The organism is Streptomyces sp. NPDC007929 (genome assembly GCF_042959065.1).
Taxonomy (GTDB): Bacteria; Actinomycetota; Actinomycetes; order Streptomycetales; family Streptomycetaceae; genus Streptomyces.
The window spans coordinates 518246-575790 of sequence record NZ_JBIBKD010000007.1; the positions used below are offsets into that span (position 1 = coordinate 518246).

Genomic DNA, 57545 nt, shown 5'->3' on the forward strand with positions numbered 1-57545 from the left:
CTGGCTGCCCACCGGCTTCCCCAGCCGCGAGGAGCTCGCCGCCGAGGAGGCCTCCCGGGCGGCGCGGAGCCGGCAAGGACGTCCCGCGTGGCTGAAGCAGGTGCCCGACCTGCACGGCAAGCCCGCGGCCGAGCAGGATTGGTCGGTGCACCTCGGATGACGGATGCCCGGCGGATCGAGACCGAACCGGCGCAGGACGCTGACCGAACTGGCCCTCAGGCCGGCAGGGGTGGTGTTCGTGGTCCGCGTCGGCGACGAGGTCGTCTGGGACCGGCGCGCGCAGGGCTTCCCGGAGCCGACGGCGGTGAAGAAGGCCGTACGCGGCCGAGTGGCCCCGGGCAAGGCCCTGGGCCACTCGGAGCGGTAGCGGCTGTTCAGCCCTTGAGCTGCTCGTACGCCGGAAGCGTCAGGAAGTCGGCGTAGTCCTCGTCGAGGGCGACCGTCAGCAGCAGGTCGTGCGCCTGCTGCCAGTTTCCGGCCGCGAAGGCCTCGTCGCCGATCTCGGCCCGGATGTTCGCGAGTTCCTCGGCGGCGACCTTGCGGGCCAGGTCGGCGGTGACCTGCTCGCCGTTGTCGAGGACGACCTCCGCGTTGATCCACTGCCAGATCTGGGAGCGGGAGATCTCGGCGGTGGCCGCGTCCTCCATCAGATTGAAGATGGCGACGGCGCCGAGGCCGCGCAGCCACGCCTCGATGTAACGGATGCCCACCTGCACGGCGTTGACCAGACCCGCGTAGGTGGGCTTGGCGTCGAGGGAGCCGACGGCGATCAGGTCGGCCGCCTCGACGACGACGTCCTCGCGGAGGCGGTCCTTCTGGTTGGGCTTGTCGCCGAGGACCTTGTCGAAGGACTCCATGGCGATCGGCACCAGGTCGGGGTGGGCGACCCAGGAGCCGTCGAAACCGTCGCCGGCCTCGCGGTCCTTGTCGGCACGGACCTTCTCGAACGCGACCTTGTTGACCTCGGCGTCCCGGCGGGAGGGGATGAACGCCGCCATGCCGCCGATGGCGTGGGCGCCGCGCTTGTGGCAGGTGCGGACGAGGAGTTCGGTGTAGGCGCGCATGAACGGGGCGGTCATCGTCACCGCGTTGCGGTCCGGCAGGACGAACTCGGCGCCGCCGTCACGGAAGTTCTTGACGATGGAGAACAGGTAGTCCCATCGCCCGGCGTTCAGCCCGGAGGCGTGGTCGCGCAGCTCGTAGAGGATCTCCTCCATCTCGTACGCGGCGGTGATCGTCTCGATGAGGACGGTCGCGCGGACCGTGCCCTGCGGGATGCCGCAGTACTCCTGCGCGAAGACGAACACCTCGTTCCACAGGCGGGCCTCCAGGTGGGACTCCGTCTTCGGGAGGTAGAAGTACGGTCCCTTGCCGAGGTCCAGCAGGCGCTGGGCGTTGTGGAAGAAGTACAGGCCGAAGTCGACGAGCGCGCCGGGCACGGGGGTGCCGTCGGCGTCGACGAGGTGACGCTCGTTCAGGTGCCAGCCGCGCGGGCGCATGACGACCGTGGCGAGTTCCTCGTCCGCCTTCAGCGCGTACGACTTGCCGGACCTCGCGTCGGTGAAGTCGATGTTCCGGGTGTAGGCGTCGCTCAGGTTGACCTGGCCCAGGATCACGTTCTCCCAGGTGGGCGCGGAGGCGTCCTCGAAGTCCGCGAGCCACACCTTGGCGCCCGAGTTGAGGGCGTTGATGGTCATCTTGCGGTCGGTGGGGCCGGTGATCTCGACCCGGCGGTCGTTCAGGGCCTCCGGGGCCGGGGCGACCCGCCAGGAGTCGTCGGCGCGGATCGCGGCCGTCTCCGGGAGGAAGTCGAGGGTGGAGGTGCGGGCGATCTCGGCGCGGCGCTCGGCGCGGCGGGCGAGGAGCTCGTCACGCCGGGGCGTGAACCGCCGGTGCAGCTCGGCCACGAAGGCGAGCGCCGCTTCGGTGAGGACCTCCTCCTGCCGGGGCAGGGGCTCGGCGTCGACGATGGCCAGCGGGGACGGCGCTGGAGCGGACATGAACGGTCACTTCCTTCAGCGAGCTGTGAAGACGAGCCGGCGTGCTTGGCACCGGGTGCCAGTCTTCCCGGATACGGCGTTCGGCGCCCGAGGAGCGGTAGGGCGCTTCTGAACAGTGGATAGTAGTTTCCTCATGGTGGAAGTTCAATCGTCTGTTGATGTCGAGATTCTCTGAGTCGAGGCAAGGTGGCGCTCCGTGCCACCCCGCTCACTCCAGGTGGGCCAGATCGGCTTCGGTGTCGATGTCGTAGGGCCGGGCGACGTCCCCGCACTCGACGAGGGTGATGGCCGTCCGGTGCTCCTTCAGGTAGGCGCGTGCCCCCCGGTCCCCGGTCGCAGTCGCGGCGATGCCCGCCCAGTGGGCGGCGCCGAACAGCACCGGGTGGCCGCGCACGCCGTCGTACGCGGCGGAGACGAGCGACTGCTCGCCCTCGTACGCCGCGAGGACCCGGGCCACCGCCTCGGGGCCGATGCCGGGCTGGTCGACGAGCGACACCAGGGCGGCCCGTGTGCCCGTGCCGGCCAGCGAGTCGAGCCCGGCACGCAGGGAACTCCCCATCCCCTGCTCCCAGTCGGGGTTGCCGACCAGGACGCAGCCCGGCAGCGCCGCCCGTGCGCGCACGTCGTCGGCCTGCGCGCCCAGCACCACATGCACGGTCGCGCAGCCGCCCTCCCGCAGCACCCGCACCGCGTGCTCCACCAGGGGGCGTCCGCGATGGGGGAGCAGCGCCTTGGGCCGCCCGCCGAGCCGCCGCCCGCCACCGGCCGCGAGCAGCAGTCCGGCGACCGTTCCTGCCCCGCCCGTCGTCTCCCGTGTCGTCATGGCTCCTGCATACCGCACGCCCCGTACGCGGGTGCGACGATGCGCGGCGCGCGCCGCACGGGCGTGCGCCTCGGGCCAGAAAGTCACTCTGCGAAACAAGTCGATGACGCAATGGACTGGCGCCTGGTGGCCCGCGTCGTTTACTGTCGCCCGCACCGACCGGCCGGGCGGCCGACCGCCGCCCGGTGTGGGGGACTTCGCGTCGGAAGGGCACGCGCACGACGAGGTGCGAGGGGGAGGACTGTGTTGCGGAGCGTCGAGCAGAAGCGGCAGGGGCCTGCGACCGGCGGCGACGAGGACCCGCGCGTGACGGAGCTGCGCTCCGCCGTGTCCCGGTTACGCCGCCGACTGGCCGCCCATCCCGGCGAGTTCGCCGACCGGGCCATCGCCGAGGAGGAACTGGCCGCACTGGCCGCCATGGCCGCCGACGGCACCCCCGAGATCCCCGGCCTGCGCCGCTCCCTCCTGCTGGTCGCGGGCGCGATCGGCTCGGTGAGCGCCCTGTCCGCGGAACTCACGGAGGTCCGGCGTGCGGTCGATCTCTTCGGGGGGCCGGTACGGGGCCAGGGCTAGAGCCTGTCCTGCGCCCGATGTCGTGACTATGCCGGGTTCTGGCTCGCGAGGGCCTCGGAGAGTTCTCCCGCGACCTGCTGGAGCACCGGCACGATCTTGTCCGTCGCCGCCTCCGTGACCCGGCCCGCCGGGCCGGAGATGGAGATGGCCGCCGCGGTGGGGGAGTCGGGTACCGGCACCGCGAGGCAACGGACGCCGATCTCCTGCTCGTTGTCGTCGATGGCGTAGCCCTGCCGGCGCACGTCCTCCAGGGCCGCGAGGAAGCCGTCGGCCGTGGTGATCGTCTTCTCCGTCGCGGCGGGCATGCCCGTACGGGAGAGCAGGGCCCGCACCTCCTCCGGCGGGAAACCGGCGAGCAGGGCCTTGCCCACGCCCGTGGAGTGCGGCAGCACCCGCCGGCCGACCTCCGTGAACATCCGCATCGAGTGCTTCGACGGCACCTGCGCCACGTAGACGATCTCGTCCCCGTCCAGCAGCGCCATGTTCGCCGTCTCGCCGGTCTCCTCGACCAGCCGCGCCAGATACGGCCTGGCCCAGGTGCCCAGCAGCCGGGAGGCCGACTCGCCGAGGCGGATCAGGCGGGGGCCGAGCGCGTACCGCCGGTTGGGCTGCTGACGTACGTACCCGCAGGCCACCAGCGTGCGCATCAGGCGGTGGATGGTCGGCAGGGGCAGGCCGCTGCTCGCGGACAGCTCGCTCAGGCCGACCTCGCCCCCCGCGTCCGCCATCCGTTCGAGCAGATCGAAGGCGCGCTCCAGGGACTGGACGCCGCCGTTGGCGGAGGACCGGGCGGAGTCGGTGGTGCTGGCGCTGGACGTCGGCACGGCGCGTTCCTTTCGGGGCGGGCGGGAAGGGCAGAAGCCTACCCGGCGGCCGGTTGACTCCCCGCTTGTACATAGCTACGTTCTGCGTGCTGGAAGTTTAATTCCGCTTTGTGGAAACGTCCAGGAGTTTCACCGGATGGGCGCCGCCGTCAAGTGTGCCCTTGACGGCGCGGAAGAGGGAGTGAAGACTCCTTCAACAGAAAGTTGAATTCCGTTACGTGGAAGTGGCTGGAAGTAAGGGGTTCGGGTGTCCGACGCTGAACTGGTGCTGCGCTCGACGCGAGTCATCACCCCCGAAGGAACGCGCGCCGCGTCCGTCGCGGTGACCGACGGCACGATCACCGCCGTCCTCCCGCACGACGCCCCCGTCCCCGAGGGCGCCCACCTGGAGGACCTGGGCGACCACGTCCTGCTGCCCGGCCTGGTCGACACCCACGTGCACGTCAACGATCCCGGCCGCACCGAGTGGGAGGGCTTCTGGACCGCCACCCGCGCCGCGGCGGCCGGTGGCATCACGACCCTCGTCGACATGCCCCTCAACTCCCTCCCGCCCACCACGACCGTCCCCCATCTGCGGACCAAGCAGCAGGTCGCCGCCGACAAGGCGCACATCGACGTCGGCTTCTGGGGCGGCGCCCTGCCGGGCAACATCAAGGAGCTCCGCCCGCTGCACGAGGCCGGTGTCTTCGGCTTCAAGGCGTTCCTGTCGCCCTCCGGCGTGGACGAGTTCCCACATCTGGAACGCGACCCGCTCGCCCGCACCATGGCCGAGATCGCCGCCTTCGACGGCCTGCTCATCGTGCACGCCGAGGACCCCCACCTGCTCGCCTCCGCCCCGCAGCAGCCGGGCCCGAAGTACGCCGACTTCCTCGCCTCCCGCCCCCGGGACGCCGAGGACACCGCCATCGCCCAGCTCATCCGCGAGGCGAAGGCCCTCCACGCGCGCGTGCACGTGCTGCACCTGTCCTCCAGCGACGCCCTGCCGATGATCGCCGAGGCGCGGGCCGAGGGCGTCCGCATAACCGTGGAGACCTGCCCCCACTATCTGACCCTCACCGCCGAGGAAGTCCCCGACGGCGCCAGCGAGTTCAAGTGCTGCCCGCCCATCCGCGAGGCCGCCAACCAGGACCTGCTCTGGCAGGCGCTGGCCGACGGCACCATCGACTGCGTCGTCACCGACCACTCCCCGTCCACGGCCGACCTGAAGACCGACGACTTCGCGACGGCCTGGGGCGGCATCTCCGGCCTCCAGCTCAGCCTGGCCGCGGTGTGGACCGAGGCCCGCAGGCGCGGGCACGGCCTGGAGGACGTGGTGCGCTGGATGTCCGCGCGCACCTCCGAACTGGTCGGCCTCGACGACCGCAAGGGCGCCATCACGGTGGGCCGCGACGCCGACTTCGCCGTCCTCGCCCCCGACGAGACCTTCACCGTCGACCCGGTGGCACTCCAGCACCGCAACCGCGTCACGGCCTACGCGGGCAAGACCCTGCACGGGGTCGTGAAGTCGACCTGGCTGCGCGGGCAGCGCATCGTCGCGGACAGCGAGTTCACCGAACCGAAGGGGCGGCTCCTCACCCGGACCAACTGACTCCCAGCCCGGACACCCGAAAGGACGACCTGATCATCGTGACGGCGATTCCCAGCTTCACCGGCGACGCGAACCCCTACGGAGGCGGCGACCCGTACGCGGACTACCGCACCGCCGACTTCCCCTTCACCCAGTACACCGACCTCGCCGACCGGCGCCTCGGAGCCGGTGTCATCGCCGCCAACGACGAGTTCTTCGCCCAGCGCGAGAACCTGCTGGTGCCCGAGCCCGCCGAGTTCGACCCCGAGCACTTCGGCCACAAGGGCAAGATCATGGACGGCTGGGAGACCCGCCGCCGCCGGGGTGCCTCCGCCGACCACCCCTGGCCGACCGCCGAGGACCACGACTGGGCCCTGGTCCGCCTCGGCGCGCCCGGCGTGATCCGCGGGATCATCGTCGACACCGCCCACTTCCGCGGCAACTACCCGCAGGCCGTGTCCGTCGAGGGCACCTGCGTACCGGGCTCACCGTCGCCGGAGGAACTCCTCGGGGGCGACGTGAAGTGGACGACCCTCGTCCCGCGCACCGCCGTCGGCGGCCACGCGGCGAACGGGTTCGCCGTCGCCGCCGAGCAGTGCTTCACACACCTGCGGGTCAACCAGCACCCCGACGGCGGCATCGCCCGCCTGCGTGTCCACGGCGAGGTCGTCCCCGACCCCGCGTGGCTTGAGGCGCTGGGCACCTTCGACGTCGTCGCCCTGGAGAACGGCGGCCGCGCCGAGGACGCCTCCAACCTCTTCTACTCGCCCGCCTCCAACACCATCCAGCCGGGCCGCTCCCGCAAGATGGACGACGGCTGGGAGACCCGCCGCCGACGCGACCGGGGCCACGACTGGATCCGCTACCGGCTCGCCGCCCAGGCCCAGGTCCGCGCCCTGGAGATCGACACCGCCTACCTCAAGGGCAACAGCGCCGGCTGGGCCTCGGTGTCCGTCAAGGACGGCGAGGACGGCGAGTGGCGGGAGATCCTGCCCCGCACCCGCCTCCAGCCCGACACCAACCACCGCTTCGTGCTCCCGGCCCCGGCCGTCGGCACGCACGCGCGCGTGGACATCTTCCCCGACGGCGGCATCTCCAGGCTCCGCCTGTTCGGCTCCCTGACCCCCGAGGGCGCGAGCCGGCTGGCGGCCCGCCACCAGGAGCTCGGCGGCTGACCCGTCCCGTGGGGCGCGCCGTCCGGACAGCACCGGCGCGCCCCACGCACCTCGCGGCGCGCGTACTCCGCGCCCCCACGCACCTCGCGGCGCGCGTACTCCGCGCCCCCATGCACCTCGCGGCGCAGGCGCCCCGCACGCCCTCAGGGGGCACGCGCGGTTAGGCCTCAGGGGGCACGTGCCCATTCGTCCTCCGGGAGCACGCGCCTATACGTCCTCCGGGAGCACGCGCCCATTCGTCCTCAGGGGGCGCGCGCCGTGCGGAGCGCCTGTGCCTCACGCCGCGTGCCCACCGTCCACCGAGAACTCCGCCCCGGTCACATACGTCGCCCCGGCCAGGTAGGCGACCATGGAAGCCACCTCGTCCGCCGTCCCGAACCGTCCCAGCGCCGTCATCGCCGCCTGCCCGGCCGCGTACGGGCCGTCCGCCGGGTTCATGTCGGTGTCGATCGGGCCGGGAAGGACCAGGTTCGCCGTGATCCCGCGCCCGCCCAGCTCCCGGGCCAGTGCCTTGGTCAGACCGGCCAGGGCCGCCTTGCTCGTCGCGTAGAGGGTCCCGCCCGGGCCTGGCACCCGCTGGGCCATGCAACTGCCGATCGTGATGATCCGGCCGCCCTCGGGCAGTCGCTCGGCGGCCGCCTGGGAGGCCAGGAAGACACCCCGTACGTTGACGTCGAGGACCCGGTCCACGTCCGCGAGAGACAGGGTGTCCAGCGGACCGAGCACCCCGACGCCCGCGTTGTTGACCAGGATGTCGAGCCTGCCCAGTGCCTGTGCCGCCGCGTCCACCGACCCGGCCGCCTCCGCTGCGTCGCCCATGTCCGCGCGCAGCGCCACGGCCCGGCGCCCCAGCGCCTCCACGGCCCGTACGACGTCCTGGGCCGCCTCCTTGCCGTTCACATAGCCGACGGCCACGTCCGCGCCCTCATGCGCCAGCCGCACCGCCGTCGCCGCGCCGATGCCACGGCTCCCGCCGGTCACGAGCGCCACCTTGCCGTCCAGTGTTCCCTGAGAAGTCATGGGTCCATCCCAGCGGCCGCACGGCACCAGCGCTGGCGGCGAACGGACGTCGACGTCGCCGGGCCCGCGCCGGGATCTCGCACACCTGGTCCGGCGGCATCCGGCGTACCTGCGGAACCTTTCCATCCGCTTTCCGCGTTCTCCGGTCGTGACCCTTCAGCAAGAGATCGTCGGCAACGCCACGCAGATGGCGGTCGTGAGCCTGCAGCCCGGTCAGACGGTGTACTGCGAGGCCGGGAAGTTCCTGTTCAAGACCACGAACGTGACCATGGAGACCCGCCTGGGCGGCCCGTCGGGCGGGGGCGGGCAGCAGTCGCAGCCCGGCGGCGGCTCGGGCGGCATGGGCGGTCTGCTGCGCCAGGCCATGGGCACGGCCATGCAGGCAGGCCAGCGCGCCCTCGCGGGGGAGTCGCTGGCGTTCCAGTACTTCACCACCCAGGGCGGCGAGGGCACCGTCGGCTTCGCGGGGGTGCTCCCCGGGGAGATGCGCGCGCTGGAACTGGACGGCACGCGCGCGTGGTTCGCCGAGAAGGACGCCTTCGTGGCCGCCGAGTCCACCGTCGACTTCGGCATCGCCTTCCAGGGCGGCCGCACCGGCCGCAGCGGCGGTGAGGGTTTCGTCCTGGAGAAGTTCACCGGGCGCGGCACGGTGATCATCGCCGGGGCCGGCAACTTCATCGACCTGAACCCGGCCGACTTCGGCGGCCGCGTCGAGGTCGACACGGGGTGTGTCGTCGCCTTCGAGGAGGGCATCCGGTACGGCGTCCAGCGCGTCGGCGGCCTCAACCGCCAGGGCGTGATGAACGCGGTCTTCGGCGGCGAGGGCCTGTCCCTGGCCACCCTGGAGGGCGACGGCCGCGTGATCCTTCAGTCCCTCACCATCGAGAGCCTCGCGAACGCCCTGCGCAAGGCCCAGGGCGGCGACAAGCAGGGTCCGACGGGCGGGCTGTTCTCCACGAACGCCCAGTGAACGGGCGTCCGGCCCAGCGATGAGTTGCGGGTGCCGGTGGGGTCTGAAGTGATGGCATCGGACCCCACACCCGGAAGCAGGCACTCACCATGGGCAAGCTCGTCTCCACCCTCTTCGTCACCCTCGACGGCGTCTACCAGGCCCCCGGCGGGCCACAGGAGGACACCCGCGGGGGCTTCACCCACGGCGGCTGGAGCTTCCCGTACGCCGACGAGGACTTCGGCCGGTTCATCGGCGAGGTCTTCACCCGCCCGGGCGCCTTCCTGCTCGGCCGCCGTACGTACGACATCTTCGCCACCTACTGGCCCAAGGTGACCGACCCCGACGACCCGGTCGCCTCCCGGCTCAACTCCCTGCCGAAGTACGTGCCTTCCTCGACCCTGACGGACCCGGGCTGGGCGGGCACGACCGTGCTCCGTGGCGACCTCGCCGAGGAGGTCACCGCCGTGAAGGAGCGCACCGAAGGCGAGGTCCAGGTGCACGGCAGCGGCGCCCTCGTCCGCTCCCTGCTGGCACTCGGCCTCGTGGACACCCTGCACCTGCTGACCTTCCCGGTCGTGCTCGGCTCCGGGTTCCGGCTGTTCCCGGAGGGCTCCACACCGACCGCGTTCGAGCACACCGGAGGGAGCGTCACAGGCGGGGGCGTATCGATCCAGACGTACGACCTCAAGGGCCGTCCGGAGTACGGCGAGTTCGGCCTGCCGGACGACGCGTGAGGGCGCCGCGGGCCGGTGAACTTCCCGCGAACGCATGGGGCTTCACAGGAAATTCTCCTGGCTTGTCATTGACATGCCAGCGTCTACGCGCGTCATCATGAACGACATGAATTTCCCCCCACGCGCCTCGCGGCTCGGCGCAGCAGCCGCCCTCGTATCCGCACTCCTCGTCGGCGGAGCCGTCTCCGCCACCACGGCCGACGCGGCCCCCACCGCCGTCGGTGACATCTGCTACAGCAACCTGCCGTCCCAGGCCCACGACACGCTCGACCTGATCGAGCAGGGCGGCCCCTACCCCTACGACCAGGACGGCACCGTCTTCCAGAACCGCGAGGGCATCCTGCCCAGCCAGTCCTCCGGCTACTACCACGAGTACACGGTCATCACCCCGGGCTCCTCCGACCGCGGTGCGCGGCGCATCGTCACCGGTGAGGAGAACCAGGAGGACTACTACACGGCCGACCACTACGACTCGTTCGACCTGGTCGACTACGGCTGCTGAGCCCTGACGCCGGCCGCGGGCCGGACGTCCGTAGACAGCTCAGACGGACCTCCGGCTCCCGGCCGCCGCGAACAGGGCCACGCCCAGCACGAGCAGCGTGACGCTCGCGTAGATCTCGTAGCCGTCGAGGAACCCCAGGCGCTGGACCAGGCCCCAGTTCCAGTCGGTGAACTCGTGCACCAGGCCCGCCACGCCCTGGACCAGGGCGAGGAAGCCGAGAATTTCCAGTACCTGCTTCATGCCACCAGCCTCGTCCCGCGGACCCCCCACGCACATCGCCCGCGGGACGAGCACCCCGGGACGGAAGTCCCCGCTCCGGGACCACGGTCGCATCGAAAGTCTGCGGCCCGGCGACTTTGGTCGACGATCCCGCCCGAGGACGGCCGGCAGCGGCTCCGGCTGCGTAGATTTGTCGCCGTGAGTGGTGACGACGTGGGGCATGCCTCCCCGGTACCGGTGGGAGCCACGCCCGCGCTCCTCACCGGGCGCAGATGGTTCTTCCCGTCGGCGCTCCTGCACGAACTCGACCCGGACGCCGCACGGGCCGGGCGGCGGCCCCGGCGCACCGCGCGCGACTGGGTCGTCGACTTCTCCTGCTTCCTGCTGGCCGTGCTGGTGGGCGCGACCGCCATGGAGGCGCTCGCCGACAATCCCCACGTGCCGCCCGGGCTCGCCGCCGTCGACCAGGTGATCGGCGCGCTGGCCTGCGCGGCGGTCTGGCTGCGGCGCCGCTGGCCGCTGGGGCTGGCCGTGGTCATGACGCCCCTCTCCCTCCTCTCGGACACCTCGGGCGGCGCGGGCCTGATCGCCCTGTTCACCCTCGCCGTGCACCGCCCCTTCCGGTACGTGGCCTGGGTGGGCGGCGTCAACGTGGCGCTGGTGCCGCTGTACTACTGGATGCGCCCCGACGCGGACATCCCCTATCTGGTGAGCGTTCCCTTCGCGGTGGTGCTCACCATGGCGATCGTCGGCTGGGGCATGTTCGTACGGGCTAAACGGCAGCTGATGGTGAGCCTCAGGGACCGTGCCCGGCGTGCCGAGACCGAGGCGCTGCTGCGGGCCGAACAGGCGCAGCGGCTCGCCCGCGAGGCCATCGCCCGGGAGATGCACGACGTGCTCGCCCACCGGCTGACGCTGCTCAGCGTGCACGCGGGCGCCCTGGAGTTCCGCCCCGACGCGCCCCCGGCGCAGACCGCGCGGGCGGCGGGCGTGATCCGGGAGAGCGCGCACGAGGCGCTGCAGGACCTGCGGGAGATCATCGGTGTGCTGCGCGCGGGCGAACCCGATGACACCGGCCGGCCGCAGCCGACCCTCGCGGGGCTCGAGACGCTGGTCGCGGAGTCCCGTGAGGCCGGGATGAAGGTCGTCCTCGACCAGCGCGTCGAGGACCCCGCCGCCGTCCCGTCCTCCGTCGGCCGCACCGCCTATCGGATCGCCCAGGAGGGTCTGACCAACGCCCGCAAGCACGCCCCCGGCACGGAGGTCACGGTGGCCGTCACCGGCGCGCCGGGCACCGGCCTCACCGTCCACGTGCACAACCCGCCGCCCGTGGGCGAGGTGCCGCACGTCCCCGGCTCCGGGCAGGGCCTGATCGGCCTCACGGAACGGGCGAACCTCGCCGGCGGACGGCTGGAGCACGGGCCCACGCCCGGGGGCGGGTTCGGGGTGCGCGCGTGGCTGCCGTGGCCGTGAGCACGCGTCGGCCCGTAACCCCCGCTCGGGCGCCGGGCGTTGACGGCGCCCGTCCGAGGCCGCGGCCCGCCCCGGACGTGATTACGTAAGGCCCATGACTGCGATCAGACTGCTCCTCGTCGACGACGATCCGCTGGTGCGGGCCGGGCTGTCCTTCATGCTGGGCGGCGCCGACGACATCGAGATCGTCGGTGAGGCCGCCGACGGTACCGAGGTGGAGGCTCTCGTCGAACGCACCCGCCCGGACGTCGTGCTCATGGACATCCGGATGCCGGCGGTGGACGGTCTCACGGCCACGGAGCGGCTGCGCGCCCGCGAGGACGCCCCCCAGGTGGTGGTCCTCACCACCTTCCACGCCGACGAGCAGGTGCTGCGCGCGCTGCGCGTGGGCGCCGCCGGATTCGTCCTCAAGGACACCCCGCCTGCCGAGATCATCGCGGCGGTGCGCCGCGTCGCGGCCGGTGATCCGGTCCTGTCGCCCGCCGTCACCCGCCAGCTGATGCGGCACGCCGCCGGCACCGGCCCCGACAACCGCCGTATCCGCGCCCGCGACCGCATCGCCGTCCTCAACGACCGTGAGCGCGAGGTCGCCGTCGCGGTCGGCCGGGGCCTGGCCAACGCCGAGATCGCCACCGGCCTGTTCATGAGCGTCGCCACCGTGAAGACGCACGTCTCGCGCATCCTGGCCAAGCTCGGCCTCAACAACCGGGTGCAGATCGCGCTGCTCGCCCACGACGCCGGGCTGCTGGAGGAGGAGCGGGAAGAGCACTGAACGCCGGGGCCCGGCGTCAGGCGACCGTGGGCGGGGAACCGCCGGCGATCTCCGCGAGGTGCACCGGCCTGCGCTCGCGCCGCGACAGCTCGCACGCCTCGGCGATCCGCAGCGCCTGCAGCGCCTCGCGCCCGTCACAGGGGTTGGCCCGCTCGCCCCGGACGACCTCGACGAACGCGTTCAGCTCCGCCTCGTAGGCGGGGCCGAACCGCTCCAGGAAGCCCGTCCAGGGCTTGTCGGCGGCCGGCGGCCCGGTCGGCTCGGTGGACGCGATCGGCGTACGGTCGTCCAGGCCGACCACGATCTGGTCGCGCTCCCCGGCCAGCTCCATGCGCACGTCGTAGCCGGCCCCGTTCATCCGGGTCGCGGTCAGCGTGGCGAGGGTGGTGTCGTCCAGGGTGAGGAGCGCGGCCGCGGTGTCGACGTCGCCCGCCTCGCGGAACATCCGGGGACCGGCGTCGGACCCGGCCGCGTAGACGTCGGTGACCTCCCGCCCGGTCACCCAGCGCAGCACGTCGAAGTCGTGGATCAGGGTGTCCCGGTACAGCCCGCCGGACAGCGGCAGCCACGCGGCGTCCGGCGGCCCCTGGTCGCTGGTCAGGGCCCGCACGGTGTGCAGCCGCCCCAGCCGGCCGGACCGCACGGCCTCGCGCGCACCCGTGTAGCCCGCGTCGAAGCGGCGCTGGAAGCCCATCTGGAGAACCGTCCCGGCCGCCTCGACCTCGGCGATCGCCGTCAGCGACCCCGGCAGATCGAGCGCGATCGGCTTCTCGCAGAACACCGGCAGACCCGAGCGTGCCGCCCGGCCGATCAGTTCGGCGTGGGCCGCCGTCGCCGTCGTGATCACCACGGCGTCCACGCCCCAGCGGAAGATCTCCTCCACGCCCGGAGCCACCGTCTCGCCCAGCCGGTGCGCCAGTTCCTGGGCCCGGGCGGCGTCCGCGTCCGTGAGGATCAAGGATCCGACGTCGCGATGCCGACTGAGCGTGTTCGCGTGGAGGGTGCCGATGCGGCCCGTACCGATGACGCCGATGCGCATGAAAACAAAGTGCGTGCCCAGCCCCCCGCTGTCAATCGGAATGTCCGGACAATCTGACTACACGACTTCCCGTCAACAACGCACGGAGCTACGCTCGGCCCGTGCCGAAACCAGAAGTGGACCCGACCGTGCAGCTCGAGCTGAGTGTGGACCGCAGCTCTCCCGTGCCGTTGTACTTCCAGCTGTCCCAGCAGCTGGAGGCCGCGATCGAGCACGGCACGCTGACCCCCGGCAGCCTGCTGGGCAACGAGATCGAGCTCGCCGCCCGGCTCGGCCTGTCCCGGCCGACCGTCCGCCAGGCGATCCAGTCGCTCGTCGACAAGGGCCTCCTCGTACGCCGCCGCGGTGTGGGCACCCAGGTCGTGCACAGCCAGGTCAAACGCCCCCTGGAGCTCAGCAGCCTCTACGACGACCTGGAGGCGGCGGGTCAGCGCCCGGCCACCCGGGTCCTGGTCAACAAGCTCGTGCCCGCCTCCGCCGAGGTCGCCGCCGCCCTCGGTGTCGCCGAGGACAGCGACGTCCACCGCGTCGAGCGCCTCCGCCTCGCCCACGGCGAGCCCATGGCCTACCTCTGCAACTTCCTGCCCCCCGGCCTCATCGACCTCGACACCGGCCAGCTGGAGACGACCGGCCTCTACCGTCTGATGCGGTCGGCGGGCATCACCCTGCACAGCGCCCGCCAGTCGATCGGCGCCCGGGCGGCGACGGCGGAGGAGGCGGAGCGGCTCGCCGAAGAAGCGGGGGCCCCGCTGCTGACCATGCAGCGGGTGACATTCGACGACACGGGCCGAGCAGTGGAATACGGCACACACACCTACCGCCCGACGCGCTATTCGTTCGAGTTCCAGTTGCTGGTTCGCACCTGATCTTTCAGGGGCGCGGGGCTGTGCTGATGTGCGGCTCCGCCGCGTGGGCGCGAGCAACGGACCACTCACCGGCACCCGGCAATGATCCGCACCACCCCGCCCCCGCCCCGCTCCGCACACCACCCCGCCGTGAGGCAGAATCGGCGGCGATGAGCACCTACCGCGACTTCACCGCCCCCATCGGCTCCCGCCGTGCCACGGCCCTGCGCACCGTCGGCACCCGGGAGCGCCGCTCGCACCTGACGGCCCCCCGCGTGCCCACGGTCGGCATCGACATCGGCGGTACGAAGGTCATGGCGGGTGTCGTCGACGCCGACGGCAACATCCTGGAGATGCTCCGCACGGAGACCCCGGACAAGTCCAAGAGCCCCAAGGTCGTCGAGGACACCATCGCCGAGCTGGTCCTGGACCTCTCCGACCGGCACGACGTGCACGCCGTCGGCATCGGCGCGGCCGGCTGGGTGGACGCCGACCGCAACCGGGTGCTGTTCGCCCCCCACCTTTCCTGGCGCAACGAACCGCTGCGCGACCGCCTCTCGGGCAGGCTGTCCGTCCCGGTCCTCGTGGACAACGACGCCAACACCGCAGCCTGGGCCGAGTGGCGCTTCGGTGCCGGCCGCGGCGAGGACCACCTCGTCATGATCACCCTCGGCACCGGCATCGGCGGCGCGATCCTGGAGGACGGCCAGGTCAAGCGCGGCAAGTACGGTGTGGCCGGCGAGTTCGGCCATATGCAGGTGGTGCCCGGCGGTCACCGCTGCCCGTGCGGCAACCGCGGCTGCTGGGAGCAGTACAGCTCCGGAAACGCCCTGGTCCGCGAGGCCCGCGAGCTGGCCGCCGCCGACTCGCCGGTCGCGTACGGGATCATCGAGCACGTCAAGGGCAGCATCGGCGACATCACCGGCCCGATGATCACCGAGCTGGCCCGCGACGGCGACGCCATGTGCATCGAACTGCTCCAGGACATCGGCCAGTGGCTCGGCGTCGGCATCGCCAACCTCGCCGCCGCCCTCGACCCCTCCTGCTTCGTGATCGGCGGCGGCGTCTCGGCCGCCGACGACCTGCTGATCGGCCCCGCCCGGGACGCCTTCAAGCGGCACCTCACCGGTCGCGGGTACCGCCCCGAGGCCCGCATCGTCCGCGCCCAGCTCGGCCCCGAGGCGGGCATGGTCGGCGCCGCCGACCTCGCCCGGCTGGTCGCCCGCCGCTTCCGCCGGGCCAAGCGCCGCCGCGTGGAGCGCTTCGAGCGCTACGAGCGGTACACGCAGTCCCTGCGCAGTACCCAGGAGACGCCGTGACCGCCTCCCTGCCCCACCAGGGCCCCTGGCCCGACGAGCCGGACCGTCCGGCCGAGGACCGCCGTCACATGATCCGCCGCAGGTCCCTCACCCTGCTGATCATCGTGCTGCTCATCGGCATCCCGGCCGGCTACCTCGTGATCTCCGCGAACCAGAGCCGCGACAGCGGCAAGGACAAGGAGGCCAAGTACTCCGCGACCGGCCTGACCGAGGGCTGGCCCTCCAAGCTCCAGCGCCGGATCTACCAGGTGCCCGTCCCGCACCCGGCCTGGCACGTGGCGTACTACGAGACCAACAACTGGAAGACCAGCCGCCTCTACACCCAGTTCGAGACCAACGCGGCCGGTCTGGACGCCTATCTGACCGGCCTGGGCGTGACCCGCAAGGACCTGAAGCAGGGCCACATCGCCATCGGCGCCCGCGACCGGAAGATCACCGGCTGGAAGTTCGCCACGAACGACTCCTGGTACGGCTTCGTCCACCGGCAGAAGAACCCGGCACCCACCCATGACGTGGTCGTGGACCTGTCCAACCCGGCGTACCCGTGGGTGTACGTCGTGGGCCGGACCGTGCCCTAGGCGGCGCGGGTCGCGGAGGTCCGTCGGGAGAGGGCGGTGCCTCAGGGCGGCGCGGGTCGCGGAGACCCGTCGGGAGAGGGCGGTGCCTCAGGGGGGTGCGGGTCCGTGGAGATCTGTCGGGAGCCCCCGGGCCCGGCGTCGGGGCCGATTGTCAGACCCCGCCCGTAGAGTCGGAGACAACTGATCCGACACGCGGGGCGGGAGGTGGCAGGACGTATGCGACAGGCGGCCCAGGCGGCCGAGCGGGCGGGGGACGCGGCGGTCCCGGTCCGGCTCCCCGCCGTCTTCCTGCCCGCACCCCTCCCGCGCGAGGGCCGCATCGCCTTCTGGGACCCCGAGGGCGAACCCCTGCCCCCAGGGGAAGCGGAAAGCCCTGCGGACGCCGACGCCACCGAGCTGACCGTCGTACGACGGCACGGCGCCACCGGAGTCCGGCGGCACACCACCCCCGCGCTGACCCTCCCGCTCGACGCGGCCCTGCCCCTGCTCGTGCGCGCCCGGCACGACCCCGCGGCCCACCCCGCCACGGCCTGCTGGGGCGCCGCCGCCCTGCACGCCCTGCGGCTGACCGCCCGCGGTCGGCTGCTGCCCGGCCTCACCGCCACCGGCCACGACGCCTGGCGGGCCGGCCCCCTCGACCCGGACGACATCGCACACCTGCGCGCGGTGGCCGCCGCCCTGCCCTACGAGGGCCACGCCGTGCCGCTGCCCGGCCCCGGCCCGCTCCGGCTGCCCGAACCGGAAGCCCTGGTACGCGCCTTCCTCGACGCCGTCGCCGACACCCTGCCGCGCACCCCGGCCGCGCCCCACACCTCCGGCCGGCCCTTCGCCGCCCGCGAGGCCCAGCGGCTGCCCGCCGCCCACGACTGGGCCGCCGAGGTCGCCGCCGGCATGGACGCCGGCGTGCGGATCTCGCTCCGGCTGGACCTGTCGGCGTACGACCTGTTCGACAACGCCTCCCGCGGTGTCCGCAGCGCCGGAGCCGCGATCGTCCAGGTGCACAGCCTCGCCGACCCCACCCTCGTGGCCGACGCGGCGGCGCTGTGGGCGGGCGCCGCCGCCGACGCCTTCGGGCCCCGCGCACGCGTGGACGCGGCCCTCGCCGTCCGCCGCGCGGCCCGCGTCTGGCCGCCGCTCGACCGGCTCGCCGACCAGGACGTGCCCGACGTGCTGGCCCTGACCGAGGACGAACTGAGCGACCTGCTCGGTGTCGCGGCGACCCGGCTCGCCGCCGCCGGGGTCGCCGTGCACTGGCCGCGTGACCTCGCGCAGGACCTCTCCGCCGCGGCGGTGGTCCGCCCGGCCCCCGGCTCGGCGACCGACGGCACCGGCTTCTTCGAGAGCGAGGACCTCCTCCAGTTCCGCTGGCAGCTGGCGCTCGGCGGCGACCCGCTCACCGACACCGAGATGGACGCCCTCGCCGAGGCCCACCGCCCGGTCGTCCGGCTGCGCGACCAGTGGGTGCTGGTCGACCCGGCGCTCGTCCGCAAGGCCCGCAAACGGGATCTGGGCCTGCTCGACCCGGTCGACGCGCTGTCGGTCGCCCTCACCGGCACGGCCGACGTGGACGGCGAGACCGTCGAGGCGGTCCCCGTCGGCGCGCTGGCCGCCCTGCGCGACCGCCTCACCGCGGGGATCCGCCCGGCCGAACCGCCCCCGGGCCTGCACGCCACCCTCCGGGACTACCAGCTGCGGGGCCTGGCCTGGCTCGACCTGATGACCTCCCTCGGGCTCGGCGGCTGCCTCGCCGACGACATGGGTCTCGGCAAGACCGTCACCCTCATCGCCCTGCACCTGAGGCGGGCCCGCAGCGAACCGACCCTGGTCGTCTGCCCGGCCTCCCTGCTGGGCAACTGGCAGCGGGAGATCACCCGCTTCGCCCCCGGCGTCCCCGTCCGCCGCTTCCACGGCCCCGACCGCAGCCTCGACGACCTGGACGGCGGCTTCGTCCTCACCACCTACGGCACCATGCGCTCGGCGGCCCCCGCCCTGGCCGACCGCGCCTGGGGCATGGTCGTCGCCGACGAGGCGCAGCACGTCAAGAACCCCTACTCGGCCACCGCCAAGGCGCTGCGCACCATCCCGGCCCCCGCCCGCGTCGCCCTGACCGGCACGCCCGTCGAGAACAACCTCTCCGAGCTGTGGGCCCTGCTCGACTGGACCACCCCCGGCCTGCTCGGCCCGCTGAAGTCCTTCCGCGCCCGGCACGCGCGCGCCGTGGAGAACGGCGAGGACGAGGAGGCCGTGGAGCGCCTGGCCCGGCTGGTCCGGCCCTTCCTGCTGCGCCGCAAGAAGTCCGACCCGGGCATCGTGCCCGAGCTGCCGCCCAAGACCGAGACCGATCACCCGGTGCCGCTCACCCGCGAACAGGCCGCGCTGTACGAGGCGGTCGTCCGCGAGTCGATGCTCGCCATCGAGACGGCCGAGGGCATGCCCCGCCGGGGCCTGGTGCTGAAGCTCCTCACCTCGCTGAAGCAGATCTGCGACCACCCCGCGCTGTTCCTCAAGGAGGAGCCCAACCCGGCCGCCGGCGACCGGTTCGCCGCCCGCTCCGGCAAGCTCGCCCTGCTGGACGAGCTGCTGGACACCCTGCTCGCCGAGGACGGGTCCGCCCTCGTGTTCACCCAGTACGTCGGCATGGCCCGCCTGATCACCTCCCACCTGGCCACCCGCGCCGTCCCGGTCGACCTCCTCCACGGCGGCACGCCCGTGCCCGAGCGGGAGCGCATGGTGGACCGCTTCCAGGCCGGTTCGACGCCGGTGCTGGTCCTCTCCCTCAAGGCGGCCGGCACCGGCCTCAACCTCACCCGGGCGGGCCACGTCGTGCACTTCGACCGCTGGTGGAACCCGGCCGTCGAGGAACAGGCCACCGACCGCGCCTACCGCATCGGCCAGACCCAGCCGGTCCAGGTGCACCGCCTCATCACGGAGGGCACCGTCGAGGACCGCATCGCCGAGATGCTCCAGTCCAAGCGCGCGCTGGCCGACGCGATCCTCGGCTCCGGCGAGTCCTCCCTCACGGAACTGACGAACCGGGAGCTGACCGACCTGGTGTCCCTGCGGAGGTCGTCATGACACCCCGCGAGGACCACGCGGCCGCCCCCGGCGACGACGCGAAGAGCCCCCGCCCGGCCGACGCGGCCCGGCGCGCCCTGCGCGAGGCCCGCGAGCGGGCAGCCCAGGACCCGGCCCGCCCGGATCCGTCCCCGGCCGGGGGAGCCTCCCCCGAGCCCGCCGGCCCGGCCGACGCGGCCCGTGAGGCGCTGCGCAGGGCGGTGTCGGAGAAGCGGGGGAGTGGGCGTGAGGACACGGCTGACACCCGTACGGATGACGGGCCGGATCCGGAGGGTGTGGACGCGCTCCACGCGGTCGGCGCGCCGGACAGCGCAGAGGCGCCCCAAGACGATGGCGCGCCCCACAACGCCGATGCGCCCGAGGACACCCCGGCGGCTGTGCAGCCGCCTCCGCAGGACTTTGAAGGCCCGCTGACCAGCCCGGAGGAGACCAGCTCGGCCGGTAAGGCCTCCGAACCGCGGGCGGCGGACGTCGCGCGCGAGGCGCTGCGTGCGGCGCGGGACGACGCGCGGCGGGCCCGGGAGGAGACCGAACGGGAAGGCGCCCGCCGCAGGCGCCGGGCCCGGCAGAGCGCCGTGGACGCCAGGGCGGCGGCCGCGCGACGAGCGGGCGCGGACGCCCCGGGCCGGGGTGCGCGTGACGTACGGCAGTTGCTGTCCGACGCCTTCCGGATGCCGAGCCTGACGGACGAGCCCTCGGACGACCAGGAGCGAACTGCCGGGCAGGAGACCCGGCCCACGCATATGACCGACCTGCCGCACGGCCCGGCCGCACCGAGCCGGCAAACGCCGGACAGCGGGCACGGGTTGGCCCCAGCGAGTCCGGAAACGCCGGACAGCGGGCAGGGGTTGGCCCCAGCGAGTCCGGAAACGCCGGACAGTGGGAACGGGTCGGCCCCCGCGAGCCGGGAAACGCCGGACAGCGGCCACGACCCGACCGCACCCAGCCCGGACGCGCCCGAGCGCGCCGGGAGCCCGGGGCTCCGGCCCAAAACCCCGATCATCCCGGTCACCCCGACCGCCGGGACCCACGCGGTCACCCCGACCGCCGGGACCCACGCGGTCACCCCGACCGCCGGGACCCACGCGGTCACCCCGACCGCCGGGACCCACACGGTCACCCCGACCGCCGGGACCCACACGGTCACCCCGACCGCCGGAACCGACGCGACCGTTCCGACCGCCGGAACCAACGCGACCGTTCCGACTGCCGGAACCGACGCGACCGTTCCGACCCCCGGGACCCACGCGACCGTTCCGGCCACCGGAACCAATGCCCCGGACGCCCGGGACCCGGCCCCCGCCCCGCCCGGCAACGGCCGGACCGACCAGGATCCGGCCCCCACCCCCCACCACGACGCCCCGCTCACCCACGCCACCCCACCCCGACCCCCCACCTCGGCACCCCGCCCCCGGTCGGCCCGCTCCATGGCCGCCCCCTCCCGGGACACCGACCTCCGCCGCACCTTCCCGCCCCTCCCACCCCGGGACGGCGGCCCCTTCGCCGAGAGCTGGTGGGGCAACGCCTGGGTCGAGGCGCTGGAGCGGGGCGCGTTGGACGTGAAGCGGCTGGAGCGCGGGCGGGGATACGCGGGGCAGGGCCATGTCGACGCCATCACCGTGACCCCCGGACTCGTGCTGGCCTACGTCCAGGGCAGCCGCCCCCGCCCCTACCGCGTCCAGGTGCGGCTGCGCACACTCGGCGACACCGACTGGGACCGCTTCCTGGACGCCGCAGCCGACCGCCCCGGGCACATCGCGGCACTGCTGGACAAGGAGATGCCCCAGTCGCTCGCGGAGTGCGGCGTGCCACTGCTGCCCGGCCCGGGCGACCTGGAGCCCCACTGCAGTTGCCCCGACCGCGGCCACCCCTGCAAACACGCGGCGGCCCTCTGCTACCAGACGGCCCGGCTGCTCGACGCCGACCCCTTCGTCCTGCTCCTGCTGCGCGGCCGGGGCGAGCGGGAGCTGCTCGACGCGCTGTCGCGGCTCAGCGCCACCCGCGCCGCGCGCGCCGTGCAGGACAGGGGCCCGGCACCCCTGCCCGGCGTGCGGGCCACCGAGGTGCTCGCCTCGCGCGCCCTCGCGCCCCTTCCCGCCCCACTGCCTCCGCCCGCCCACCCCGAGCAGCCCCCGGCCTACCCGGCGGCCCCGGGCGGCCCGGACCCCTTCGCGCTGGACCAGCTGGCCACCGACGCCGCCGCCCGGGCCCACGCCCTGCTCGGCACCGGCCGCGACCCGGTCGGTCAGCTGACCTTCTGGCAGGACGCGGTCCGCCTGGCCGCCGCCCGGCCCGGGGTGGGGCTCACCGCAGGGACACGGTCGCTGTACGCGTCCCTGGCCGCCGCGGCCGGCCGTACCCCGTCGGATCTGGCCCGCGCGGTCGCCGCCTGGCGCCAGGGCGGACCGGAGGGCCTCGCCGTACTGGAGGAGCCGTGGGACCCGCCGGCCGGGCGGTTCGACCGGGCCCGCCCCTTGCTGCTCGCCGCCGATCTGCCCGCCTTCCGCCCCTGGCGCAACCACCTCACCCACCCCCGGGGTCACCTCCAGCTCCGCCTCGGCCGCGACGGCCTCTGGTACGCGTACGAGTCCGAGCCGGGCCGCGACAACTGGTGGCCCAGAGGCACCCCCGACCTGGACCCGGTCGGCGCCCTCACGGGCCTGGGGCTGCCGGGCGACCTCTGACCAAACCCCGGGCGTTGCACGGGCATTTGCGTGAAGGCGGTGCGAGAGTTCCCCGGTGACATCCGGGAGCCGGGTGTCAGGAGGCGGGGACCCGCGTCGACGGTGCCTTTTCCGGCGCTTGGCGTGGAGCGGTGAGTGAGACCAAGGTCAGGGCTTCCTGGTCCGGGACGGCCCGCCCAGTTCGTGATCGCCGTGTGAGAACGGGAGATACGGCTGGGCCCCGCCGGGGACCTGCTCTGTTGGGCAGGCGCTGTCAGGGTTCGCAGAACTCGGGGGACGGATGCGTCGAGCCGTCGGCTTCCCCCGGCTGTGTGGGATTTCGTGAGACGTGAGAGGGTCTGGGGCGTGAGTGAGACACCGTCGAACACCCTGCAATACCGCTTTGACGGGCCAGAAGACGCTCCGGTCCTGATCCTGGGTCCCTCACTGGGTACCACCTGGCATAGGTTGTAGAAACCGTCCACGGGCGTCCAGTTGATCCAGGGTGAGCGCATAGATCCAGGTCAGAGCCCTGTGGCGTGAGTGGGTCCGCGGGGTTGGTGACCCGCTTGTGATCGCTCGTGACATGTGAGGACCCCCGTCGGCTTGCTGCGGCGGGACGTCGTCGTGCAGTTGGTCATGACGGATTGGGGCTTGCACTGGAGGCTTCGCTGTACTCCGGCTCGCCGCTCTCGAGTACGCGGAGGAGCGAGGCGGTGACGACGCGGGCGGTGCGGCCTATCGGCAGCACGCGGCATGGGAATTCTCCGCGGCGAACGAGGTCGTAGCTCCTCGATCTCGACCAGCCGAACGCCTGCACGGGGTCCTCGACGCTCGCCGTCTCACTGCAGGGGCGCGGCTGTGCTCGGGTCTGAACTGGCCGTGAGGCGTTTCGCAGGTCCGTGTCTGAGCTAGCGGTGATCATGATGCGGTCGGGGTGCTGAACGGCCGGCGACTGTGCCTGGTGCGTCTGCCGAAAGCAGGCCGAGACCGATGACGACTGGTGCGAACTCGTGGGACGAGATGCGCCCGTCTCCGGGCGGAGCCGTGGGCGGAGCCGTACGCCGTGGGTGCAGGAGCCTCTTCGGCGGGTACTCCGGCTCTCGCGGTGACTCGTGAGGTTTCCGGAACGGCGGCATCGGTTACACGCCGTTGTCGGATGTTTCGACTGACGTCGGCTCTCCGGGCGCCCTGCCGGAAGGACCGCGCGGGCCAGCGGGTGACGAGAAGGGGCACGCATGGCGGCGGTGGACGAGGGAGCGCGGACGTCGGACGGGACGGCGAAGCGGCTCGCGCAGGGCAGGGCCGTGGTACGGTGGCTGACGACCACCGATCACAAGGTCATCGCCCACATGTACCTGGTGACGGCCTTCGGCTTCTTCCTTTTCGCAGGTGTGCTCGCGATGCTGATGCGGGCCGAGCTGGCACGGCCCGGGCTGCAGATCGTCTCCGCGGACCAGTACAACCAGCTTTTCACCGTCCACGGCACGGTGATGATGCTGCTGTTCGCGACCCCCACGTTCGTGGGGTTCGCCAACGCGGTGATGCCGTTGCAGATCGGGGCACCCGATGTGGCGTTTCCACGGCTGAACGCCTACACCTACTGGGTGTACCTGTTCGGCGGCCTGATGGTGGTGTCGGGTTTCCTCACCGACAACGGAGCGGCCGACTTCGGGTGGTTCGCCTACGCCCCCCTCAATGGGCCCGCGCAGACCCCCGGAGCCGGTGGCGATCTGTGGGTGATGGGACTGGTCGTGTCCGGGCTCAGTACCATCCTGGGCGCCGTCAACTTCATCACCACCGTCATCTGCCTGCGGGCCCCCGGTATGACGCTCTTCCGGATGCCGATCTTCACGTGGAACGTGCTGTTCACGTCGATCCTGGTACTCCTGGCGTTCCCTGTGCTCACCGCCGCTCTCCTGGCGCTGTTCGCCGACCGTCGTTTCGGCGCCCACGTGTACGACCCGGCCAACGGGGGTGCGCTGCTGTGGCAGCACCTGTTCTGGTTCTTCGGGCATCCGGAGGTCTACATCGTCGCCCTACCGTTCTTCGGCATCATCACCGAGGTCATCCCGGTCTTCAGCCGCAAGCCGGTCTTCGGGTACTTCGGCCTGATCGGGGCGACCGTCGCCATCACGGGGCTGTCCGCGATCGTCTGGGCCCACCACATGTTCGCCACGGGTGCGGTGCTGCTGCCGTTCTTCTCGCTTGCGTCGTTCCTGATCGCGGTGCCGACGGGAGTGAAGTTCTTCAACTGGATCGGGACGATGTGGCGCGGTGCGCTGTCGTTCGAGACGCCCATGCTCTGGGGCGCTGGGCTTCCTCGCGACGTTCCTCTTCGGCGGGCTGACGGGAGTGCTGCTGGCGTCACCGCCGCTGGACTTCCACACCACCGACACTTACTTCGTCGTGGCGCACCTGCACTACGTGCTCTTCGGCACCGTCGTTTTCGCCATGTTCGCCGGCTTCTACTTCTGGTGGCCGAAGTTCACCGGCCGCTTGCTCGACGAGCAGCTCGGGAAAATGCATTTCTGGACTCTGTTCGTCGGCTTCCATCTGACGTTTCTCGTGCAGCACTGGCTGGGTGCCGAGGGGATGCCACGGCGTTACGCCGACTATCTGGACGCCGACGGTTTCACCGCCCTCAACACGATCTCGTCCATCGGCGCCTTTCTGCTGGGCGCCTCCACACTTCCCTTTCTCTACAACGTGTGGAAGACAGCGAGGCACGGGCTCAAGGTCACCGTGGACGACCCCTGGGGATTCGGGCGCTCCCTCGAATGGGCGACCTCTTGCCCGCCCCCGCAGCACAACTTCGTCGCCCTGCCCCGGATCCGGTCCGAGTCGCCGGCGTTCGACCTGCACCACCCTCGGCACGCCAGGCACGCGCATTCCCATTCGCCGTCCGGTGGCGATGCCGGGCAGGGGCGGACAGGCAACGGGGCCGACGAGGGGACCGGGAAGGGAGAGCGTCTGTGAAGGCCGAGACCGCTCTGTTCGCGGGCGTCAGCCTCTTCTTCGCCGTCAGCGCCACCCTCTACGGGTGGCTCTCGGCCGAGCCGGCGGGCACCGCCGCTCTGGTGGTCTCGTGCCTCATGTCGGCCCTGGTCGCCTTCTTCCTCTGGTACCGGCACCGCAGGGACGGGCTTCTGCCGAAGGACCGCAAGGACGTCCCGGTGCACGAGGCCACCGGGCCCGTGGCCTTCTTTCCGCCGCACAGCGCCTTCCCGGTGCTGGCGGCGGTGGGTACCGCGCTGCTCGGCCTGGGCGCGGTCTACGGACTGTGGCTGTTCCTGATCGGCGCCGGGGTGCTCCTCCCGGGTGTCTTGGGCTTCGTTTTCCAGTACGGCGCACGCGAGACGGAAACCGTGCGCCCGACCGGTGTGGAGGAGCTATGAACGGCAAGACACGGCAGACGGTTGTGGTGACTGGAGCGAGCGCCGGGATCGGGCGAGCGACCGCCACGATGTTCGGCGCCCGCGGCGCCAGGGTCGCACTGCTGGCCCGGGGACGTGCCGGCTTGGATGCGGCCGCAGCCGACGTACGGGCGGCCGGCGGGCAGGCGTTGCCCATCGTCACCGACATGACGGAATGGGACCAGGTGGAGACGGCCTCCCGCCGTGTCGAGGAGGAGCTCGGGCCGGTCGACGTCTGGGTGAACAACGCCTTCACAGCGGCCTTCGGCAAGTTCACCGACGTTTCCCCGGACGAGTTTCTGCAGGCCACGAGGTCGACGTATCTCGGCTATGTGCACGGCACCCGGGCCGCGCTGGAGCGCATGGTGCCACGGGACAGCGGCGCGGTGGTGCAAGTGGGCTCCGCGCTCGCCTACCGGGGCATCCCGCTGCAGAGCGCGTACTGCGGCGCCAAGCACGCCATCCAGGGGTTCACCGAGTCCGTGCGGTGCGAGTTGCTGCACGACAAGTCCCGGGTGCGCGTCACGATGGTCCAGATGCCGGCCGTCAACACCCCGCAGTTCACTTGGTTGCGTACCCATCTGCCCCGTCACGCCCAGCCGGTGCCTCCGATCTACCAACCCGAGGTCGCCGCCCGCGCTGTACTGCGCGCCGCCGACCACCCCCAGCGACGCGAGTACTGGGTAGGTACGTCCACGGCGCTGACACTACTGGCCAACGCCGTCGTACCCGGGCTGCTCGACCGCTATCTGGCCCGTACGGGGATCGACTCCCAGCAGACGGACGCCCGTCCGCGGCCCGAAGGGCACGGCAATCTCTTCGCGCCGGCGGACGAAAAGGAGGACTACGGAGCCCACGGCGTGTTCGACGACCAGGCCCACTCCTTCGACCCGCAGGTGTGGGCGAGTCGCCATCACCTGGGCAAGGCGGCGGCCGTGGCGGGACTCGCCGGCGCGGGATATGCGTTGCTGCGCCGCCATGGCGGGCACTGAGGCACGTCATTCGCTCCGGCCGCGCCCGCCCGTGCCGGCCGGAGCCGCGTCGTCGCGATCTTCACCGTCGTCGGCGTCGTGGGCGTCCTCGCCGGGGAGCGCTACCCGGTCGCCGTGGAACCAGGCGCTGAGCGCCCACCTCAGCCGGGTCAGCCGACCCGTCGACGTGCCGACCGGTGGCGCCGGCAGCGGACGGGGCACGTCTCGGGAAACGAGAGCATGACGTGCCTGCGCGGTGACGGGAGTGTGGGAGTCGCGATAACCGCCCTCCACCGACTGCGCGACGTCTCCAGTCTCACTGCCTTTTCCAAGGCGCGTGCGGTCATGCCACTGCAGGGCCAGGCACACCCGCCGGGTGAGCCAGAAGGCCAGTAGGGGTCCGGCGAGGACGGCGACGCGGAGGCACCAGGTGAGCGCGTTCAGCGAGATGTCGAAGACGTGCGCGAGGATGTCCTGGCCGCCGGCCAGGAGCAGCAGTCCGTAAAAGGTGAGGCCGGCGACGCCCAGGGCGGTGCGGACGGGGACGTCGCGCGGCCGGTCGCACAGGTGCCGCTCGTCCCTGTCGCCGGTGATCCAGCGTTCCATGAAGGGATAGAGGTACAGCGCGAGGAAGAACAGCAGCGGGAAGACGACGGCGGGCAGGAACGGGTTCCAGGAGACGGTGTGGCCCCACAACCGGGTCTCGAACCCCGGCAGGAGCCGCATCGCGCCCTCCACGAAGCCCAGGTACCAGTCGGGCTGGGCACCGCTGGAGACCTGGTCGGGCCGGTAGGGGCCGTAGTTCCACACCGGGTTGATCTGGGCGACCGCCCCCAGGACCGCGAGCACCCCGAAGACGATGGCCAGCAGGCCGACCGATTGAGCGGCGAACTGCGGGAACATCGGCTTGCCCACCACGTTCCGGTTGGTGCGGCCGGGGCCGGGCCATTGGGTGTGCTTGAGGTGGAATACCAGGATGAGGTGAAGGACTACGCCCGCGAGCAGCGCGCCCGGCAGGAGCAGGATGTGCACGGGGTACAGCCGGGAGACGATGTCGTGCCCGGGGAACTCCCCGCCGAACAGGAACATGCTCAGGTAGGTGCCGACCACGGGTACGGACAGCACGAAGCCCTGCGCTGTCCGCAGTCCGGTGCCCGACAGCAGGTCGTCGGGGAGCGAGTAGCCGGCGAAGCCCTCCAGCATCGTGAGCAGCAACAGGGTGAGCCCGATCAGCCAGTTGGCCTCACGCGGCCGCCGGAATGCTCCGGTGAAGAAGACGCGCAGCATGTGCACGCCGACGGAGGCGGCCATCACCAGTGCGGCCCAGTGATGGATCTGGCGGATCAGCAGACCACCGCGAACGTCGAAGCTGATATGCACGGTGGAGGCGAACGCCTCGCTCATCCGGACGCCGCGCAGCGGCACGTACGAGCCCTGGTAGACGACCTCGGACATGCTCGGCTGGAAGAACAGCGTCAGCCACACACCGGTCACCAGCAGCACGACGAAGCTGTACAGCGCCAGTTCGCCCAGCAGGAAGGACCAGTGGTCGGGGAAGGTCTTGCGCAGTGTGGTGCGTGCGACGTCCACCAGGGGCAGGCGCCGGTCGAGGTGGAGCGTGGCCTCCCCGGCCGCCCTTGCGGCCCTCTGCTTCAGCAGTGCTCTGCTGCGGGACAGCAGCACACGCAACACCCCCGACGATTCGCGGACAGATCGGAAAAGGCGTACCCCGAGGACGGGTTTCCATCGCACTGCAGCCGGCACGGGTGCGCACGGTGGACTCCCGGTGCTCCGAATGCCTGCCCCGTTTGCAGGTGCGGTGCCGTGGGGACACGGTCGAGGCGTTCCGGGCAGCACGAAGAAGGGGAGCATTCATGGGACACGGCGGAGATGTGATCGCGGAACTGACGACCGATCACCAGGAGGTCGAGGAACTGTTCGGCAAGATCGAGGCACTGCCTTCGGGCGATGAGCAGCGTAAGAACTACGCCGATCAGGCGGTGATCGAGCTGGTGCGGCACTCGGTCGCGGAAGAGGCGTACCTCTACCCGGCCGTGCGTGAGTTCCTGCCGGACGGTGACGCGGTCGCCGACCAGGAGATCGAGGACCACGCCGGAGCCGAGCGGACGATGAAGGCACTCGAAGGCGTCGATGCCGGTGACGCGGAGTTCGACCGCCTCATCGGCGAGCTGATGACGGAGATCCGCTCGCACGTCCGGGACGAGGAGGACAACCTCTTTCCGAGGCTGCGCTCGGCGGCTTCCGAAGACCAGCTGATGAACCTGGGGGACAAGGTTCGTCAGGCGAAGAAGACCGCTCCGACCCGGCCGCATCCGTCGGCTCCGGACACGCCGCCCGCCAACAAGCTTCTGGCCCCCGGCGCCGGCATGGTCGACCGGATCAGGGATGCCCTGACGGGGCGTGGCAAGGACTGACGCGCACATCGGTCTCGCACGGGTGCCGTCCGGAACTCGCGTCCGGACCGAAGCACACCGTCTCGGTCGTGCTCGGCCATCAGAACAAGGTCCGACAGCGAGCCGCCTTGCTTCAATGCGCCCGTGCGAGCGGTCGGGGAGGACGAGGGGAACGACTGCGTGCCGTTAGGCCGGACGGGCCTCCCGGTTTGTAAGGGCGGAGCCCTGGATACACGGTCGGGGCAACACGGTCGGTGAAGGAGATGGGTACCTCGTGGGTCACGACGGAGACGCCAAGGCTGAAGCGCGCACACCGTCGGCCGACACGCTCACGGCTCCCGCCGCGGCCATGGTGGAAGGCGGACAGGTCTGACGCCGCGCGGTCTCGTCATCCGGCGGCCGGGCCGGCCGCACCCGGCGTCAGCCGTGTATAGCGGCGCACCTAGTCACCTACTGGAGAGTCGTTCATGGACCCGGTCGATCTGCCCCTTCCCGTCGTCAGGCGTCCGCAGGGGCAGCCCGATGCGAGAGCCCTCGAGCGGGACCTACGGTCCCGCGTCGACGGGGAGGTGCGCTTCGACGCGGGCACTCGGGCGACGTACTCGACGGACGCCTCCAACTACCGGCAGGTACCCATCGGCGTGGTCGTCCCGCGCACGGTCGAGGCGGCCCAAGAGGCGGTCGCGGTATGCCATGAACACGGAGCGCCGCTGCTGTCGCGGGGCGGCGGCACCAGCCTCGCCGGCGAGTGCTGCAACACCGCCGTGATCCTGGACTGGACCAAGTACTGCAACCGGCTGGTCTCCGTCGATGCCCGGAACCGTCGCTGCGTCGTCGAGCCGGGCATCGTGCTGGACGACCTGAACCGTCAGCTGGCCGTACACGGCCTGATGTACGGTCCCAAACCGGCCACCCATCCCAACTGCACGATCGGCGGGATGATCGGCAACAACTCGTGCGGGTCGACGGCTCAGGCGTACGGCAAGGTCGTCGACAACCTGCACCGCCTCGAAGTCCTCACCTACGACGGCGTACGGATGTGGGTGGGCCGGACGGACGACGACGAACTGCGACGGCTCACGGCGTCCGGCGGGCGCACCGGCGAGCTGTACCGCGGCATGACGGCCCTGCGCGACCGGTACGCCGGCCTCGTCCGCGAGCGCTACCCCGACATCCCGCGCCGGGTCTCCGGCTACAACCTCGACTCGCTCCTGCCCGAGCACGGATTCGACGTCGCCGGACTGCTGACCGGCTCCGAGTCCACGCTCGTCACCGTTGTGCACGCCGAACTCGCACTCGTCCCCGTACCGAAGCACAGCGCGCTGGTCGTCCTGGGCTATGAGGACATCTGCCAGGCCGCCGACCACGTGCCGGCCGTCCTCCAGCACGAGCCGGCGGCGCTGGAGGGAGTGGACCACCAGCTGATCCACTTCGAACAGAAGAAGCACCTCAACCCCGATGCGCTGAAGGAACTCCCCGACGGACGGGCCTACCTGATGGTGCAGCTCAACGGGGACACTCGCGAGGAGGTGGAGGAGCGGGCCAGGGCGCTCATCAACGCGAAACCCGAAGACGTCGACCACACCTGGTACGACGACCCACAGCACGTCGGACAGCTGTGGAAGGTGCGCGAGTCCGGACTCGGCGCGACCGCGCACGTCCCCGGCCAGCCGGACACCTGGGAAGGCTGGGAGGACTCGGCCGTGCCCGTGGACCGCCTCGGCGACTACCTGCGCGACCTGAAGCGCCTGTACGAGGAGTTCGACTACGGGCACCCCTCGGTCTACGGCCACTTCGGCCACGGCTGCGTCCACACCCGCATCCCCTTCGACCTGGAATCCGAGGAGGGCGTCACCCGAATGCGGGCGTTCGTGGAACGCGCAGCCGACCTCGTCGTCTCCTACGGCGGGTCGCTGTCCGGCGAGCACGGGGACGGCCAGTCCCGGGGCGAGCTGCTGGAGAAGATGTTCGGACCGGAGCTGATCGAAGGCTTCGAGCGGCTGAAGGGGCTGTTCGACCCGGAGAACCGCATGAACCCCGGGAAGATCGTCCTGCCCTACCGCCTCGACAAGAACCTGCGCCTGGGCGCGGACTACCTGCCCTGGGAGCCGGATACCGTCTTCTCCTTCCCGCACGACGACGGCAAATTCAGCCGGGCCGCGGCCCGCTGTGTGGGAGTGGGCAAGTGCCGCTCCTCGCAAGGCGGGGTGATGTGCCCCAGTTACCGGGCCACCCGAGAGGAAGAGCACTCCACCCGGGGCCGCGCCCGCCTGCTGTTCGAGATGGTCAACAACGACGGCGACTCCCCGGTCACGGACGGCTGGCGCTCCGACGAGGTCCACGACGCCCTCGATCTCTGTCTCGCCTGCAAGGGCTGCAAGGCGGACTGCCCGGTCAACGTCGACATGGCCACCTACAAGGCCGAGTTCCTGCACCAGCACTACAAGGGACGGCTGCGGCCGCTCGCCCACTACTCGATGGGCTGGCTGCCAGCCGTCGCACGAGCCGTCGCGCTCGCGCCCCGCACCGTCAATGCCCTGGCATCCGTGCCCTGGGTGGCACGGGCGGCGAAGGCACTGGGCGGGGTGGCACCGGAGCGGGACGTGCCGGTCTTCGCCGAGCAGCGCTTCACCGACTGGTGGCGTGAGCGCGGCGGGCCGCGCGGTGACGGACACCGGGGCGTGGTCGTCGTCTGGCCCGACACCTTCACCGACCACTTCCACCCTGCCGTCGGCCGCGCCGCCGTCGAGGTCCTGGAAGCGGCCGGTTTCCGGGTCAAGGTCCCCGACCGTGCGGTCTGCTGCGGGCTGACATGGATTTCCACGGGACAGCTCGGCGTTGCGCAACGGGTCCTGCGCCACACCCTCGACGTGCTCCGTGAGGACCTGCGCCGGGGCACCCCCGTCATCGGTCTGGAACCGAGCTGCACCGCAGTCTTCCGCGCCGACGCCGTGGAGCTGCTGCCGAAGGACCCGGACGTGGAGCGGCTGCGTGCCCAGACCAGGACGCTCGCCGAGCTCCTCGTGGAGCGCGCCGACGACTGGCGACCGCCCCGGGTCGACGCCCGGGCGGTCGTCCAGCGCCACTGTCACCAGTACGCCGTCATGGGATTCGACGCCGACCGCGAGATCCTCGAGCGCGCCGGGGTCGACGCCGACGTCCTGGACGCCGGATGCTGCGGACTGGCCGGCAACTTCGGCTTCGAGAAGGGCCATTACGACGTGTCCATGGCCTGCGCCGAGGCGGGACTGCTGACCGCCGTGCGGCAGGCCGACGATTCGACCCTGGTGCTCGCCGACGGCTTCAGCTGCCGTACTCAGGTCGACCAGGCGGGCACCGGGCGCACCCCGCTGCACCTCGCGGAGGTCCTCGCGGCCGCCCTGCACGGGAGGGAGGCCGTTGCAGACCGGCCCGTGCCGCCGCGGCGACGCGCCCTGCTGCCGCTGGCCGGCGTGGGCGCCGCCCTGTTCGCGGCGGTCGTCGCAGCCCGACGTGCTCGGACGTCCCGCCCGATCTCCTGAGGAAGTGTGACCACGCCGGAACGCTCACCAGCCGACCGGAGACACTGCGTCCGCAGCCTTGCCGAATCGTGCCGAACATTCCAACAGCAGGGCGTGGACGAACCCTTGCGGCAGATTGCCGCGCAGCTGGCGCTGCGCCACGTCGTACTCCTCGGCGAAGAGTCCGGTGGGCCCGCACGCCGAGCGGGTCCGCTCGAACCACCGTGCCGCTTCGGTGTGCTGACCCTCCGCGTGGGCGGCCAGCGCCATCGTGAACCCGCACAGCAGGAAGGCACCCTCCGCGTCGCCCAGCGGCTGGTCCCCGTGCTGGAAACGGTAGACGTAGCCGTCCTGCGCCAGTCGGTGTGCTACGTGTGAGCGGGTGAGGGGGAGGCTGGGGTCAGCGTGCGGCACCGCCCCGCGGGCCAACGGCAGCAAGAGGGCCGCCTCGGGCCCGGTGTCGTCGTCGGCGCGCTGCCAATGGCCGTCGGGATGGACGCAGCGGGACCTGGTCACGTCGAGGATGCGGTCGGCCAGGCGTGACCAGTCCGCCGAGGCGGGAGTGCGCAGCTCCCTGGACAGGTCGCGCAGGCCGACGACACAGCAGAGACGGGAATGGGTCCACCAGCGGTTCTCCAGCTCCCACAGCCCGGCATCGGGCTGCGTCCAGCGCTCCGCGACGGCTTCGGCGGCCAGGGTGGCGGCTTCGGCTGTCCGGGTGTCCAGGACGCCGTGGCGGGCGGCAGCGGCGAACAGCTGGAGTGCCTCCCCGAAGACGTCGAGCTGGAACTGCCGGCCTGCTCGGTTGCCGGTCCGGTCGCTGCCGCCGGGGTAGCCGACGTACGGCAGGTCGCGTTCGGGTGGCAACGGCTTCCCGTCCACCGTGTAGGCGGGGCGCAGCTCGGCGCCGTCTTCCAGGATGCGGTCGGCGACGAAGCCCACCGCGCGGTCGAGCAGGGGGTGCGGGCCGTGGGCGGCGACCGCGATGCCGGCGTAGCACTGGTCGCGGACCCAGGCGTAGCGGTAGTCGTAGTCGCGTCCGGTGTCGGCGCGTTCGGGCAGCGAGGTGGTGGCCGCGGCGACCATGCCCCCGGTGGCGCTGGTCAGTCCGTTCAGTACCGCGTATGCCATGCGGGTGTCGCGGGGTGCGGCGGTGTCCGAGCAGTCCGGTACGGCCTGCTTCCACCACCGTTCGGTGGCGTTCCACAGGGACTGCGGGGCGAGGGGAGCGTGTTGCGGCTCCGTGGAGATCTCCAGGACGAGGTCGTGGGCGCCGCCCTCCGGCAGACGCAATCGGGCGTGCAACCCGCCGTCGGTCCCCGGACGGGCTTCCCCGGCTCCGGTGAGCCTCACGTACAGGGCACCGGAGTATGCCCTCCAGATGCCGCTCTCCTGCCGCATCCGAGTCATGGGCTGCTGCCCGTAGTCGGCGCGCACATCGAGGTCGATGTCGACGAGGGCGGCACCGCGAACGGCGCGGATCTGCCGGAGCAGCACCACGCGTCCGGTGTCGGCCGGGGCCGCCAGGGCCTCCCGGCAGGAGACGATGCCGTCGGCGGTGACCCACCGGCTGACCCGGATGAGTGAGCCGTCCTCGTAGTAACCGCCCCACACGTTCCACCGGTCGGCGGGACGGACGCGAAACCGGCCGGGGCCGCCCAGCAGGCCGTTGAAGACGGCACCGTCGTGCCAGGCGGGTGCGCACAGCCAGGCGATCCCTCCGCGTGGATCGATGAGGGCCCCACGCTCCCCGTCGGCGATCAAGGCGTAGTCGCGCAGGGGCCAGGGGCTGTCGGCCCCGGTGGCTGTGGCCGCGTCGTCGGTCGTGCCGGGCCGGGTCATGCGGTGCGGTAGTGGTCGGCGGCCGTCCGGTCGAGGGAGAGACCGTGGCCCGGTTCGCCGGAGGCGCCCGGGGTGACGCTGCCGCCCTGCGGATCGAGGGTGCCGCGAAACAGCATGTTCTCGATGCGGACGTGGTCGTGGAACCACTCCAGATGACGGGTGTTGGGCACGGCTGCGGCGACATGGACGTGCAGGTGGGGAGCGCAGTGGCCCGAGATGTGCAATCCGAGCCCTTCGGCCACGGCGGCGGCGCGGAGCCAGACGGTGATGCCGCCGCAGCGGGTGACGTCGGCCTGCAGGCAGTCGACGGCTTCCGAGGTGGCCATGCGAGTGAGGTACGGCAGGTCGTAGCCGTACTCGCCGGCGGCGACATCGGCGGTGACCGCGTTGCGTACTTCGCGCAGCCCGGTGAGGTCGTCGGAAGAGACGGGCTCCTCCAGCCAGGTGACACCGAGATCGGCCATGGCCGCTGCCATGCGTACGGCCTGTTTGCGGGTGTAGCCGCCGTTCGCGTCGACGTACAGCTCGGCGGTATCGCCCACGGTACGGCGGGCCAGCGCGGTGCGATCCAGGTCGCGGGCCTCGCAGCGCCCCCAGGACTCGGCGACCTTGATCTTGACGCGGTCGATGCCCTGGCCGGTCCAGTCGCGCAGCTGCTGTTCGAGTTGAGTGTCGTCGTAGGTGGTGAGGCCGCCGCTGCCGTACACAGCGACCTCGGTGCGGGCCCGGCCCAGCACATGCACCAGGGGGAGGTCCAGCAGGCGTGCCTTGAGGTCCCACAGGGCCGTGTCGACGGCGGAGACGGCTCCGGCGGCGATGCCGGGTCTGCCGGCGTTGCGCAGAGCCCGGCTCATCCGGTCGTTGGCAGCGGGGACGTCGAAGGCGCCATACCCGACGACAAGGTCCGCCAGTTCGTGCTCAACGACGGGGGCGCTGGCGGGCGAGCCATAGGTGAAGCCGAGGCCCGTCACGCCCGCCCCGGTGGCCTCGACCAGCACCAGGGTCGTCGCGTCCCAGGTCAAGGTGGCGTCGCCACCAGGCAGATCGGTGGGGATCCGGTACACCGAGACAGCCAGGTGCTCCACGACGGGCCCGTCGTGGAGCACCTGGACCTGCGACGCTTCCTGGGTCACTTGTTCTTCTCGGTGCTGTCGTGCTCGCCGGCCCCGGGACGGTCGCCGCGGTGGCGGCTGCCGGGAAGCATTTCCTGCACCTTGGCCTTCAGCCCCTGCTTGGCCATGGCGCTCCGGTCGCTGTCGCCCTTGAGGATCGCGGTGGCCGCTGCCTCGATCTGGTCCAGGGAGGCGTGCGGCGGGATCGGCGGGACGGCCGGGTCGGTGCGGAAGTCGATGACGAACGGCCGGTCGGCGGCCAGGGCCCGGTCCCAGGCGGCCTCCACCTGCTTGGCCTTTTCCACCCGCACCCCGTCCAGGCCGATGCGCTGGGCGATGTCGGCGTACGGCAGGTCGGGGATGGCTTGCGACTCCTCGAACTGGGGAGCGCCGGACATGGCGCGCATCTCCCAGGTGACCTGGTTGAGGTCACCGTTGTTCAGCACGGCCACGATCAGCCGCGGGTCCGACCACGCGCGGTAGTACTTCGCGGCGGTGACCAGCTCCATCATGCCGTTCATCTGCATGGCACCGTCGCCGACCAGGGCGATCGCGGGCCGGTCGGGGTGGGCGAACTTCGCTCCGATGGCGTACGGCACGCCGGGGCCCATCGTCGCCAGGGTGCCGGACAGGGAGCCGCGCATACGGCCACGCAGCCGCAGGTGACGGGCGTACCAGTTGGCGGCCGAGCCGGAGTCGGCGGCGAGGATCGCGTCGTCGGGCAGCTTGCCGTCCAAGGCGTGGACGACGTACTCCGGGTTGACCGGGTCGGCGCTCACGGCAGCGCGGCGCTGCATGACCTCCCACCAGCGGGCGACGTCCTTCTCGACCTTCTCCCGCCAGGTCCGGTCCTGCTTGCGATGCAGCTTGGGCAGCAGCCGCTGCAGCGTCTCGCGGGCATCGCCGACGAGGTTGACCTCGTTCGGGTAGCGCAGACCGATCATGAACGGGTCGATGTCGATCTGCACCGCCCGCGCCTGGTCCAGCTCCGGCATGAACTGCGTGTACGGGAAGCTGGAGCCGATCATCAGCAGGGTGTCGCACTCCTGCATCAGCTCGTAGGAGGGGCGGGTGCCCAGCAGCCCAATGGAGCCGGTGACGTAGGGCAGGTCGTCGGGCAGGGCGTCCTTGCCGAGCAGGGCCTTGGCCACTCCGGCTCCGAGCACGTCCGCCAGCCGTTCGACCTCCTCGCGGGCGCCGCGGGCGCCCTGCCCGATGAGGACCGCGACCTTCTCACCTGCGTTCAGGACGTCGGCGGCCCGCTGGAGGTCCTCCTCGCCCGGCACCGGCGCGTAACGCCCCAGGCCCAAGCTGGAGGGCACCATCTTGAAGGCGTGCGTGGGCGGGCTGTAGTCCAGCTCCTGCACGTCCGCCGGCAGAATGATCGCTGTGACGGTGCGCTTGGCGTAGGCGGTGCGAAACGCGCGGTCGATGAGGTTCGGCAGCTGCTCGGGCACCGTCGCGGTCTCGCAGAAGTCGGAGGCGACGTCCTTGTAGAGACTCGCGAGATCCACTTCCTGCTGATAGGAGCCGCCCATGGCACTGCGGTTGGTCTGCCCGACCAGCGCCACGACGGGAACGTGGTCCAGCTTGGCGTCGTAGAGCCCGTTCAGCAGGTGGATCGCGCCTGGCCCGGAGGTAGCCGCGCACACCCCGACCTTGCCGGAGAACTTCGCGTACCCGACGGCCTGGAACGCGGCCATCTCCTCGTGTCGGGCCTGGACGAACTTCGGCTCGTTGTCCGCCCGCCCCCAGGCCGCCAGCAGACCATTGATGCCGTCGCCCGCATAGGCGAATACATGGTCGACATCCCACTCGCGCAGCCGCTGGAGGATGTAGTCGGACACCTTGGTGCTGGCCATGCAAGCTCCGTTTCCGATCCCGTCCATGAACCACTGTCCTCTGCGCCAGGGCCGTGCACCGGGGCGCGCGAGGTACGACTCTTCAGGGGTAACCGTGCTGGTACGGGCGAAACGCCACGCTCGCGGAGTCCGCCCGGTCGTCCGAGCGTCAGCCCAGGGAGGTGAAAGGACGTTGCACGCTTGCTCGCAGCGGCGGCAGGCTTCGACGCAGACTCGACAGTGCTCATGCTGGTCGGCGTGGCCCGCGCACTCGTCACCGCAGGCTTTGCAGACGGTGGCACACGCCGGGAGGAGGGCGCGGGTGATGTTTGCGTCGTAGCCCGTGTGACGGGAAAGGCCGCGGCCGTCGCCGTGCAGATGTCGGCGCAGTCGGCATCGGTCCTGATGTACTTGGTCAGTTCGGCGACCATGTCCTCCGACAGGCAGGCGTCCGCGCAGGCGGCGCACGCGGGGTCTGCCGCTGGGCGGGCGTGCCCCTCAGCGAGGACGAGGAGAAACCCCTCGCGCGGGACGTGCTGGCCATGGTTGACGGTTTCGCCACGGCGGGCTCGCGCCACTGGCGGGCCAGGCGGGCCCGTACCCGTTAGGAACAGCGATTCGCGGATCTGGTGACCCGGGTCAGGTCCGGGGCAGTCGACGCCACGACCGGTTCCGTACTGGACCGCGTCTGCGGCCACCGCGACGCCTCCGGCGCCGAGCTGTCACCCCGGATCGCGGCGGTGGAACTCCTCAACGTCATCCGGCCTACCGCCGCACTGAGCTGGTTCGTGGCCTTCGCCGCGCACGCCCTGCACCGCTGGCCGGAGCACCTGGAAGGGCTGCGGTCGGGCGAGGCGGCCTTCGCCACCGCCTTCGCCCATGAGGTCCGCCGGTTCTACCCCTTCGCCCCGTTCCTGGGCGGGCAGGCTGTCACCGACCTGACCTGGCACGGCCGCCGCGTCCCGGCCGGCGGGCTGGTTCTGCTGGACGTCTACGGGCAGAACCACGACGAGCAGTTGTTCAAGGACCCGTACGCCTTCCGCCCGGAGCGCTTCCTCAACCACCCGCCCGGCAGGGACGACCTGATCCCCCAGGGCGGCGCGGACCCCCGCGCCGGACACCGCTGCCCCGGCGAGGCCATGGCGGTGGGCGTCCTTGAGACGCTTGCCCAGCGCTTGGCCCAGCTGAGCTATGACGTTCCGCCGCAGGACCTGACCATCCCCTTGAACCGCATCCCTACCCGACCCCGCAGCGGAATGATCATCAAGATGCTCGCGTAGGCACTGGGCGGTTGCCGTGCCCTGAGACGAACTGATCACCGAGCGCGCCGGCCACTCCCCACCGCTCCCGAACTGCGCCGCGCCCCTGATACGTGCGCGGTCGGCCGTCACGTGGGTGGGGCGTGCCAGGGCGCCGGAGGTCTCGCTGATCACGTGGTGTGCGCTGTCCTCGGTGCGGACCACGCCTGCCACGCGGTTGCAGGCGAGAACGGACGTCTCCGTCCCGTAGGGCGAGGAAGGTGGCACCGCATCGTGTTCACTCGTCTGCGGGTCGATCCGCGCACCCAGGACTACTACGAGCGCCGGATCAAGGAGGGAAAGACCCGACGTGAAATCGTCCGATGCCTCAAACGCTACGCGGCCAGGGAGGTCTTCCACCTGGTAAAACAGCTGCAGCCAGCACCCCGCTCATAGGGGCTGTCGTGACAGATGAGAGGCTCAGACGGGTGAGCGAGACACCACCGAACACCCTGCAATACCGCTTTGACGGGCCAGAAGACGCTCCGGTCCTGATCTTGGGTCCCTCACTGGGTACCACATGGCACAGGTTGTAGAGACCGTCTATGGGCGTCCACGCCAGTCCATGGTGTGTGCGTTGTAGCAGGTCAGGGCTTTGCGATCCAGTGGCGTCGGCGTAGTTGGTGACAGACGTGTGACAGGGCCAGTGATACGGCGAGGCCCCGCCGGGGTCCGTCCTGACGGGACTTTGAGCCGAGCCGTGAGACGACGAAGTGCATCGGAGCGCTCCGGTGCGGCTTCGTCAGAGACCGGCTGCGCTGGCGCGCACGATGCGGTTGGCGCTTCATGCGGTCCGTGCTCCTGTGACGCTTCTAGGGTTCGCCTACTTTGCGATTGCACTCGTTGGGAGGGCATTCCATGTATTCAGGGCGTGCGTTGTCAGTGCCCCCTTGTACCGTCCGGATGTGCCACGTAACCAGCGCTCCCTGAGCGACCAACAAGCCCAGTGGGTACTCCAGCCCATGGCCGGCGGCCACACCACCAGGGCGGAGGCTGCAGAAGAACTGGGTGTATCGCGTGCTGTGATCGACGGCATCGTCGGGGGCCGGAGCTACCGTCACCTCCCCCGACCTACGTCCCTGCCGCTACCACGACCGCGCACGTACCGCGGCAGCGCAGAAACGCCAGAGCGCAGAGCCTTGCGGGAGGCACAGTTCTGGACATCAGTGGACACGTCACCGGGCGAGGCTGAATGCTGGCCCTTCCTCGGCACGCTCAACATCGACGGCTACGGCCAGTACTACGCCGGACGAACTCTGATCGGTACCGTCAGTGCCCATCGGGTTGCTTATGTGCTGGCTAATGGCCTGGCCTCGAACCTTCCCGCACACAGACTCGTTCGGCATCTATGCGCCAATCCCCCCTGCTGCAATCCGGCACACCTGACGGTTGGCTCGCAGCGAGACAACATGACGGACCGCTTTCGCCTTCATCGGGACCGGCCTGGCCCCCACGCGGTGCGAACCTTGATCCCACCGCCTCCCGGCGGGTGGAGGGTGATGAGCGGCGACCTGAAAGAGCTGGCACGAAAGGCACTCGAGGCGGAGTTCTGGCGGAAGATCGACCGCAGCGGCGGCGATGCCGTGTGCTGGCCCTGGATGGCGGCGAGTCGGCATGACTTCGGATACGGCTTCGTGTACTGGGAAGGTCGCCACACGCAGGCTGCCCGGGTCGCTTATGTCCTGCACCACGGTCTGACCCTGGCGTGTATCGACAGTGATCTTGTTGTTCGGCATCTGTGTCCTAGAGGCAGTAATCCGGGCTGCTGCAACCCGCGCCATCTCAAGCTGGGGACACAAAAGCAGAACATGCATGATCGTCTGGCGCAGGGCAAGTATGACCGGGGAGATGACCACTTCGCGACCAAGGTGTCCAACCGGGAGGTCAGGGCATTGCGGGAGGAGTACTGGAACGCTCCTCATGGGAAGCGGCCTAAGCTCGAAGTCCTTGCCCAGCGGCATGGCGTGTACTGGGGGACCATTCACCGTTGGTTGCGCGGGGCCGGCCGCCAAGAAGCAGGCGGCCCCACCGGCGAACTGGAGCCCGAGGCGGAGGCACGGACAAACCATGCACGCGGCGAAGCCCACCGTATGGTGAAGATTTCGGACGCTCGGGTGCGCGAACTACGCGAGACGTACTGGAGCATGCCCACGAAGCAGCGGCCGTCCACCGTGTCGCTAGCCGCACGGCTGGGCACGGACTCCAAGACCGTGTGGAACTGGCTGCACGGAAAGTCGCGGCTGTTGGCGGGCGGCCCCACCAGCTCCTTTGAGAACAGCGGGCAGCAATCCGGGAAAGAGCCCATACCTGATCGGCAGTCGTGACGAGCTGTACCGGTGTCAGCGGGATCCCTCGGGTTCGATCACCGCCGTTCGGCTCGGAACAGTCAATGGGTTGGTAGTAAAACGTCGGCCAATCACTCACCAGCCGGTCACTGGGCCTGCGAAAGCCCACGCGCGGGCAGGTAAGCGAACAACAACCGTCGTACGGCGCCGGAACCCTCTGGCCTACCTCAAATCAGCACGGCCGACCGGTGAGGTCTCACACAGTGGGCCCATGACAACGGTCCGCACCGTGCGCACCTACGGGCAACTCGCTCTGCTTCCCCTCGGGTTCGCGAGCATCATGTACGGCGACCTGCTCTTCCGGGACGGCCAGCGGGGGCTGGGCAAGTTCCTCTTCATCAGCGGATGGGTGGTGGCACTTTCCGGGATGCCAGCCCTGAACCGCTACCTGAAGGCGAACCATCTCCGCGAGGGCATCCTCAAAATCTTCGTGATCCTGTTCATCGTCGGGAGCTTCGCGGTCCCCGGCCCGATCGTCAGTCTGGTCAAGGTCTTCGAGGGCACGGCGCAGCCGGTCAACTACCGGCAGGCCGCGCTCTCGTTGGCACTGATCTACATCGCGCTGACGATCCTGTCTCGGATCGCCGAGCCGAAGGACCACGTCCTGGAGCGGCTCACGAGCCGTATCCAGCGAGCGGCTGTCTTCCGGGCGCTGGCGAACGTGACCGGCATCTTCGCCGTGGTGGCCCTCCTGGGGGCACGGTTCGTCGCCACGCACCCGGTGCCTCTGATTTCCACTGGCCTGACGCTCGTGGTGGCCGCCGCGGTGGTCACCCACAAGACATTCGCCCGGGCGCGGAAGCTGTGCACGCAGATCCACGCCGACACGCAGACCCTGCTGAGAGACCTCGACGAGCTCGACCAGGCACGCAGCCGCAGCACGACGAGCACGGCGAAGCCCTGGATCCGGCGGCTGCGCGGCGAGCGGCAGGCGGGCGGCGGCCACGTCGACGAGCAGAAAGCGGCGCTGCGGGCTTGGGACGCCGTCAAGCTCGGCCTGTCCACGCCCGTGGACACCGGCTACCGCCGCATCGGCCTGCCGTTCCTCACCGACGAGGTGGTGGCTGAGATCGAGGCGAAGGTGCGGACAGCCGTCCACGGCGGAAGAGCCGGCCCTGCGCGGGCGGACCTGCAGGCCATTCAGCGGGCGTGCTCGGGGCGCATCGACGTCCTGGCCTAGACGAGTAGTTCCGTATGTGGGGGAGGGTGTCCAGCATCGGGTTGTGACGACCGAGCTAGACACCCTCTTGACCGCACTGTACGTGCATGTCGACGACCGCTTGAAGACCCCGCGATGGCGGGGCCGGCCGCCCAGGCTGACCGACGCGGAACTGGTCACTCTGGCCGTGGCCCAGGCGGTGTTGGGCTTTCACGGCGAGGCCCGCTGGCTGCGCTTCGCCCACGCCCATCTGCGGGCCATGTTTCCGTATCTGCCCCAGCGCCCGGCTTACAACAAGTGTCTGCGGGCCGCACTGCCGCTGGTGTCGGCGTACACGTGACCGTGGCTCTGGCAAGATTCTCGTAGTCGGAGATCATCTCGGCGCGGGGGGCGGCCGGTCCGCGTAACGGCGGCGAAGATGGGCGATCAGGACGACCTGGTGGCGGAGGAGGGGGACGCCGGCGCGTCCGGCCATCAGGCGTTTTGGAGTTTGAGGTCGGTATCGTGGCAGCCGATCCCGGCAGACGGCCACCGAGATCCGCGAGCCTTGAGAGCGGTCAGGGCTGAGTTGGTTCGCTGGCCGAGCCTCTAGCCCCTCGCGCACCAAGGCTCTACAGCGTGACGTCCTCTGCCGGCGTGGTATGAGTGCCAGTGAGGTCTTCAACCACGGCGAGGTCGAGTTCGGCGGCACGCTCCCACATGTACATCTGCTGCTCAGGGGTCAGGCCCAGCGCCTCGTCAGAAGCGATGAGTTGGAGAGCGGCGGCGGCTAGTCCTGGCGCAGCCGCAGCCACGGCCTGGCGCATGGCCTCGTCGGCGGCTTCGACCGCAGGCAGGTCAGCGGCGTAGCGCGCGGCCATCCCGTGGACCTCGACCGCCCGAGCGCTGATCCGCTCCAGGGCGGCGTTCGCGCAGGCATCGCCTTGGTCGGCGCGCAGCACGGGGTCCACCCGATGGTGGCCCGTGGTCGCGGCGGCCGGTCGCGGCAGTACGTGCTCGGGACCGGATTCCTGGGCGGGCTCGGGGTGGGTGGCTGCAGCGCCCCTCGGTGAGCGGTTGCGCAGCTTGTCCACGCGTTGGCGCACCCAGGCGTTGACGCGAGGGCGGGCGGTGGCGAAGCCCCGGGACGCCGCGTCATATGCGAGGTCCCCCAACCACTGGACCACCTCGCGGGCAAGCAGGTCCGCGAGGTAACGGAGGAACTCGTCGTCGTGGGACCGGTGGTCGTAGCCGTCCTGGTAGCCATCGGCGTACCGGTCGGGGACGTCGAAGAGTTCGGCCTGGCCGATGAGCGAGTTGTCCCGGTCGTCGCGTACGTTGCCGCGCATCCCGTTGGAGGAGGCGCGGGAGTGGTCGAGGTGGGTGCCGGCGGGATACACGGCCTCAACAAGCCTGCGGTTGGGCGGCCGTTCGCTGTCAGACATGGAAGCACTGTAGGAGGCGGCACTGACAGCACGGGGGCGAAGCCACCATCGCGTGAGTGACGCCGAAGGCGCCCTTGGCGGGGAGCCCCGGCTGGACACGGGGAGGCGGGCGCGACTCTGCCACCTCAGTTCACGAAATCGCGACCAGAACCAAATTCGAACAACCCCATCAACCCGAACCGGGCAGGCGGCCGGTCGCGCAGTCGTCGTCCGTGGAGTCTTCGATCGAGGTCAGCTCGTAGGCCGCGCACTCTTCGGCGGAGATCCGCTCGTACGGCGCCGGGAGTCGGGTGCCGTCGACCATGATCGTGGTGCCCTTCAGGGTACCGGCGCGCCGCCGGCTCGGTCAGCGCTCCTCGGTGGCCCGCTCGGTATGGAGACCTCGTGGGCGGGCGCCCAGTCGAGCAGACTGGACCAATGGCTTGGGTTCGGGCGACCGTCAGCAGCAGAACCCGCGGGTCGTGGCCCGGGGCTCGACGTCCGTGTAAGGCTTGAACCACTCATCCCACAGGTCTTCTTCGGCCACGTCTGCTTCTTCCAGGAAGTCGTGCGCCCTGTCGCTGACGTCGAGCAGCCCGCTCTCATTAGCGAGGAACTCCCAGTCATAGTCGAACCGAGAGGTCGGAAGGGTCTGATAGACCTCGTCCGCGTGGACGGACTCGATGCTGAACCCGCCGATGCCATCCACGGCGTAGCCGAATAGCACGCTCTCGGCCAGACAGCGCGGCTCCGGGATACCGCCGGCAAGTAGATCGGCCGCGAGGTCGTCGTACGCGCGAGCGCAGTGAAGAAGAAACCAGTCCGACTGAGTCCCCGCGCTGACCGGAACGCTGTGCCCCCAGAAGTCGGGGTCATAAGCGGCACGGTACGTCTTGTCCGCAAGGTCCCTCAGCTGCCGATGGAGAACGAATGCGGTCCTGGGCGTTACCCCAACGCCGCCGCAGTCCCCACAGCCGCGGCCCCGGGGGGACGAGCCGCAGACGGCGCACTTCGCGCAGTCTTCGGCAGCATTGCAGCCGCAGCTTAGGCAGCTCCCGCAGTCGGATGCGTTGAAAAGCGAGAACACGGCCGCGTTGAGCTGTCCCAGGTTCTCCGTGACGGCCCGCGCGGCCCTGCGCGCAGCCCGGGCTCGTGGAGCGTCACGATGCGTGTCCTCGATCTCATTCGCGATGTCAGTGATCGCCTTCCTGAGGGGGCCTGGCAGGGAAGCTGAGCACCCGTGAACCTTCGCGAGGGCGCCTGCTCCTCCCTGGAGAACCGCGTTGAGGGTGGCGGCGAGCAGCTGGGATTCGTCGTGATCTTCGAACGTGCCGATCTTCGAGAGTTCCGGTCCGCGGGGCGTCCCCTGCATGCTGAAGAGGATGGCACCGTTGCCCTTGGGCTGGGTCAGGAAGAAGAGATGCGACGGTGCGGAATGTGCCGGCATGGCTGAGCCTCCGTGTGGTGCGCGGGCAACGAGTGTGGGCACGGTAGGGAACACCGCCGCAGACTCGTGCCTGCTACGTGAAGGATGAGGTGAGAGACAAGCCGGTGATCCGGGTGCGTCCGCAGACTCCTTGGCTAAAGCGCAGCTGGTGATCTGGCTACGAGCGAGATCCCGTTGCTGGCACGCGGAAGCCTGCCACAGAAGGTGCCGCGGATGCCAGTGAGTTCGCGAAATCCTGAGTCGGGGCGACCGTTGCCCGGTCCCTCAACTCCTACCTGATGTCCAGGTTCCAGGGGCCGCTCCGGCCGTTCGGCCTCGTATTGCAGACCGTGTGTTAACAGCGCCAATATTAGGTGCCAGTCTCTCGGCGGCGCAGTTCGATGCTGGTGCCGCCGCAGCGGCCGCACTCGAACGGGCCTGGGCCAGGCCCGTGCCGTCGCGGATGAAGACGGTCGCCGCGTCCGACCCCCTCGCGCAGCAGCGGCAGGATGCTGCGCACCCGATTCAAGACCCACGCCCACAGCCAGCCCGAGCTGCGGGCCGCGCGGATCTCGTCTTCGCACGTGCTGTAGAAGGCCAGTACGTCGTCGATGCTCGTCACCTTGACGTGCCGGGCCAGGGCGTCGGTGAGCGCGTTCCCGGACACGCCGAGCGTTCGTTCTCGTGCGGCGGAGTGATCAGGCGGCTCGCTCACAGCCGCCGTACTCCGGGAGTACCTACCGACGAGGCGAGGTGGGCGAAGTACCTGTCGTCCAGTGCGGCTCGGATTCGCTCCCAGATGTCGATGACGTAGCGCCGGGTGCGGACACCAGTGGCCGTTGGTGATCAGTGCCCTGGCCGGCCACGAGCCGCTGCGGCGACCGTTCAGGTGCGGGCTGGCCAGCTCGTGCAGCCCGTCGGTGTCGACGATGACGATCTCGGGGGCGTCAAGAGGTCTCGGTGCCGCGGTCTGTTGGCTGCCCTGCAGGTCTTCAACCTGATCAGAACGGTACCCAGCACCCTCTCGCTATAGGGGCGTCCGTGTGCCTGTAACTCTCTCGGGTGCCTGACTTGCGATCGCACCTGTTTATCCGCCCGCACCGGGGTGCGTTCTCCACCCAGCGCGACCGGGACGCGTGAGTGCGGGAGCGGTACGGCCGGATCGACTGGCTGGCCACCGGCAGCTGAACTGGCCATCTCGGCCTGTGGCCAGGCCACGGCTGCATCGCTGTCGCGTGTGACGTCCATGTGGGCGTCGATTCGTACTCCCGTAACTACTACGAACGCCGCTCGGGAACCCGCGCGAGACAGTCTCATGCGTCTCGATCGCTACTTTGCCCGAGAGGTCGGCCACTTGGTCAGGCTCACACGGCCATGATGGCTACTAGAGGCGCAGTCGTAGGCTATGAAGCATGAAGATCAGGGTCCGAGACGCTCATCCAGCCGACGTCGAATGGATGAGCAACAACGCCGAGGGCTGGACGGTCACCGTCGAGAAGCAGGAACGGGCCGCCTCCCTGGCGGAGGCGCTGCACGCCCTGATCGCAGAGGATTCCGACCAAGGCGTGCGTATGGGATGGCTTCACTCTAGTCTGCAGTGCGCGGCAGGCGGCGAGCCCGGCTACGTCAGGCTCTATGAGCTCCACGTTTCTCCCGAGTTCCGACAAAGGGGAGTGGCGCGAGCTTTGGTCGATGAGTTGTTTGCTCGGGTGCCCGATCAAGAGATCATCTTGTCTGCGTGGGACCGGGAGCTGTACGGAGTGTGGCTTAAGCTCGGATTTACATACGTCCCTGAACCCGACGAAATGTCAGGGGATTGCAGTTACCCCGGTGACATGGTGCGCCCACCGGTAGAAGCTTCGTCCTGAAGGATCAGGCATCGTCTGTCGGCATAGTCGTCCAGAACCGCTTCGTCAGGAGCCGGCCGTGTCCGCCATGAGCAACAGCGGCAGCCCTCAGTCTCCGACAGCCGGAAGCGATCAAGCCCTTTTTTCTTCGGCCTGCGCCTTGCGTACGCCTCCTCGTAAGAGGAATGCCGCAGGTGCACCGGCATCACGTCCGACCAGTGCACGTTGGCCCTCTAGTACCATATGAGCCAACGCGCCTGTATGCCCCCTTGAATGCGCCCCTTGTACCCGTTCTACCGTCACGCCTTTGTCGTGTAGATCCGGCATGTCGTAGGGGGGAGCACACAGTGACGGACACGTCAGTCGTACTCGAGAACCTGGTGAAGCCCTGGCACGTGCAGGTCGCCTCGACCACCGCTCTGGCCGGGGCCGTAGCGGACGCTGCGGCCAAGGACGACAAGGAGCGGCTGGAGGACGGACGGGAACCGGTTCGGCGCAAACCGGAGTTGTGGAGAGTGCCCGCGGTGGAGGTAGGGCAGTCGGTCACCGTGACGCCGTGGGACGTTCTGCATGCCCTCGGACGGGCCACCGTACTCTCCCGTCAGGGCGCCGGACGCGGGTTGGCCGAGCACTGGGGGTGTCTGAAGTACTGCCAGGCGTTGGAGGGCAGCGCCGGGAAGTACATGAAGCTGTCCGAGGAGGGGCTGAACCCTCGACGGCACTAACCGTTCAGTCCGGTGAGCTGGGCATTGGATTCGCGCTCACCGTCGCCGAACGCATCGTCCGGAAACGGTATCCGGGACACAGCGTTTCCGCCGTGGACGCTGACATCGCGCTACAGGCCGGCTGGGCTCTGGTGGGCAAGGATGTACGGCGCCGGGACTGGGTACGGCAGCGGCCCGACTTCTTCCTGGAGGCGTGGAAGCCGGGCGAGCCGTCGAAGGTCGTTCCCCTTGCCTGTAAAGGGATGCATGGGAAGACTCCCTACGTGTACACCCAACTGGCCAGCGCCTCGGCGCAGGTGGAAGCGGTGCACGTGGGCCTGTGGAACGAAACGCCGGTGCTGGTGACGTCGACCGAGTTGCTCGGGCAGGGCGGCATCACCGTTCACATCTTGCAGGCCCACGGCGACGGGGCGTTGGTCTTCGCGCCCGACGATCCGGCGGCGGACGCCGACCAAGCACTCGACGATCTGAACATCTACCCGGACGTCCGCGTCCCGGACCCTGACGGCGGGGAAGAGCAGCGGGTCAGCGGATTCCAGGTGCAGCCGGAGCAGTACGCCTGGTTCCGGCGGGCTCTCGCGCGTGCGGGAGCTGCCGGGTTGACGGGCTTCGCCGGGGGCGGAGAACTCACCGCGCAGTACCTGACGAAGCGGCAGGGCCGTCGGCATTTCGAAGGCTTCACCCATGCCGGTACCGGCATCGTCCAGGACGTGGAATTCGAGATCGGCGGGGTGAACTTCGTCGGCACCGACCATGTGTTCCGGCTGAACGGCACCCGGGTCGAGGCGTTCTCCGGACTCGCCGAGGACCTCTTCCACCACCTGCGGGACGGGCGGGTGGAGCAGTACCGGCGAGAGGCGCACGCCCTGCGCTCGTCCTGGCGTTCGGCGCGGTTCGAGGACGACTGGGACGGACCGGTGTCCTTGCGTGAGGACGGCTCGATCATGGCGATGAGCCTTCTGCCGGAGATGCCCAGGAAGCGCCGGGCCAGGAATCGGAGCTGACCGGAGGACGACGACCAGAGGGGCCAGAGCGAGGATGGCCGAATGCCGTCACCCTCGCTCTTCCATGACTGTCTCCGCACGCGTTCCTCATGCCAGAGTCACGTGCGCAGAGCAGGAAAGCGATGAAACGGCAGCAAGGAGGGCCCATGCAGGGCGGGGGATTCCAGTGGCGAATCGTTGTGCCCACCGGCGGCGACACGCTTCGGCAAGAGCGCCTCACCCGGGACCTGTACGACACGCTACGGGCGGCAGACGGCCTGGCCGTCGGATTCGCGGACGAAGAAGCGTCCGTTGAGCCTGGACACAAGGGTGCGGGCGTGGGGGAGGTGGCGCTGTGGGCGGCCACGGCAACCGCTGTCGCCCGTCCGGCCTCTCAAGTGCTGATCACCCTGATCAAAGAGTGGTGTGCCAAGGAAAGGCACCGCAAGGTCGAGGTGTCCTACGGGGATAAATCGGTCAAGATCACAGGTCGTCCGGACGCGGTGCAGGAACGGATGGTCCACGAGTTCCTGGGCCGGGTCACCGGGGGCGAGGGTCCGGGCCCGGAGGACAGCGCAGCGTGACCCGTCTGCACAAACGCCGCGCCCTGCTGATCGGCACTGAGCACTATGACGACGGTCGCTTCGCGCCACTGCCGTCCACACAGGCGGATGTCTGGGGACTCGGCCAGGTTCTGCGGCATCGAAATATCGGCAACTTCGTCTCCATCCAGACGAAGACCGACCTCACCGCCGACGACATGCGACTGGCCATCGGCGAGTTTCTGACGGCGTGCGACGAGGACGAACTGGCACTGCTGTACATCTCGGGGCACGGTGTAAGACGGGTCAGGGACGGCGGTGAGTTCCACGTCGTCGCCCGGGACACCGACTTCGACCGGGTGGCCGAGACCGGTGTAAACGCCGGTTTCGTCAATGAGCTGCTGGAACAGTGCGTCGCGCCGCAGAAGGTCGTGATGATCGACTGCTGTCGCAGCGGTGGCTTCGCCGTCGGCCTGCGCACCTCCGACCAGCAGCCGGACGGCGCCGTGGCCAAGTCCGGCGAGTCGGCCCTACTGACCAGTAGAGGCGTCTACGTCCTGTCATCCTCGCGCGCCGGCGAGAACTCGTACGCCGATGCCGGTGAAGGCGCCGACGTGAAGCCTTCCGCGTTCACCGCCGAGGTGATCGAAGCCCTCCGAACGGGCAAGGTCAGCAAGGACGGCAGCAGTGAAGTGTCGGTGGACGACCTGTTCGCCTACGTCAACCGGCGTATGCGGGCACGAGGAGGCCGACAGGTACCGGTGCATTCGGCGCACGGTGTCGACGACCGCATCGTGATCGCCGCCTCTCCGCTCGGCCGTGCCCCGATTCTCGAACCGCTGAGTCACCGACCACGTCAGGCCGCGGATCAGCCGCAAGCCGGCCCGGCGAAGTCTGCGGTAACTCAGCCGACCTGGTCCGACCTTCTGGACTACTACCGCGAGTGCACCCTGGCCAGCGACACCGAGACGCCACTGATGGAGGTGGGGCATCACAACACGTCGTACGCCTGCCTGATCGGGGCGGAACGCTTCCTGTCGGGCGATGTCGATGCCGACGGCTGCGTCGCCCTCCCCGAGGAGGCAGCCGCCCTTATCGAATCGGCGACCGAGCAGGACGCCGAGCTCTGGGCGGGCTACCCCGCCGTGGTCCTGACAGGGCCGCGTACCGGACGCTCCTGGAGGCATCCGAAGTTCGCGCCCTTGCTGATACGGCGCGTCGAGATCGTCCAAGGGGAGGGCGAGGTGCGGTTGAAACCCTACGGCCCGGTTCAGCCACATCCACGACTCGCTGTCGACTGGCTCGGCGAGGAAGAAGCCTCACAGCTCGCGGACACCTTCCAGCCCTCCTGGCACCGGGGCCAGCACGACCGTATGGCAGTGGAGGCACGCAATCTCCTTGCCGAGGACTTCGAGTTGCCCTGCGTGCAGGAACTCCGCCCCGACCAGCTCGCGGACCGGATCGATGTCCACACCCCCGGCCACGGTGCCCGTAACGCCGCGGTCCTCTTCACGGCCCTTCCTAAAACCGGCTTCACTAAGCGGCTGCTCGACGATTTCACGGACATCGGAAAGCAGACAGACCAGATCCAGATGACTGCCCTCGGTGCCCTCGCGCCCGACGCCGCCCAGCGCGCACGTGCGGTGGCCCTGGCAGATACGGAACCGGCGCGCCTCGTGGCCCCTCTGCCCTGTAACGAAGCCCAGGCCGAAGTCATCCGTTCCGCCATGACCCGCCGCCTGACCGTGGCCACGGGTCCTCCCGGCACCGGCAAGAGCCAGCTGGTGGCCAATCTAGTCGCCACCGCCATCGCCGACGGGCAGACCGTCCTGGTGGCGTCCACGAACAACGAGGCCGTGGACGAGGTCTGGCGTCGGTGCGACAGGCTGGTCCCCGGCAGCGTCGTACGCACCGGCTCGGCCCGGAAGAACGCGACGAGCAACGCGGAGCACGAGATCGCCGCGCTGCACGAGTTGCGGACCGTGGCCGAGCCCTCCCCCAACGTGGCCACCGCCGAGGTGGAAGTTGACGTGTCGGCCGACCAGCTCGCCCGTGACCGGCACGCTCTCGCGCATATCGCGACCACGGAACGGCAGCTGAGCCAGGCCGGTGAAGCCCGCGAGAAGCACGCCAGGCAGCTCGGTGTCGTCGTAACCGAACTGCACCAGGTGCTCAATGGGCCGACGCAGCCGAAAGAGGTGGAGGAGAAGGCGCGCCGCCTCGCCCGCGCGCGGTTCCTCGGGAACTGGCGCCGCACCCGCTTCCTGCGTATGAACGGCCTCGATGCGTACGGCGGTGATCGCGTCGCAGGGTGCCTCGCGCTCGCCGGCTTCGCCGCCGCCGAGGCCGACTGGCGTGACCTGCACGCTCGTGTGGCCTCCATCGACGACAGGGAGTTGTCCGAAGCCCTGCACGGTGCCGAGGCGGCTGTCCATGCCGCGTCGCGCACCCTTCTCGCCAGCACTGTTCAGGCCCATGCACGGGCCGGGCGTCGCCGCATCCTCGACCTGCTGCGCGCACGGGACAGCGACCGCAGCGACTGGCCCGACATACGGGAAGTCCTCGGCCGGGCCCACGGGCAGAAGGCCCAGCCCGCGGTGGCCGGCTGGGCGGTGACCAGCCTTTCCGCCCGGCGTTTCCCACCCGGTCCGGCTCTGTTCGACCTCGTCGTCATCGATGAGGCCAGCCAGTGCGCCATCCCGCACGTCCTGCCGCTGCTGTTCCGCGCGCGGCGGGCTCTGGTGATCGGCGACGCCATGCAATTGGCACACATCGCGAAGATCAGCCCGGAACGCGAGGCGCTCGTCCGCCGGAAGCTCGGACTGCGATCGGAATGGCTGGAGAAGCACCGCCTTGCCTACCGGCGCCACTCCGCCTTCCACGCCGCCGAAAAGTCCGCCGGCGGCACCCTGCTGCTCGACGAACACTTCCGCTGCCACCCGCGCATCGCCGCGATCTCCAACGACTTCTTCTACGACGGTGACCTGACCGTTCTCACGGACACTCGCGGACGCCCTGCCCTGCCACGTCCGGCCGTCATCTGGACCCACGTGCCCGGACGGGCCGCCCGCCCCCCGTACGGCGGCTCATGGGTCAACGAGGTCGAGATGGACAAAGTGGATGCGAGCGTCCGGTATCTCCTGGAGCAACTGCCCCCAGGAGCCACCATCGGCGTCGTGACCCCCTTCACAGCGCAGGCCGAAGCACTGCGCCGTCGGCTGAGCCGATATGACGAGGAGCGTCTGCGCGTCGGTACAGTGCACACTTTTCAAGGCGGCGAACGCGACGTCATGGTGTTCTCACTCGTCGCCGGAGAGGGCATGCACCCCGGCGCCGTCGAATGGGTAGCCGGCCAGCTGAACCTCTGGAACGTCGCCATCACCAGAGCACGCAGTCACCTCATCGTGGTGGGGGACAAAGACCGCTGGCGGAAGCGGGGCGGTGTGGCCGGCGCGCTGCTCGACGCAGCGGAAAACGACGGCTCCGGGCCACACGACCAGGCCGGCGACCCCCTGTCCAAGCGCCTCTATCAGGTCCTCTCCCGGCTCCCCGGGGCCACCGTCACCTTGGGTGAGAGCCTCCACGGGCATCCGGCCGATGCGCTGGTGCGCGGCACCGATGGCACAGCGACCCGGGCCGTGCTGCTCGATCGAGGGCCAGATGAAGGCGCCGACGCGGCACGTCATCTGCGGCTGACGCTGCACCGACGGAACCTGCTGAGCGGCAGCGGCGAGAAAGAAGAAGCCATCCGCTGGCCGGCGTGGCGGCTGTACGACACGAATGGGAGCTGATCAGGCAGCGGCCCTGCCTCCTGCCCCTATACAGGGGGTTACTCGCTGTACGCCTGCTTCCAGCGTGTCCGGTGCCGGGCGTCCCCCTGACCGGCACCGTTGATCTCGGCGAGTGACATCAAGGAGGCCCCTCCGTTCCACACCCCCAGGTGGTCACGGTGTACGGCGAGAATTCCATGCTGCAACGCGAACTTCTCGGACGGCCGACTGAACCGCGTGGTCGTCACGAACACGGCCAGGTCGGCGCCGAAATGCACCCGGGCCCCCAGCAGGTCCCGCAGTTCACGGCTCGCGATCGTGTTGGTCGGTGCGTACCGCTTGCACTGGATCACCATGCTCCGGCCGTCCGGCAGACGGCCGACGACATCAGCTCCGTTGTCGTTCGCGCCGCCCACCCGGCGTACCTCGACGCACCCGTCTCGTCGGCAGAGGTTCGCGACCAGTTCCTCGAACTCCGTACCGGTCATCGCGTCCACCTCGGTCAGCGCCCGCCGACCGGCATCGATCACGTCGGATTGTCGCCAGACGTGGTCTCGCTTGCGCACTAGCCGGTCAGTGCGCCACAGCCACCAAGCGACCGTTCCCAGGCCGCCCAACAGCAGTACCCCCGTGACGTAGGGCCAGACCACCGACCAGAACATCACCAGGAGAGTTATGGCGATGGCCCCACACACCGACGCCCGCTTCAGCCAGACCACCCTCCGCTTTCGCGCAGCCGCACCTCGTCCACGCCGAACTGCCATACCTGCCTCCTGCCCCCAGCCACCTCGATACCGAAGTCTGACCAACGAAGGCCGGCCCGCGTAGAGCGCGGAGTCGGCCATTGGCCGGATCGGGCGGCGAACCGGGCCGATACTGGGGCGATACCCGGCATCTACAGAAGTGCTGCCGCCCGTCGCGAGGTCGGCATGTGTTGCGCTGAGCGACTCACACGGTGGCCGGTGCCGCACCGGACCATGGCACTGGCCACCCGCGCCGACCGGACCCATGTGATGGCGGCCGGTGAGGATGCCCGCCAGCATCGACGTACCCCCTGCTCGACACCGGTAGTCACCAGCCCGGACAGTGCAGTCACCTTGCTGATCACCATGGGAGACAACCCCGAGCGGCTGAACACCAAGGCGTCCTTCGCCGCGCTTTGCGGAGTCAGCCCCATCGAGTACTCCTTCGGTCGGCGACGCACGCGCAGGCTCAACTACGGCGGCGACCGCCAGGCGAACGCGGCCCTGCACCGCATCGTCTTCACCCGGCTGCGCCACGGCCCCCGCATCCAGGCGTACTACGAACGCCGCCCGCAGGAGGGCAAGACCCGACGTGAGAGCATTCGATGCCTCAGGTGATACGCAGCCCGCGACGTGGTCAACCTGGTCAGGCCGGTTTCCCGGACCCTCGCGGTTTGCAGGCGTCAGTGAGACGGCGAGGCCCCGCAGAGTGTTTGGCGGGGCCTCGCCGACACTGGCTCAGGGCGCCGATGGCATCAGTTGCAAGCATCGTTGTACTCCGGTTCTCCGCTTTCGAGTACACGGAGCAGGGACGCTGTGACGACGCGCGAGCTTCGTCCGATGCGAAGCACGCGGCACGGAAACCGCCCCCTGCGGATCAGGTCGTACCCCTTCGCTCGCGAGAACCCAAGTGCCCTTGCAGCGTCCTCCACGCTCCCCGTTCCGTTCCATGTGGCTCGAATGCGCGCGGGACTATATTGGGCGCTCACAGGCTCGCTCTCTCCTATGTGCATCGATTTCCTTCGCTTTGGCGGGTGGTGCTTTGCGCCGGGTATGAAGTGCGCAGACTCAGGTGAGCGCGGTAGCCACCAATTGTCCGCGGCGCTGCCGGTTTGGCTAACCGGCGGTTCGCTGCTATCTTCCCGCGGCCTGGGCCCAACGGCCGTTAGTCCAGGCCGCCCCGCGCTTTAGCTGAGCATCGCCCCCCTGCTGCTGGTGGAGAAGGCGATGTGGAGGGATCGTCGTATCGTGGCGGCACTGAAGTGTCGTCCGCAGCCGTCGGTTTCGAGTCTGCTTCAGGCCCGCAGTTATCAGACTCGTGCGGGAATGCAGACCGCCCACGCGTGCAGCGTGCGCGGGCGTGTGGTCTCTCGGGGGGCGCGACATCGGGCGCGACCATGGGGGCGTGAGCGCTGCCGCGCATCAATGTATCTGTCACGGGGAGGGCTTGTGTGTACGGCAGGTGGGTGCTCGGGAAGGATGGAGGCGCACCGCCGCAGCGTCGGAGCTGACTCCTTTCTGGACCGAAGTGCCCTGACCATCCTGCGTCGTTCACGGGGCCAGGCGGTGCGCTCGGACGCGGGTTCGGGCAAGCGTGTCCAGAGCACTGTCTTGCGCGGCGAACGTGCACTGTCTCACTGGTGACCGCTTGTCCGGGCCGGCGGCACTGCGAACATGGTGAACCCATCACCGGGGGTAGAGGAACGATCATTTCATCAAAACCTGCCTGCTCCATGGAACCTCCCCGGGACGCCACGGAGGCGGTACTCGGGGTGGATACACATCGCGATTTTCACGTTGCGGCCGTGCTATCCATGACCGGAAGAACTCTGGGCATCGAGCGTTTCCCGGCCGCTGCGAGTGGTTATCAACAACTACGCGCCTGGGCCGCTCAGTTGGGTGACATCCGTCGCGCCGGAGTGGAGTCGTCCGGTAACTACGGTGCGGCCCTGTCGCGCTATCTCCTGTCGCAGGGCATCGAGGTCCTTGAGGCTCCAGGCCCTGGGCGTGAGGCCCGTCGCCGACGGAGCAAGTCGGACCGAGGCGACGCGGAAGCCGCTGCGCGTGCGGTTCTCAGCGGTCGTGCGCACTCGCCGGTGAAGTCAGGCAGCGGTCCGGCCGAAATCGCGCGTTTGTACCTCGTGGCCAAAGTCTCCGCAGCGAAGGCGCAAAGACAGGCTGCGAACCAGCTCAAGGCGATCCTGGTCACCGCCGACCCGACCTTGCGGGAAGAGCTGGCCACGCTGTCCCGCCGTGCGCTTGTCTGCGCTTGCTTGGAGCTGAGCGAGGGCGACGACAGTACGGATCCTGTGGTCCGGGCGACACGGTTCACGTTACGTGTGCTGGCCGAGCGCATCGAGCAGCTACGGGCGCAGGCCCGAGTGTTGGAAGGTCGACTGTCGGACCTGGTCCGGTGTCATCACCCCCGGCTCATCGACGCTGTGGGCATCGGACCGCATAGCGCAGCGGTGTTGCTGACCGCCATGGGCGACAACAGCGACCGCCTGCGCGGTGAGGCGTCGTTTGCCGCGTTGTGCGGAGCGAGCCCGGTGGAGTACTCGTCCGGGAACAGGCAGCATCGCCGGCTGAATCGCGGTGGGAACCGGCAGGCGAACGCTGCGCTGCACCGCATCGTGTTGAGTCGGCTGCGCTGGGATGCGCGAACTCAGGAGTACTACGAGCGACGCGTGATGGAGGGCAAGACGCGACGGGAGGTCATCCGCTGTCTCAAGCGCTATGTGGCCCGGGAGGTCTAACCGGCTGGTTCAGGAGGACCGCCGCGACTTGAGCCACACACCGGCTTCGCTTCTCGTGGCGCGGCGCTGAACCTTATAAGCGAGGGTGGCAGCGTAAGCCTGGGCGCGTTCCTTGGACTTGAAGTCCACCCCCGGCGCGAATCGAGCGCGGTGTTTCGCTGGCACGTGGGCAACGAGAACTGAACCGCGGTCGCCGCTCCTATGCCTCGCAGCTTGTGAGCTCAACCGTTCACTGGCCTGACCGCCTCTCCCGCCTTGAAGGGAAGAAGCCGGCACGGTCGCCTTCTTGCAGGCCGAATCGGCGGGTGCGGGCTTGGGCGATGACGTCGTGGGGCGGGGCACCGTTCTCGAAGATGATCCCGTGTCCTGGGAAGGTGAGCATGTTCCGGTAGAAGTGATCGACGACGGTTGATGTCATCGGTACGTCGTCACCTGGAGCGTCAGCTTGGGGATCGCTGTGGGAGCCGCGGTAGGTGACGACGGGCGAGTCGAGGACGACAAGGCCGGGTGCGGCCGGTCGAGCTCACGGCAGTAGTGGGCCAGAGCCGTGGTAAATGCGGAGTGCAGCACGGAGCGGACGCCCTTGCCCCGGGAGGCCCGCAGTCGGTTACGTGCCCTGATCTCCATCTGGGTATTGGTCGTACTCCGCGTACTCGACGGGTGGCACCTTGCACGCTTCCAGCGTGTGCTGGAGGACCTGGGCAAAGGTGCCGACCTTGAAGAATCCCAGGAGGCTGCTGGCCTCGGTGACCATGAGGAGACGGTCGATGTCGGAGCGGCACTGCATTTCCAGCAGGGCGAACCGGGATATGAGGTCACCGACCTCGGCCAAGCGCGCTTCTAACCCGGCCAGCTTCTCCGTGACCGACTGAGGTGAGGTTGTTTACCGGGCAGCTGCGAAGGGGCTTTCACCGCAACGGAGGCTTGGGGTCGCGGCTTCACTCGCAAGGGTGATGCTCACACCTGGCGTCCACTCATATTTTCACGCACTTCGGACCTTGTGTCGTCTCTCTGACCGATGTCCATGAGGCGTTGGTCCGTTTCATGACGGGTTCTGACCGGATCGTGATGGCCTCGGCCGCCACGCGCTGGAGTTCCCTGCTCCGTTTTCACTTTTACGGGCGGATGCAGCCCAAAGGGTCCTGGCATTAGCCTCCGGCAGGAGTAAGGCGAAGGGCTCCGAGTCGATTTGCGGTCACCTCGAAGCCCTTCAATCCGTGCATTAAATCAACGCGAGATTAGGAGCACGCAATTGATTCAGCACGTGCGAGGGAAGTTGGCACGCCATCTTCCTTCGCT

Annotated in this window: 45 protein-coding genes and 7 pseudogenes (1 of these 52 cut by a window edge); 34 read left to right on the top strand and 18 right to left on the bottom strand. The window is 70.1% G+C overall.

Annotated elements, in window-relative coordinates; genetic code table 11:
* Nucleotides 1–160, top strand: partial view of a HipA family kinase gene (locus tag ACFZDE_RS25650; protein WP_390995112.1) — the 3' portion only. It extends 755 nt beyond the left edge of the window; the window shows 160 of its 915 coding nt (coding positions 756–915); its start codon lies off the left edge, out of view; it ends in the stop codon at nt 158–160.
* Nucleotides 161–199: 39 nt separating this feature from the next.
* Nucleotides 200–367 (top strand): annotated as a pseudogene (locus ACFZDE_RS25655) (Rdx family protein); the annotation flags it as partial.
* A 7-nt stretch (nt 368–374) separates the two neighbouring features.
* Here ACFZDE_RS25655 and aceB read toward each other — a convergent pair.
* Both aceB and ACFZDE_RS25665 read right to left on the bottom strand, forming a co-directional pair.
* Nucleotides 375–2000 carry a malate synthase A gene (gene aceB, locus ACFZDE_RS25660; RefSeq protein ID WP_390995115.1) on the bottom strand — a complete coding sequence of 542 codons (1626 nt, stop codon included), beginning with the start codon at nt 1998–2000 and terminating at the stop codon, nt 375–377.
* 208 nt (nt 2001–2208) lie between these two features.
* Complete coding sequence (locus ACFZDE_RS25665; protein WP_391203476.1) at nt 2209–2823, bottom strand: NTP transferase domain-containing protein; 615 nt, start codon at nt 2821–2823, stop codon at nt 2209–2211.
* Nucleotides 2824–3066: 243 nt separating this feature from the next.
* On the opposite strand from ACFZDE_RS25665, the gene ACFZDE_RS25670 reads away from it, so the two are divergent.
* Complete coding sequence (locus tag ACFZDE_RS25670; protein WP_390995120.1) at nt 3067–3396, top strand: DUF5955 family protein; 330 nt, start codon at nt 3067–3069, stop codon at nt 3394–3396.
* Between the two features lie 26 nt (nt 3397–3422).
* Here ACFZDE_RS25670 and ACFZDE_RS25675 read toward each other — a convergent pair whose 3' ends face one another.
* Nucleotides 3423–4220: an IclR family transcriptional regulator C-terminal domain-containing protein gene (locus tag ACFZDE_RS25675; RefSeq protein ID WP_390995123.1), complete on the bottom strand. Its 798-nt coding sequence runs from the start codon at nt 4218–4220 to the stop codon at nt 3423–3425.
* Nucleotides 4221–4467: 247 nt separating this feature from the next.
* Between ACFZDE_RS25675 and allB the strand changes: the two genes are divergently transcribed.
* On the top strand, nt 4468–5808 hold the full coding sequence (allB, locus tag ACFZDE_RS25680; protein ID WP_391203479.1) for an allantoinase AllB: 1341 nt from the start codon (nt 4468–4470) through the stop codon (nt 5806–5808).
* A 38-nt stretch (nt 5809–5846) separates the two neighbouring features.
* Nucleotides 5847–6962: an allantoicase gene (gene alc / locus ACFZDE_RS25685; protein WP_391203482.1), complete on the top strand. Its 1116-nt coding sequence runs from the start codon at nt 5847–5849 to the stop codon at nt 6960–6962.
* A 276-nt stretch (nt 6963–7238) separates the two neighbouring features.
* On the opposite strand, the gene ACFZDE_RS25690 is transcribed toward alc, so the two are convergent.
* Complete coding sequence (locus tag ACFZDE_RS25690; protein WP_391203485.1) at nt 7239–7982, bottom strand: SDR family oxidoreductase; 744 nt, start codon at nt 7980–7982, stop codon at nt 7239–7241.
* A gap of 148 nt (nt 7983–8130) precedes the next feature.
* Here ACFZDE_RS25690 and ACFZDE_RS25695 point away from each other — a divergent pair, with 148 nt between their 5' ends.
* The 3 genes from ACFZDE_RS25695 (at nt 8131) to ACFZDE_RS25705 (ending at nt 10170) form a co-directional block, all read left to right on the top strand.
* Nucleotides 8131–8952: an AIM24 family protein gene (locus tag ACFZDE_RS25695; RefSeq protein WP_391203488.1), complete on the top strand. Its 822-nt coding sequence runs from the start codon at nt 8131–8133 to the stop codon at nt 8950–8952.
* Between the two features lie 89 nt (nt 8953–9041).
* Nucleotides 9042–9668 (top strand): dihydrofolate reductase family protein, encoded by a 627-nt coding sequence (locus ACFZDE_RS25700; RefSeq protein ID WP_391203491.1) that lies wholly within the window; start codon nt 9042–9044, stop codon nt 9666–9668.
* A gap of 106 nt (nt 9669–9774) precedes the next feature.
* Nucleotides 9775–10170 carry a ribonuclease domain-containing protein gene (locus ACFZDE_RS25705; RefSeq protein ID WP_390996606.1) on the top strand — a complete coding sequence of 132 codons (396 nt, stop codon included), beginning with the start codon at nt 9775–9777 and terminating at the stop codon, nt 10168–10170.
* Between the two features lie 39 nt (nt 10171–10209).
* Here ACFZDE_RS25705 and ACFZDE_RS25710 read toward each other — a convergent pair whose 3' ends face one another.
* Nucleotides 10210–10410, bottom strand: a complete 201-nt coding sequence (locus tag ACFZDE_RS25710) for a hypothetical protein (protein WP_390995140.1) — start codon at nt 10408–10410, stop codon at nt 10210–10212.
* Between the two features lie 216 nt (nt 10411–10626).
* Here ACFZDE_RS25710 and ACFZDE_RS25715 point away from each other — a divergent pair, with 216 nt between their 5' ends.
* Together ACFZDE_RS25715 and ACFZDE_RS25720 are read left to right on the top strand one after the other, a co-directional pair.
* Nucleotides 10627–11862 (top strand): histidine kinase, encoded by a 1236-nt coding sequence (locus ACFZDE_RS25715; RefSeq protein WP_391203701.1) that lies wholly within the window; start codon nt 10627–10629, stop codon nt 11860–11862.
* A gap of 94 nt (nt 11863–11956) precedes the next feature.
* Nucleotides 11957–12634, top strand: coding sequence for a response regulator (locus tag ACFZDE_RS25720; protein WP_391203495.1), 678 nt, complete (start codon nt 11957–11959; stop codon nt 12632–12634).
* A 16-nt stretch (nt 12635–12650) separates the two neighbouring features.
* Here the strand turns inward: ACFZDE_RS25720 and ACFZDE_RS25725 are convergent, their stop codons facing one another.
* Nucleotides 12651–13673 (bottom strand): Gfo/Idh/MocA family oxidoreductase, encoded by a 1023-nt coding sequence (locus ACFZDE_RS25725; protein ID WP_391203498.1) that lies wholly within the window; start codon nt 13671–13673, stop codon nt 12651–12653.
* Nucleotides 13674–13801: 128 nt separating this feature from the next.
* Here ACFZDE_RS25725 and ACFZDE_RS25730 point away from each other — a divergent pair, with 128 nt between their 5' ends.
* The 9 genes and pseudogenes from ACFZDE_RS25730 (at nt 13802) to ACFZDE_RS25770 (ending at nt 26561) form a co-directional block, all read left to right on the top strand.
* Nucleotides 13802–14539 carry a UTRA domain-containing protein gene (locus tag ACFZDE_RS25730; RefSeq protein ID WP_390996613.1) on the top strand — a complete coding sequence of 246 codons (738 nt, stop codon included), beginning with the start codon at nt 13802–13804 and terminating at the stop codon, nt 14537–14539.
* A 149-nt stretch (nt 14540–14688) separates the two neighbouring features.
* Complete coding sequence (locus tag ACFZDE_RS25735) at nt 14689–15837, top strand: ROK family glucokinase (protein ID WP_033306570.1); 1149 nt, start codon at nt 14689–14691, stop codon at nt 15835–15837.
* Nucleotides 15834–16415, top strand: coding sequence for a sugar kinase (locus ACFZDE_RS25740; protein WP_390995148.1), 582 nt, complete (start codon nt 15834–15836; stop codon nt 16413–16415). The genes ACFZDE_RS25735 and ACFZDE_RS25740 overlap by 4 nt, the downstream gene beginning before the upstream one ends.
* 216 nt (nt 16416–16631) lie before the next feature.
* Nucleotides 16632–19490: an SNF2-related protein gene (locus tag ACFZDE_RS25745; protein ID WP_391203501.1), complete on the top strand. Its 2859-nt coding sequence runs from the start codon at nt 16632–16634 to the stop codon at nt 19488–19490.
* Nucleotides 19487–22174: an SWIM zinc finger family protein gene (locus ACFZDE_RS25750; protein WP_391203504.1), complete on the top strand. Its 2688-nt coding sequence runs from the start codon at nt 19487–19489 to the stop codon at nt 22172–22174. The genes ACFZDE_RS25745 and ACFZDE_RS25750 overlap by 4 nt, the downstream gene beginning before the upstream one ends.
* Nucleotides 22175–22519: 345 nt before the next feature.
* Nucleotides 22520–22618 (top strand): annotated as a pseudogene (locus ACFZDE_RS25755) (3-oxoadipate enol-lactone hydrolase); the annotation flags it as partial.
* Between the two features lie 773 nt (nt 22619–23391).
* Nucleotides 23392–25132 (top strand): annotated as a pseudogene (ctaD, locus tag ACFZDE_RS25760) (cytochrome c oxidase subunit I).
* The gene (locus ACFZDE_RS25765; protein ID WP_391203507.1) at nt 25129–25551 is read left to right on the top strand and encodes a cytochrome c oxidase subunit 4; all 423 of its coding nucleotides are present in this window, start codon (nt 25129–25131) and stop codon (nt 25549–25551) included. The pseudogene ctaD and the gene ACFZDE_RS25765 overlap by 4 nt, the downstream one beginning before the upstream one ends.
* Nucleotides 25548–26561, top strand: coding sequence for an SDR family oxidoreductase (locus ACFZDE_RS25770; RefSeq protein ID WP_391203510.1), 1014 nt, complete (start codon nt 25548–25550; stop codon nt 26559–26561). Before ACFZDE_RS25765 ends, ACFZDE_RS25770 begins: the two co-directional genes overlap by 4 nt.
* A 6-nt stretch (nt 26562–26567) precedes the next feature.
* Here ACFZDE_RS25770 and ACFZDE_RS25775 read toward each other — a convergent pair whose 3' ends face one another.
* A complete protein-coding gene (locus tag ACFZDE_RS25775) occupies nt 26568–28223 on the bottom strand; it encodes a cytochrome b N-terminal domain-containing protein (protein WP_391203513.1) in 1656 nt (551 codons plus the stop codon).
* Nucleotides 28224–28414: 191 nt separating this feature from the next.
* On the opposite strand from ACFZDE_RS25775, the gene ACFZDE_RS25780 reads away from it, so the two are divergent.
* The gene (locus ACFZDE_RS25780) at nt 28415–28975 is read left to right on the top strand and encodes a hemerythrin domain-containing protein (protein ID WP_391203516.1); all 561 of its coding nucleotides are present in this window, start codon (nt 28415–28417) and stop codon (nt 28973–28975) included.
* Nucleotides 28976–29421: 446 nt separating this feature from the next.
* The gene (locus tag ACFZDE_RS25785; protein WP_391203519.1) at nt 29422–32475 is read left to right on the top strand and encodes an FAD-linked oxidase C-terminal domain-containing protein; all 3054 of its coding nucleotides are present in this window, start codon (nt 29422–29424) and stop codon (nt 32473–32475) included.
* 24 nt (nt 32476–32499) lie between these two features.
* Here the strand turns inward: ACFZDE_RS25785 and ACFZDE_RS25790 are convergent, their stop codons facing one another.
* The 4 genes and pseudogenes from ACFZDE_RS25790 to ACFZDE_RS25805 all read right to left on the bottom strand — a co-directional run.
* On the bottom strand, nt 32500–34296 hold the full coding sequence (locus tag ACFZDE_RS25790) for a glycoside hydrolase family 15 protein (protein ID WP_391203522.1): 1797 nt from the start codon (nt 34294–34296) through the stop codon (nt 32500–32502).
* Entirely contained in the window at nt 34293–35429 is a 1137-nt protein-coding gene (locus ACFZDE_RS25795; protein WP_391203525.1) for an enolase C-terminal domain-like protein, read from the bottom strand. Before ACFZDE_RS25795 ends, ACFZDE_RS25790 begins: the two co-directional genes overlap by 4 nt.
* Complete coding sequence (locus ACFZDE_RS25800; protein ID WP_391203704.1) at nt 35426–37270, bottom strand: thiamine pyrophosphate-requiring protein; 1845 nt, start codon at nt 37268–37270, stop codon at nt 35426–35428. Before ACFZDE_RS25800 ends, ACFZDE_RS25795 begins: the two co-directional genes overlap by 4 nt.
* 165 nt (nt 37271–37435) lie before the next feature.
* A pseudogene (locus ACFZDE_RS25805) lies at nt 37436–37827 on the bottom strand (four-helix bundle copper-binding protein); the annotation flags it as partial.
* Between the two features lie 51 nt (nt 37828–37878).
* Between ACFZDE_RS25805 and ACFZDE_RS25810 the strand changes: the two are divergent.
* The 6 genes and pseudogenes from ACFZDE_RS25810 to ACFZDE_RS25835 all read left to right on the top strand — a co-directional run.
* The gene (locus ACFZDE_RS25810; protein WP_391203528.1) at nt 37879–38529 is read left to right on the top strand and encodes a cytochrome P450; all 651 of its coding nucleotides are present in this window, start codon (nt 37879–37881) and stop codon (nt 38527–38529) included.
* Nucleotides 38530–38870: 341 nt separating this feature from the next.
* A pseudogene (locus ACFZDE_RS25815) lies at nt 38871–39074 on the top strand (hypothetical protein); the annotation flags it as partial.
* Nucleotides 39075–39509: 435 nt separating this feature from the next.
* A pseudogene (locus ACFZDE_RS25820) lies at nt 39510–39947 on the top strand (HNH endonuclease); the annotation flags it as partial.
* A gap of 99 nt (nt 39948–40046) precedes the next feature.
* Nucleotides 40047–40871, top strand: coding sequence for a hypothetical protein (locus ACFZDE_RS25825; protein ID WP_391203722.1), 825 nt, complete (start codon nt 40047–40049; stop codon nt 40869–40871).
* A gap of 232 nt (nt 40872–41103) precedes the next feature.
* Nucleotides 41104–42072: a hypothetical protein gene (locus ACFZDE_RS25830; RefSeq protein WP_391203531.1), complete on the top strand. Its 969-nt coding sequence runs from the start codon at nt 41104–41106 to the stop codon at nt 42070–42072.
* A 43-nt stretch (nt 42073–42115) separates the two neighbouring features.
* Nucleotides 42116–42376: pseudogene (locus tag ACFZDE_RS25835) on the top strand (IS982 family transposase); the annotation flags it as partial.
* A 286-nt stretch (nt 42377–42662) separates the two neighbouring features.
* Here ACFZDE_RS25835 and ACFZDE_RS25840 read toward each other — a convergent pair.
* From ACFZDE_RS25840 to ACFZDE_RS25855, 4 genes are all read right to left on the bottom strand, one after another.
* Nucleotides 42663–43475 (bottom strand): hypothetical protein, encoded by an 813-nt coding sequence (locus tag ACFZDE_RS25840; RefSeq protein WP_391203534.1) that lies wholly within the window; start codon nt 43473–43475, stop codon nt 42663–42665.
* A gap of 169 nt (nt 43476–43644) precedes the next feature.
* A complete protein-coding gene (locus tag ACFZDE_RS25845) occupies nt 43645–43779 on the bottom strand; it encodes a hypothetical protein (RefSeq protein ID WP_391203537.1) in 135 nt (44 codons plus the stop codon).
* 135 nt (nt 43780–43914) lie between these two features.
* Nucleotides 43915–44901 carry a hypothetical protein gene (locus ACFZDE_RS25850; protein WP_391203539.1) on the bottom strand — a complete coding sequence of 329 codons (987 nt, stop codon included), beginning with the start codon at nt 44899–44901 and terminating at the stop codon, nt 43915–43917.
* Nucleotides 44902–45250: 349 nt separating this feature from the next.
* Nucleotides 45251–45547 (bottom strand): hypothetical protein, encoded by a 297-nt coding sequence (locus tag ACFZDE_RS25855; protein ID WP_391203542.1) that lies wholly within the window; start codon nt 45545–45547, stop codon nt 45251–45253.
* A 745-nt stretch (nt 45548–46292) separates the two neighbouring features.
* On the opposite strand from ACFZDE_RS25855, the gene ACFZDE_RS25860 reads away from it, so the two are divergent.
* The 5 genes from ACFZDE_RS25860 (at nt 46293) to ACFZDE_RS25880 (ending at nt 52768) form a co-directional block, all read left to right on the top strand.
* Nucleotides 46293–46748, top strand: coding sequence for a GNAT family N-acetyltransferase (locus ACFZDE_RS25860; protein WP_391203545.1), 456 nt, complete (start codon nt 46293–46295; stop codon nt 46746–46748).
* A 326-nt stretch (nt 46749–47074) separates the two neighbouring features.
* A complete protein-coding gene (locus tag ACFZDE_RS25865) occupies nt 47075–47452 on the top strand; it encodes a hypothetical protein (protein WP_391203548.1) in 378 nt (125 codons plus the stop codon).
* 92 nt (nt 47453–47544) lie between these two features.
* Nucleotides 47545–48456, top strand: coding sequence for a hypothetical protein (locus ACFZDE_RS25870; RefSeq protein ID WP_391203551.1), 912 nt, complete (start codon nt 47545–47547; stop codon nt 48454–48456).
* Between the two features lie 146 nt (nt 48457–48602).
* A complete protein-coding gene (locus tag ACFZDE_RS25875; RefSeq protein WP_391203554.1) occupies nt 48603–49019 on the top strand; it encodes a hypothetical protein in 417 nt (138 codons plus the stop codon).
* The gene (locus tag ACFZDE_RS25880) at nt 49016–52768 is read left to right on the top strand and encodes an AAA domain-containing protein (RefSeq protein WP_391203557.1); all 3753 of its coding nucleotides are present in this window, start codon (nt 49016–49018) and stop codon (nt 52766–52768) included. The genes ACFZDE_RS25875 and ACFZDE_RS25880 overlap by 4 nt, the downstream gene beginning before the upstream one ends.
* 38 nt (nt 52769–52806) lie before the next feature.
* On the opposite strand, the gene ACFZDE_RS25885 is transcribed toward ACFZDE_RS25880, so the two are convergent.
* On the bottom strand, nt 52807–53235 hold the full coding sequence (locus ACFZDE_RS25885) for a restriction endonuclease (protein WP_391203560.1): 429 nt from the start codon (nt 53233–53235) through the stop codon (nt 52807–52809).
* Nucleotides 53236–53724: 489 nt separating this feature from the next.
* On the opposite strand from ACFZDE_RS25885, the gene ACFZDE_RS25890 reads away from it, so the two are divergent.
* Nucleotides 53725–54108, top strand: coding sequence for a transposase (locus ACFZDE_RS25890; RefSeq protein ID WP_391203563.1), 384 nt, complete (start codon nt 53725–53727; stop codon nt 54106–54108).
* A gap of 137 nt (nt 54109–54245) precedes the next feature.
* On the opposite strand, the gene ACFZDE_RS25895 is transcribed toward ACFZDE_RS25890, so the two are convergent.
* Nucleotides 54246–54503 carry a helix-turn-helix domain-containing protein gene (locus tag ACFZDE_RS25895; protein WP_391203566.1) on the bottom strand — a complete coding sequence of 86 codons (258 nt, stop codon included), beginning with the start codon at nt 54501–54503 and terminating at the stop codon, nt 54246–54248.
* An 801-nt stretch (nt 54504–55304) separates the two neighbouring features.
* Here ACFZDE_RS25895 and ACFZDE_RS25900 point away from each other — a divergent pair.
* Nucleotides 55305–56246 carry a transposase gene (locus ACFZDE_RS25900; RefSeq protein ID WP_391203569.1) on the top strand — a complete coding sequence of 314 codons (942 nt, stop codon included), beginning with the start codon at nt 55305–55307 and terminating at the stop codon, nt 56244–56246.
* Nucleotides 56247–56853: 607 nt separating this feature from the next.
* Here ACFZDE_RS25900 and ACFZDE_RS25905 read toward each other — a convergent pair.
* Complete coding sequence (locus tag ACFZDE_RS25905) at nt 56854–57078, bottom strand: hypothetical protein (RefSeq protein ID WP_391203572.1); 225 nt, start codon at nt 57076–57078, stop codon at nt 56854–56856.
* Nucleotides 57079–57545: the final 467 nt, after the last annotated feature.

Excerpts from the sequence above, each read along its gene's own strand:
- ACFZDE_RS25875 (WP_391203554.1), top strand. The coding sequence starts at position 48,603 with ATGCAGGGCGGGGGATTCCAGTGGCGAATCGTTGTGCCCACCGGCGGC.
- ACFZDE_RS25710 (WP_390995140.1), bottom strand. The coding sequence starts at position 10,410 with ATGAAGCAGGTACTGGAAATTCTCGGCTTCCTCGCCCTGGTCCAGGGC.
- aceB (WP_390995115.1), bottom strand. The coding sequence starts at position 2,000 with ATGTCCGCTCCAGCGCCGTCCCCGCTGGCCATCGTCGACGCCGAGCCC.
- ACFZDE_RS25665 (WP_391203476.1), bottom strand. The coding sequence starts at position 2,823 with ATGACGACACGGGAGACGACGGGCGGGGCAGGAACGGTCGCCGGACTG.
- ACFZDE_RS25725 (WP_391203498.1), bottom strand. The coding sequence starts at position 13,673 with ATGCGCATCGGCGTCATCGGTACGGGCCGCATCGGCACCCTCCACGCG.
- ACFZDE_RS25750 (WP_391203504.1), top strand. The coding sequence starts at position 19,487 with ATGACACCCCGCGAGGACCACGCGGCCGCCCCCGGCGACGACGCGAAG.
- ACFZDE_RS25735 (WP_033306570.1), top strand. The coding sequence starts at position 14,689 with ATGAGCACCTACCGCGACTTCACCGCCCCCATCGGCTCCCGCCGTGCC.
- ACFZDE_RS25705 (WP_390996606.1), top strand. The coding sequence starts at position 9,775 with ATGAATTTCCCCCCACGCGCCTCGCGGCTCGGCGCAGCAGCCGCCCTC.
- ACFZDE_RS25800 (WP_391203704.1), bottom strand. The coding sequence starts at position 37,270 with ATGGCCAGCACCAAGGTGTCCGACTACATCCTCCAGCGGCTGCGCGAG.
- ACFZDE_RS25825 (WP_391203722.1), top strand. The coding sequence starts at position 40,047 with ATGAGCGGCGACCTGAAAGAGCTGGCACGAAAGGCACTCGAGGCGGAG.
- ACFZDE_RS25785 (WP_391203519.1), top strand. The coding sequence starts at position 29,422 with ATGGACCCGGTCGATCTGCCCCTTCCCGTCGTCAGGCGTCCGCAGGGG.
- ACFZDE_RS25845 (WP_391203537.1), bottom strand. The coding sequence starts at position 43,779 with ATGGTCGACGGCACCCGACTCCCGGCGCCGTACGAGCGGATCTCCGCC.
- ACFZDE_RS25700 (WP_391203491.1), top strand. The coding sequence starts at position 9,042 with ATGGGCAAGCTCGTCTCCACCCTCTTCGTCACCCTCGACGGCGTCTAC.
- ACFZDE_RS25745 (WP_391203501.1), top strand. The coding sequence starts at position 16,632 with ATGCGACAGGCGGCCCAGGCGGCCGAGCGGGCGGGGGACGCGGCGGTC.
- ACFZDE_RS25860 (WP_391203545.1), top strand. The coding sequence starts at position 46,293 with ATGAAGATCAGGGTCCGAGACGCTCATCCAGCCGACGTCGAATGGATG.
- ACFZDE_RS25900 (WP_391203569.1), top strand. The coding sequence starts at position 55,305 with ATGACCGGAAGAACTCTGGGCATCGAGCGTTTCCCGGCCGCTGCGAGT.
- ACFZDE_RS25770 (WP_391203510.1), top strand. The coding sequence starts at position 25,548 with ATGAACGGCAAGACACGGCAGACGGTTGTGGTGACTGGAGCGAGCGCC.
- ACFZDE_RS25690 (WP_391203485.1), bottom strand. The coding sequence starts at position 7,982 with ATGACTTCTCAGGGAACACTGGACGGCAAGGTGGCGCTCGTGACCGGC.
- ACFZDE_RS25830 (WP_391203531.1), top strand. The coding sequence starts at position 41,104 with ATGACAACGGTCCGCACCGTGCGCACCTACGGGCAACTCGCTCTGCTT.
- ACFZDE_RS25895 (WP_391203566.1), bottom strand. The coding sequence starts at position 54,503 with ATGCACATAGGAGAGAGCGAGCCTGTGAGCGCCCAATATAGTCCCGCG.
- ACFZDE_RS25885 (WP_391203560.1), bottom strand. The coding sequence starts at position 53,235 with ATGACCGGTACGGAGTTCGAGGAACTGGTCGCGAACCTCTGCCGACGA.
- ACFZDE_RS25850 (WP_391203539.1), bottom strand. The coding sequence starts at position 44,901 with ATGCCGGCACATTCCGCACCGTCGCATCTCTTCTTCCTGACCCAGCCC.
- ACFZDE_RS25720 (WP_391203495.1), top strand. The coding sequence starts at position 11,957 with ATGACTGCGATCAGACTGCTCCTCGTCGACGACGATCCGCTGGTGCGG.
- ACFZDE_RS25890 (WP_391203563.1), top strand. The coding sequence starts at position 53,725 with ATGGCACTGGCCACCCGCGCCGACCGGACCCATGTGATGGCGGCCGGT.
- ACFZDE_RS25790 (WP_391203522.1), bottom strand. The coding sequence starts at position 34,296 with ATGACCCGGCCCGGCACGACCGACGACGCGGCCACAGCCACCGGGGCC.
- ACFZDE_RS25840 (WP_391203534.1), bottom strand. The coding sequence starts at position 43,475 with ATGTCTGACAGCGAACGGCCGCCCAACCGCAGGCTTGTTGAGGCCGTG.
- ACFZDE_RS25780 (WP_391203516.1), top strand. The coding sequence starts at position 28,415 with ATGGGACACGGCGGAGATGTGATCGCGGAACTGACGACCGATCACCAG.